This is a genomic window from Cryobacterium sp. (genome assembly GCF_025463825.1).
Lineage (GTDB): Bacteria > Actinomycetota > Actinomycetes > Actinomycetales > Microbacteriaceae > Cryobacterium.
The window spans coordinates 1-57,671 of the sequence record NZ_JAODBG010000055.1; the positions used below are offsets into that span (position 1 = coordinate 1).

A 57,671-nucleotide genomic window follows, 5' to 3' on the forward strand; every position below is an offset into this window, starting at 1 on the left:
ACGACGGAGACCTCATCGAGGGTACCGTCGTCAAGATCGATCGCGACGAGGTTCTCCTCGATGTCGGCTACAAGACCGAGGGTGTCATTCCCTCACGCGAACTTTCCATCAAGCACGACGTTGACCCGAGCGAAGTTGTTCAGGTCGGCGACATGGTTGAAGCCCTCGTCCTCCAGAAGGAATACAAAGAAGTCAGCCTCATCCTGTCCAAGACGCGCGCACAGTACGAGCGTGCGTGGGGCGACGTTGAGAAGATCAAGGAAACCGATGGCGTCGTGACCGGTTCGGTCATCGAGGTCGTCAAGGGTGGACTTATCGTCGACATCGGACTTCGTGGCTTCCTTCCGGCATCGCTCATCGAGCTTCGCCGTGTTCGCGACCTCACGCCGTACCTCGGCCAGGAGATCGAGGCCAAGATCCTCGAGCTCGACAAGAACCGCAACAACGTCGTCCTGTCGCGCCGCGCCCTGCTCGAGCAGACGCAGTCCGAGAGCCGTTCGACCTTCCTGAACAACCTGCACAAGGGTCAGGTTCGCAAGGGTGTCGTGTCGTCGATCGTCAACTTCGGTGCGTTCGTCGACCTGGGTGGCGTTGACGGTCTGGTTCACGTCTCCGAACTCAGCTGGAAGCACATCGAGCACGCCAGCGAGGTCGTCGAGGTTGGCCAGGAAGTCACCGTCGAGATCCTCGAGGTGGACCTGGACCGCGAGCGCGTCTCGCTGTCGCTCAAGGCCACCCAGGAAGACCCGTGGCAGGTCTTCGCCCGCACCCACGCCATCGGCCAGGTCGCACCGGGTAAGGTCACGAAGCTCGTTCCGTTCGGCGCGTTCGTTCGCGTCGCCGAGGGCATCGAGGGACTCGTTCACATCTCCGAGCTCTCGGGCAAGCACGTCGAGCTCGCCGAGCAGGTTGTCTCGGTCGGCGACGAGGTCTTCGTCAAGGTCATCGACATCGACCTGGAGCGTCGCCGCATCTCGCTGAGCCTCAAGCAGGCCAACGATGGTGTCGACCCCGAGGGCACCGAGTTCGACCCGGCACTCTACGGGATGCTCACCGAGTACGACGACCAGGGCAACTACAAGTACCCCGAAGGCTTCGACCCGGAGACCAACGAGTGGCGCGAGGGCTTCGAGACCCAGCGCGAGAAGTGGGAGCAGGACTACGCTGCCGCCCAGGCTCGCTGGGAAGCTCACAAGAAGCAGGTTGCTTCCGCGAACGACGAGATCATCGCCCCCGGCGATGTCGCGTCCGCCGCTGGCAACACGTTCTCTTCTGAGACCGCCGGCGCCGGCACCCTCGCGGACGACGAGGCGCTTGCCGCCCTGCGCGAGAAGCTGTCCAGCAGCAACTAGCATCACCTTCCCGGCCCTGCCGGGACCCACACAGGCCGGACCCTTCGGGGTCCGGCCTGTGCTGGTTAACCGGCGCCCAGCCGTTAGCATGGGGCCGTGTACTTGATTGGGTTGACCGGCGGGATCGCATCGGGGAAGAGCACGGTGGCGAAGCGATTCGCCGAACACGGAGCCGTGGTGATCGACGCCGACCAGCTGGCCCGGGCCGCCGTGGCGCCGGGCACGGATGCGCTCGCGCACATCGGCGAAATCTTCGGCCCCGACGTCCTCGCCGAGGACGGCAGTCTCGACCGTTCCCGCCTGGGCGCGATCGTGTTCGGCAACCCCACCGCCCTCAGCGTGCTCAACAACGTCGTGCATCCCGCCGTGCGGGCGCTCTCGTCCGCCGCCATCGCCGCGGCGGAGGAGGCGGACCCGGATGTGGTCGTCGTCTACGACGTCCCCCTCCTGGTCGAGGCCTCCGTCGGGCACCCGTTCGACCTGATCGTGGTCGTACACGCCGACGCCGAGACCCGGGTCCGGCGCATGGTGGAGCTCCGCGGCATGCCGGAGGCGGATGCCCGCAAGCGGATCGGCTCCCAGGCGCCCGACGCCGACCGCCTCGCCGTCGCCGACGTCGTGATCGACTCGGAGGGGTCCCTCGAAGACGCCCTGGGCCAGGTCGACCGGCTCTGGGCGGACCGGCTCCGCACCTCCCGGGGCGCCCACTCCGACTCCGGTGTCGGTGGCGTTCCTTAGACTGGAAGCATGGAACCTACCCGCGCCGTTCACCCGTTCGAGGTCGTGAGCGAGTACACCCCCAGCGGTGACCAGCCGGCCGCGATCGCCGAGCTCACCGGCCGGATCAACGCCGGCGAGACCGACATCGTGCTGCTGGGCGCCACCGGCACCGGCAAGTCAGCCACCACCGCCTGGCTGATCGAGCAGGTGCAGCGACCCACGCTGGTCCTCGCCCACAACAAGACCCTCGCCGCGCAGCTCGTCAACGAATTCCGTGAGCTGATGCCCAACAACGCGGTCGAGTACTTCGTCTCCTACTACGACTACTACCAGCCGGAAGCGTACGTACCGCAGACCGACACCTTCATCGAGAAGGACTCCTCGATCAACGAGGAAGTGGAACGGCTCCGCCACTCCACCACCAACTCGCTGCTCAGCCGCCGGGACGTCATCGTGGTCTCCACGGTGTCCTGCATCTACGGGCTCGGCACCCCGGAAGGCTACCTCGAGGCCATGGTGGCGCTGCAGGTCGGCCAGAAGGTGGACCGGGACGCTCTGATCCGCAAGTTCGTGGCGATGCAGTACCAGCGCAACGACATCGACTTCTCCCGCGGCCACTTCCGGGTGCGCGGTGACACCATCGAAATCATCCCGATGTACGAGGAACTCGCCATCCGCATCGAGATGTTCGGCGACGAGATCGAGGCGCTGTACAGCCTGCATCCGCTCACCGGCGACGTCGTGCGCAAGCTCGACGCGGTGTCGGTGTTCCCCGGCTCCCACTACGTGGCCAGCACCGACGTCATGCAGCGCGCCATGGTCACGATCCAGGAGGAACTGGCCGAGCGGCTGGGCCAGTTGGAGCGCGAGGGCAAACTGCTCGAGGCCCAACGCCTGCGGATGCGTACCTCCTTCGACCTGGAGATGATGGAACAGATCGGCTTCTGCTCCGGCATCGAGAACTACTCCCGCCACATCGACGGCCGAAGCGCGGGGGAGCCGGGGCACTGCCTCCTGGACTACTTCCCCGACGACTTCCTGGTCGTCATCGACGAATCGCACGTCACGGTGCCGCAGATCGGCGCCATGTACGAGGGCGACTCATCCCGGAAGCGCACCCTCGTCGAGCACGGCTTCCGGCTGCCCAGCGCCCTGGACAACCGGCCGTTGCGCTGGAACGAGTTCAAGGACCGCGTGGGCCAGACGGTGTACCTCTCCGCCACCCCCGGCAAGTACGAGATGGGCATCGCCGACGGCATCGTCGAGCAGATCATCCGCCCGACCGGTCTGATCGACCCGCAGATCATCGTCAAGCCGTCCGCGGGCCAGATCGACGACCTGCTCGAGCAGATCCGCCAGCGCGTCGAACTCAACGAACGCGTCCTCGTGACCACCCTCACCAAGAAGATGGCAGAGGAACTCACCGACTTCCTCACCGAGGCGGGCGTGCGGGTGCGCTACCTGCACTCCGACGTCGACACCCTGCGCCGGGTGGAGCTGCTCACCGAGCTGCGCCAGGGCCTCTACGACGTGCTGGTGGGCATCAACCTGCTCCGGGAGGGCCTCGACCTGCCCGAGGTGTCCCTGGTGGCCATCCTCGATGCCGACAAGGAAGGCTTCCTGCGGTCGTCGACCTCGCTCATCCAGACCATCGGCCGTGCCGCCCGGAACGTGTCCGGCGAGGTGCACATGTACGCCGACCGGATCACCGATTCGATGGCCAGGGCCATCGACGAGACCGACCGCCGGCGCGAGAAGCAGGTGGAATACAACATTGCGAACGGCATCGATCCCACCCCGCTGCGGAAGCGCATCGCCGACATCACCGACGTCCTCGCCCGCGAGGAGGCCGACACCGCCGAGCTGCTCGCCGGCCGCGACGCCCGGCGCCGCAGCCCCACCCCGTCGATGCGGAAGGGTCTCGCGGCCAACGGGGCCAACGACCTCGAATCGATCATCTCGGACCTCAACGCCCAGATGCTCGAAGCCGCCGGCGAACTCAAGTTCGAACTGGCCGGGCGGCTCCGCGACGAAGTGTCCGAACTCAAGCGGGAGCTGCGCCAAATGGAGAAGGCCGGTCATCTGAGTTAGTTGGCATCCGAGCTGGTGAGCATCCGAGCTGGTGAGCATCTGAGCTGGTGAGCATCTGAGTTGGCCAGACTGCCCGGCCGGTTGCACCGCCCGGCGAGACGCGGTGCGCCGGCGTTCGCTGTCAGCGACCGCCAGGGGCACGCCGGTGGCGCTGGAGCGTCGGTGGCACTGCATAGACTCGAATGGTGTCAATTTCAGAGGTAGAGCACGGCTCTCAACTCAGCGTCCGTGGTGCTCGCGTGCATAACCTGCACAACGTCAACCTGGACATCCCGCGCGATTCGCTCGTGGTGTTCACGGGGTTATCCGGGTCGGGCAAGTCTTCGCTCGCCTTCGATACCATCTTCGCGGAGGGCCAACGGCGCTACGTGGAGTCGCTGTCGGCGTATGCCCGGCAGTTCCTCGGCCAGGTGGACCGGCCCGACGTCGACTTCATCGAGGGCCTGAGCCCCGCGGTGTCGATCGACCAGAAGTCCACCAATCGCAACCCGCGCTCCACGGTGGGCACCATCACCGAGATCTACGACTACATGCGCCTGCTCTGGGCGCGTATCGGCGTGCCGCACTGCGCCATCTGCGGTGAGATCATCCAGTCGCAGACCGTGCAGCAGATCGCCGACCAGTTGATGGAAATGGAAGCGGGGGTCCGGTACCAGATTCTCAGCCCCATCGTGTCGCAGAAGAAGGGCGAGTTCGTCGACCTCTTCAAGGAGCTCGCCGCCTCCGGCTACTCCCGGGCCATGGTCGACGGCACCCAGATCCAGCTCAACGAACCACCAGTGCTCAAAAAGCAGGTCAAACACGACATCTCCGTCGTCGTCGACCGTCTCGTTGCCGGCCCCGACCTGCTCAGCCGCCTCACCGACTCCCTCGAGACCGCGCTCAAGCTGACGGATGGCCTCGTCCAGGTCAATTACGTGGACCTCGAGGGTGACGACGCCTGGCAGAGCTACTCCGAGAAGCTGTCCTGCCCGAACAACCACCCGGTGCAGCTCACCGAGATCGAGCCGCGCACCTTCTCGTTCAACGCCCCGTTCGGCGCCTGCCCCGAGTGCTCTGGCCTGGGCACCCGCATGTCGGTCGACGAGGACCTGCTGCTCGGCGACCCCGACCTCAGCATCGCCGAGGGCGTCGTGCTGCCCTGGACCACCCAGGGCAAGGGCCTCTTCCAGTACTACGAGAAGCTGCTGGACGGCCTGGCCCGCGACCTCAAGTTCAAGCTCACCACCCCGTGGAAGAAACTCAGCGATGAGGTGCGCACCGCCGTCATGCGCGGCGACAACTTCGAGGTCAAGGTGAAGTGGAAGAACCGATACGGCCGGGAGATGAGCTACACCTCGGGCTTCGAGGGCGTGGTTCCCTACATCGAGCGCCAGTTCCTGCAGGCCGACACCGATTCCCAGCGGCAGCGCTGGGGCGAGTACCTGCGCGAGGTCGCCTGCCCCGTCTGCGAGGGCAGCCGGCTCAAGCCGGAGGTTCTCGCCGTCCTCGTGCACGAGAAGAGCATCGCCGACATCTGCCAGCTGAGCCTGGCCGATGCCCGTTCGTTCATGGACAAGCTCGAGCTGACCGACCGTGAGAAGACCATCGCCGCCCAGGTGTTGCGCGAGATCACGGTGCGCCTGGACTTCCTGCTCCAGGTCGGCCTGAACTACCTCAGCCTCGCGCGCGCCGCCGGGAGCCTGTCGGGCGGTGAGGCACAGCGCATCCGCCTGGCCACCCAGATCGGCTCCGGACTCACCGGTGTGCTGTACGTGCTCGACGAGCCCAGCATCGGCCTGCACCAGCGGGACAACCGGCGCCTGATCGAAACCCTCGTGGCCCTCCGCGACCTGGGCAACACCCTCATCGTCGTCGAACACGACGAGGACACCATCAAGACCGCGGACTGGGTCGTCGACATCGGACCCGGCGCGGGTGTGAACGGCGGCCACGTCGTGCACTCCGGTTCCTACGCCGACCTGCTCACCAACACGGAGTCGCTCACCAGCGACTACCTCTCCGGCCGCAAATCGATCGCCACCCCCGAGACCCGGCGGCCGCTGGACCCCGAACGGGAGATCACCGTCGTCGGCGCCGAGGCGAACAACCTGCAGAAGGTCACCGTCAAGTTCCCGCTGGGCGTCTTCACGGCCGTCACGGGCGTGAGCGGCTCCGGCAAGTCCTCCCTGGTCAACGACGTGCTCTACCGGGTGCTCGCCAACCGGCTCAACGGCGCCCGCAAGCTGCCCGGCCGGCACACCAAGGTCACCGGCCTCGACCAGCTCGACAAGGTCATCCACGTCGACCAGGCCCCGATCGGCCGAACCCCGCGCTCCAACCCCGCCACCTACACCGGGGTGTTCGACAAGATCCGCACCCTGTTCGCCGAGACCATGGAGGCCAAGGCCCGCGGTTACCTGCCGGGCCGGTTCAGCTTCAACGTCAAGGGCGGCCGCTGCGAGGCGTGCTCCGGTGACGGCACCATCAAGATCGAAATGAACTTCCTACCCGACGTATACGTGGCCTGTGAGGCCTGCGGGGGAGCGCGCTACAACCGCGACACCCTCACCGTGCACTACAAGGGCAAGAACATCGCCGAAGTCCTCGACATGCCCATCAGCGAAGCGGCCGAGTTCTTCGAACCGATCTCCTCCATCCACCGGTTCCTGAAGACCCTCGTCGAGGTGGGCCTGGGCTACGTGCGCCTGGGCCAGAGCGCCACCACCCTCTCCGGCGGCGAAGCCCAGCGGGTCAAGCTCGCCACCGAGCTGCAGCGCCGGTCCAACGGTCGCAGTGTCTACGTGCTCGACGAACCGACCACCGGCCTGCACTTCGAAGACGTGCGGAAGCTCCTGCTGGTGCTCAACAGCCTCGTCGACAAGGGCAACACCGTCATCGTGATCGAGCACAACCTCGACGTCATCAAGTCCGCCGACTGGGTCATCGACCTCGGGCCTGAGGGCGGCTCCGGCGGCGGTAAAGTACTCGCCACCGGCACTCCTGAACACGTCGCCGGCGTGAAGAAGAGCCACACCGGAATGTTCCTGAAGGAGGTCCTCGCCGCGCGGTAGGCGAAGGAAGAACATGTCTGATGCGTTGAGCTATCGCCCGAAGCCGGGGGAGATCCCCACCGAACCCGGGGTATACCGGTTCCGCGACGCCTCCCGCCGGGTGCTGTACGTCGGCAAGGCCAAGAACCTGCGAGCCCGACTGAGCAATTATTTCGCCCCGCTGAGCAGCCTGCACGACCGCACCCGGCGGATGGTGACCACCGCGACCAGCGTCGAATGGACGACGGTCGGCACCGAGGTGGAAGCGCTGCAGCTCGAGTGGACCTGGATCAACGAGTTCGACCCGCCGTTCAATGTGCAGTTCAAGGACGACAAGTCCTACCCGTACCTGGCGGTCACCCTCGGCGACGAGGCCCCCCGGGCGCTGGTCACCCGCACCACCGGCATCAAGGGCGCCCGGTACTTCGGCCCGTACCCCAAGGTCTGGGCGGTGCACGAGACCATCGACCTGATGCTCAAGGCCTTCCCGATCCGCACCTGCAACAACGCCAATTACAAACGAGCCATGCAGTCCGGCAAGCCCTGCTTCGCCGGTCAGATTGGCCGCTGCTTCGGTCCGTGCTCCGGCAAGGTCGGCATCGAAGAGCACCGCGCGATCGTCAACGAGTTCGTGAACTTCATGGGCAGCCAGGACCGCAAGCTGATCAACAGCCTCACCGCCCAGATGAAGGACGCCGCCCTCGCCCAGGACTACGAGACGGCCGCCCGCCGCCGCGACCAGGTCAAGGCGCTCAACGCCGTGCTGGAGAAGAGCGCGGTGGTACTGCGCGACAACGTCGACATCGACTTGTTCGGAATCGAACAGGACGAGCTCGCCGCGGCCGTGCAGCTGTTCATCGTGCGCGGCGGCCGTATCCGCGGTGTGCGCGGCTGGGTCGTCGACAAGGAACTCGACCTGAGCATGAGCGAACTGGTCGATTCGATCATGCAGACCGCCTACACCGGCGACGCCGTGCCGCCGCGGGAGATCGTGCTGCCCGAGCTGCCGGACGATGCCGACGCGCTGGAGGGCTGGCTGGGCGAGATCGCACACCGCAAGGTCCGGCTCGTCGCCGCCCAGCGCGGCGAGAAGGCGGCGCTGCTGACGACGGCCACCCAGAACGCCAAGCAGGCGCTGATGTTGTACAAGACCCGGCGGAGCTCGGACTTCGTGGCCAGGTCGAAGGCCCTTGAGGACCTGCAGGAGGCCCTGGGCATGGATTCGGCGCCGTTGCGGATGGAATGCTACGACGTCTCCCACCTGGGCGGCACCAACATCGTCGCGTCCATGGTGGTCTTCGAGGACGGTCTGCCGCGCAAAGACGAGTACCGTCGCTTCGGCGTGCCGGAGTCCACCGACGACACCGATTCGCTGTACCGGGTGCTCACCCGGCGGCTGGCCTACCTGGTGCCGGATGACGCCACCCCCGAAGCCCTGCCCAAGAGCGGTGTCATTCCCGTGCCGGCCGACGCCACCGCCGACCTGCTCGTCGGCGACGGTGAGGATCTGGCCGAAGCCGCCCCGGGCGCCGACGGTGGGGCAGCGGGCGAATCGGACACCCCGGAGGTCGCGGCGAAGCGCAAGAAGTTCCGGTACCAGCCCAACCTGCTGATCGTGGACGGAGGTCAGCCGCAGGTCGCGGCCGCCGCCCGGGCGCTGCGGGAATCCGGTGTCGAAGGCATCACGCTGTGCGGCATCGCGAAGCGGCTGGAGGAGATCTGGTTGCCGGATTCCGACTATCCCGTCATCCTGCCGCGCAACAGCGACGCCCTGTTCCTGATCCAACGCATCCGGGACGAGGCGCACCGATTCGCGATCACCCACCAGCGAGCCAGGCGGAAGCGTGATATCAACACGATCCTGGGAGAAATCCCCGGCCTGGGGCCTGCCCGCATCAAGGTGCTGCTGCAGCACTTCGGCTCGGTGACCCGGCTGCGGGAAGCGTCGGTCGACTCGATCGCCGAGATCCGCGGCATCGGACCTGCCCTCGCCGAGGGCATCCACCGGCACCTGCGCGCCTGAACCGGGCCCCCGGTCGATAAGCTGGACATTCACTCACGTCGACCGAAGGCATAATCCAGTATGAGCACGGAGACCGAGAAGCAGGAGATGCTCATCGTCACGGGCATGTCCGGCGCCGGGCGCTCCACCGTGGCCAACGCGCTGGAGGACCTGGGCTGGTACGTCGTCGACAACCTGCCGCCGCAGATGCTCCGCCCCCTGGTCGAACTCGTCGGCCGGGCCGGCACCAGCCTGCCCAAGATCGCCGCCGTCGTGGATATCCGCGGCCGCGACTTCTTCGGCGACTTCCAGGAACTCGTGCAGGCCCTCCGCACCGGCACCCAGGTGCGGGTGATCTTCCTGGAGGCCAGGGACGACGTGCTCGTGCGCCGGTTCGAGGCCGTCCGCCGACCGCACCCGCTTCAGGGTGAGGGAACCATCCTCGACGGGATCAGTGCCGAACGCACCCGTCTGGCGGTGGTCAGGGAATCCTGCGACATCGTCATCGACACCTCAGACCTCAACATCCACCAGCTGGCCACCACCATCACCGAACGCTTCGCGGCGGAGAACGCGGCCGGCCTGCACCTCACGGTGATGAGCTTCGGCTTCAAGTACGGCCTTCCCACCGACGTCGACATGGTCGCCGACGCCCGGTTCCTGCCGAACCCGTTCTGGATCCCGGATCTCCGTCCGCACACCGGCCTCGACCCGGAGGTCAGCGAGTACGTGCTCGGCCAGGAAGGCGCGCGCGAGTTCATCGACAGCTACGCCACCGCTGTCAAGCCCGTGCTCGCCGGTTACCAGCGGGAGAACAAACGCCACGCCACCATCGCCATCGGCTGCACGGGCGGCAAGCATCGCTCCGTCGCCATGGCCAGGGAACTGGCCAGGCTCCTCCAGGAATTTCCCGGCGTCGCGGTGAGCCTCAAGCACCGCGACCTCGGACGAGAATAACGACAGGCCGCCGTCACACAGACGGCCGGCCGTGAACAACAGAATGGATAGAACGATTGGCACTCACCATCGACGTCAAGGATGAACTAGCTCGCGTCGAGGTCTCCAAGACCACGGTCCGCGCGGCCGAACTGGCGACGATCCTGCGTTTCTCCGGCGGCCTCCACATGATCTCCGGACGGATCGCCATCGAGTCCGAGCTGGACACCGCACTCCTGGCCCGGCGGGTCCGCAAGGACCTCGCTGAGCTCTACGGCGTACGCAGCGACGTGACCGTGATCACGGCGTCCGGTCTCCGCCGCACCAACCACTACCTCGTCCGGGTGCTCGACGGCGGTGAAACCCTGGCCCGGCAGACCGGTCTGCTCGACGCCCGCCGCCGACCCATCCGCGGCCTGCCCAACCGACTGACCACGGGCTCAAAGGAAGAGATCGCCGCCGTCTGGCGCGGCGCCTTCCTTGCCACCGGCTCGCTCACCGACCCCGGCCGGTCCGCCGCCCTCGAGGTCGTCTGCCCGGGCAACGAAGCGGCCATGGCCATCGTCGGCGCGGCCGGCCGCCTCGGCATCGTCGCGAAGGCACGCGAAGTCCGCGGCGTCCACCGCGTGGTGATCCGGGACGGTGACGCCATCGGCGCCATGCTCGTGCAAATGGGCGCCCAGGAGACGGTCCTGAACTGGGAGGCCCTGCGTCAGCGCCGGGAGGTCCGGGCGACGGCCAACCGGCTGGTCAACTTCGACGACGCCAACCTGCGCCGCTCCGCGCAGGCCGCCGTCGCCGCCTGCGCGCGGGTCGACCGGGCCATGGAGATCCTCGGCGATGACATCCCGCAGCACCTCCGGTACGCGGGGGAGCTGCGGCTGTCCTTCCGCGACTCCAGCCTCGACGAACTCGGTCACCACGCCGACCCGCCCATGACGAAGGACGCCGTCGCCGGCCGCATCCGCCGGCTGCTCGCCATGGCGGACAAAAAAGCCGTCGACCTCGGCATCCCCGGCACCGACGCGAACCTGCCCGCCGACCTCGACGACGTCTGAGCTGCCCGGTGCCGGGGGACCAACGTCCCCCCTGCACCTGAGTAGACTAAAAAGGTCACTTACAGTGCAGTTGGCGCGAGAAATCGCGTCCCTGCCACATAAATGAGGAGATACGAGCTATGGCCGATTACACCCTGCCTGAACTGGCTTACGACTACTCGGCGCTCGCGCCGAGCATCAGCGGCACCATCATGGAACTCCACCACAGCAAGCACCACCAGGCTTACGTGACCGGAGCGAACACCGCGCTCGCCCAGCTGGCAGAGGCCCGGGACTCGGGCAGCCTGGTGTATGTCAACAAGCTCGAGAAGGACCTCGCGTTCAACCTCGGCGGCCACGTGAACCACTCGATCTTCTGGACGAACATGTCCCCGAACGGTGGCGACAAGCCCGTCGGTGAACTCGCCAGCGCGATCGACGACTTCTTCGGCTCCTTCGACAAGTTCCAGGCACACTTCGCTGCCACCGCGCTGGGCGTGCAGGGTTCCGGCTGGTCCGTCCTGGCCTGGGACTCCATCGGGCAGCGCCTGATCATCCAGCAGTTCTTCGACCAGCAGGCCAACTTCGCGGCCGGCACCGTACCGATCCTCATGCTCGATGTCTGGGAGCACGCCTACTACCTGGACTACCAGAACGTGCGCGCCGACTACGTCACGGCGTTCTGGAAGATCGTCGACTGGGAGAACGTCCAGGCGCGTTTCGTCGCCGCCCGGGAGAAGACCAGCGGCCTGCTGCTGCTCTCCTAGAGCTCCCCACCTCCACTTTCGGTTTTTTCTTTCCCACCACCCCGGCGCCACACGCGTCATCAATAACAGGAGCTATTTTGTCTGTAAAGATTGGCATCAACGGATTTGGCCGCATCGGCCGCAACTACCTGCGCGCCGCACTGGCCCAGGGCAGCGACATCGAGATCGTCGCCGTCAACGACCTCACCGACACGAAGACCCTCGCGCACCTCCTCAAATACGACTCGATCACGGGCCGCCTGGACGCCACCGTCACCGTCGAGGGCGATTCCATCCTCGTCAACGGCAAGCCCATCAAGGTCCTCGCCGAGCGCGACCCGGCCAACCTCCCCTGGGGCACCCTGGGCGTCGACATCGTGATCGAGTCCACCGGTCGCTTCACCAAGGCCGACGATGCGCGCAAGCACATCACCGCCGGTGCCAAGAAGGTCATCGTCTCCGCTCCCGCCACCGGCGACGTTGCGACGATCGTCATGGGCGTCAACGAGGACACGTACGACTCCGCGAAGTTCGACATCATCTCGAACGCATCCTGCACCACGAACTGCCTCGCACCGCTGGCCAAGGTCTTCAACGACAACTTCGGCATCAAAAGCGGCCTGATGACCACCATCCACGCGTACACCGCAGACCAGAACCTGCAGGATGGCCCGCACAGCGACCTGCGTCGCGCCCGCGCCGCCGCCCTGAACATCATCCCGACCTCGACCGGCGCCGCCAAGGCCCTGGGCATCGTCCTCCCGGAGCTCGCCGGCAAGCTTGACGGCTTCGCACTGCGCGTACCCGTGCCCACCGGCTCGATCACCGACCTCACCGTCGTCGCGGAGAAGCCGGTCACCGTCGAAGCCATCAAGGCCGCGTACAAGGCTGCAGCAGAGGGCCCCCTCAAGGGCATCCTGATGTACACCGAGGACGAGATCGTCTCCAGCGACATCGTGACCGACCCGCACTCCTCGATCTTCGACGCCGGCCTGCTGCGCGTCCTGGGCGACCAGGTCAAGCTGTCCTCCTGGTACGACAACGAGTGGGGCTACTCCAACCGCATGGTTGACCTCACCGAGTTCGTCGCCGAGCGCATCTAACAGGGGGATCCGCAGTGACGCTTCGCACAATCGAATCCCTGGGATCGCTCCACGGCAAACGCGTCATCGTTCGGTGTGATCTGAACGTTCCGTTGAAGGACGGCCAGATCACCGACGATGGCCGTGTGCGGGCGTCCCTGCCTACCCTCAAGGCCCTGGTCGAACAGGGTGCCCGTCTGGTGATCGTTTCTCACCTCGGGCGCCCTGACGGCCAGGTCAACCCGAAGTACAGCCTGGCGCCCGTTGCGGCTCGGCTGGCCGAGCTGATCGGTGCCCCGGTGGCCTTCGCCGCCGACACCGTCGGCGAGGCAGCCCAGGCCGCGGTTGCGGCCCTGACCGACGGCGACATCGTCGTGCTGGAGAACCTCCGCTTCAACGCCGGGGAAACCAGCAAGGTCGACGCGGAGCGGGTCGCTTTCGCCACCGAACTGTCGGCGCTGGGCGATGCCCTCGTGTCGGACGGTTTCGGTGTCGTGCACCGCAAGCAGGCCAGCGTCTACGACCTGGCGCAGATCCTGCCCAGCACCGCCGGCCTGCTCATTGCAGCCGAGCTCGACGTGCTCGACCGCCTCACCGAGAAGCCGGAGGCGCCGTACACGGTGATCCTCGGCGGCTCGAAGGTGTCGGACAAGCTCGGCGTCATCGGCCACCTGCTTCCGCGGGTGAACTCGCTCCTGATCGGTGGCGGCATGCTGTTCACCTTCCTCGCGGCCCAGGGCCACAAGGTCGGCGCCAGCCTGCTCGAGGCCGACCAGATCGACACCGTGCGCGGGTACCTCGCCGAGGCCGACCGTCTCGGCGTGAAGATCGTGCTGCCGACCGACGTGGTCGTCGCTTCCAAGTTCGGGGCGGACGCCGAGTACGTCACGACGCCGGCCGATCAGATCGAAGACACCCCGTTCGGCGCTGCCGGACTGGGCCTGGACATCGGGCCGGACACGGCGGCGGCGTTCGCCGCCATCATCCGGGACTCGAAGACCGTGTTCTGGAACGGCCCGATGGGCGTGTTCGAGCTAGCACCCTTCGCGGACGGCACCCGTACGGTCGCCGCCGCACTCACCGAGGTCAATGGACTCAGCGTCGTCGGCGGAGGAGACTCCGCCGCGGCCGTGCGCATCCTCGGTTTCAACGATGACCAGTTCGGTCATATTTCTACCGGCGGTGGCGCCAGCCTCGAGTTCCTCGAGGGCAAGCGACTGCCAGGACTGGAGGTCCTCGGATGGCAGTGAACACGCGTGTTCCACTGATCGCAGGCAACTGGAAGATGAACCTGGACCACCTCCAGGCCATCGCCTTCGTGCAGAAGCTGGCCTGGAGCCTCAAGGACGCCGGCCACGACTTCAGCACGACCGAGGTCGCCGTCTTCCCGCCGTTCACCGACCTGCGCAGCGTTCAGACCCTGGTGGCCGCGGACAAGCTGCCCCTGGCCTACGGCGGCCAGGATGTCTCCACCCAGGAGTCCGGCGCGTACACCGGCGAGATCTCGGCTGCATTCCTGGCCGCGTTGGAGTGTAAGTACGTGCTCATCGGACACTCCGAGCGGCGCACGCTGCACAACGAGACCGACGAGGTCGTCGCCGCCAAGGTGGCAGCAGCGCTGAAGCACAACCTGGTTCCGATCATCTGCGTCGGCGAGACCGCCGCAGACCTGGAGCTGCACGGCCCGAGCGCCGTTCCGGTCGCTCAGCTGAAGGCCGCACTGGCCGGAGTCGACGCGGCTGCGGACATCGTGGTGGCATACGAGCCGGTCTGGGCCATCGGCTCCGGACAGGCGGCGACTCCCGAGCAGGCCGAGCAGGTCGCGGCCCAGCTGCGCCTGACGCTGGCTGAGGTCCTCGGCCAGGACGTCGCGGACAAGACCCGCGTCCTCTACGGTGGCTCGGTCAAGGGCGTCAACATCGCCGGCTTCATGAAGGAGCCGAACGTCGACGGTGCGCTCGTCGGTGGTGCCAGCCTGGACATCGCCGAGTTCTCCAGCATCGTCCGCTTCCAGAAGCACGTCGGACTGTAGCGTTCACCCGTCGTGCCCCTCCCGGGGGGCGCGGCGGGTTTCGTCTGCCGTCAGGCTATAATTGCCAGTGGTCTTGGTGGAGCTCTAGCGCCCATCGTTTTGTGAAAGGTTTCGCGTGGAGATTCTCCAGGTTGTGTTGCAGGTCCTGCTCGGTATTACGAGCCTCCTGCTCACCATGCTCATTCTGTTACACAAGGGGCGCGGTGGCGGGCTGTCGGACATGTTCGGCGGCGGTGTCACCTCGAACCTCGGCGCTTCCGGCGTCGCCGAACGTAACCTCAACCGCATCACGATCATCCTGGCCGTATTGTGGATCTCCTGCATCGTCGTGCTGGGCCTGATCACTAAATTCGACACAGGGGCCTGATCGTGGCGTCGGGCCAAGGTTGTCGCATCCCGCACAACCGGTAACCCGCCGCTACTTCTTGCACCAGACTCGCGACCTCGTCGCACCCGGTTCCCACGGCGGTACCGGACATGAGTGGAACAACCCGAACTAGCCGAACAGTTTTAGCGGAGGAACACAATGGCATCTGGTGGAAGCGCAATTCGCGGATCGCGAGTCGGAGCCGGCCCCATGGGCGAGCAGGACCGTGGTTTTCACGCCGATCGAATCCGGGTGTCCTACTGGGATGCGCTCGGCAACGAAACCGTTCGCTACTTTGCCGCGAACCTGCCCGACGAAGAAATCCCCGACACGATCGACTGCCCGTCGTCCGGCCTCCCAGCCGGCCGTGACAAGGAGAACCCGCCGTCGGTGGTCAAGCTCGAGCCGTACAAGACGCACCTCGCCTATGTGAAGGAGCGCCGCACCGAGGAAGAGGCAGAGTCACTCCTCGAGGAAGCCCTGCAGCAGCTCCGCGTTCGTCGCGGAAAGCTCAGCGCCACCAACTGACTCCTCGCGTCCTGCGGGACGCAGAAGACAAGCGCATCGGTTCCGAGGAACCGATGCGCTTTTTTTTGTCGCTCAGGGCGACACTCGGACGCGAGTCTACTGCGGTGACGCGATCAGGTTCTCCGGAACCTCGGCAGCGGCCTCACCGTCGACGAAGAAGTCGGTGTAGTGACGCCCGCGGATGCCCGCGACGGGGACCTCGTCACGGCTGGCCCCGGCCAGGGCCAGGCCGAGGGCCGAGGCCTTGTCGGTGCCGGACACGACAAGCCAGATGCGCTCGGACGAGTTCAGCACCCAACGGGTCAGGCTGATCCGCTCGGCGGGGGGCTTAGGCGAGTTGAGCACCCCGATGACGGTGAGGTCGTTCTCCCGGATGCCCTGCAGGTGCGGGAACAGGGACGCGATGTGGCCGTCCCGGCCGACGCCGAGGAACGTGAGGTCGAACTGGGGGATCAGGGATACCGGAGCCGCCATCGACTTCAGCTCAGCCGCGTACCGGTCCGCGGCAGCGTCGATGTCCAGGCCCGCATCGGAGGCGGGGAAGGCGTGCACATTCGCCGCGGGGATATCGATGTGGTCCAGCAGGGCCGCCCGGGCCTGGACCTCGTTCCGGTCCGCGTGTCCGCGGGGCACCCAGCGCTCGTCACCCCACCAGAGATCGATCTTCGCCCAGTTCAGGCTGTCGCGCTCGGGCGACGCGTTGACTGCTTCCAGCACCGCGGTGCCGGCTTCGCCGCCGGACAGGACCACGTGGGCGTGCCCCTGTTCGTGCAGGATGTCGGCCATCTTGGTAATGAACCGGGAGGCCACCGAGGCGAACAGGGCCGCCTTGTCGTCATGGACCAGCACGCGCCTGTCGTGGGTCATGAGCCCGCTCCGTCCGTCGCGGCGGGACCGGCCAGCTGGGGGAGTCCCTTGGTGATGACCTCGCCGTACAGCTCGTCGGGGTCCAGGCGGCGCAGCTCGTCGCTCAGGCAATCCCGCAGGCTGCGGCGCTTGAGCGTGAGGTCCTGCACCGGCTGACCGGACTGGGTGAGCGTGGCGATGCCGGGTACCTCGCGCTCGAGCGAGATCACCCCGGACGCACGGGTGAGATGCACGCCGTGGATGCCGTTCGAGTTCTCCCCAGAGGTGAGTTCGTAGTGCACCGGTACCTGCAGCGCCAGCTGCAGCCAGGCGGCCAGCAGGGTGGTGGAGGGGGAGTCCAGCGCGCCGGTGACGGACACCGCGGTGATGGACTCGTACGGCGGCTGGTCCAGGACGGCGGCGAGCTGGGCCCGCCACAGGGTGAGCCGGGTCCAGGCGAAGTCGGTGTCACCCGGGCGGTAGGAGGAGCAGATCTGCGTGAGGGCCGCCTGCGGGTCTGCCTGCGCCGACGCGTCGGTGATGCGCCGGTAGGCGATCCGGCCCAGCGGCGACTCTGCGGGCACCTCAGGCGCCTCACCGGGCCACCACGCCACGACGGGAGCGTCCGGCAGCAACAGGCCGGTGACGAGGCTTTCCGGGTCGCTGGCGGCGTCCCCGTAGGCGCGAAGCACGATGACCTCGCTCGCTCCGGCGTCTCCGCCGACGCGGATCTCCGCGTCGACGCGCGGTGCGCACTCGGCGGCGTCGGCGGCCTCGGTGGACAGCACGATGACCCGCATCGGGTGCTCACGGGACGCATCGTTCGCGGCTTCGATGGCTTCTTCCTCGTGCCCGAGTTCGGCGGCGATGATGAGGGTGAGCACCCGGCCGAGGGCGACCGCGCCGCCCTCTTCCCGGATGCGGACCAGTGCCTTGGAAATCTTCGCCGTGGTGGTGTCCGGCAGATCGACGATCATGGGCGTCTCCAGTTCCGGCCGTCGCGTGACAGCAGTTCGTCGGCTGATGCGGGTCCCCAGGTGCCCGGCCGGTACTGTTCCGGCTGGCCCTGGGTGGCCCAGAATTCCTCGATGGGGTCAAGAATCTTCCACGAGAGTTCGACTTCCTCGTGGCGGGGGAAGAGCGGCGGGTCGCCCAGCAGCACGTCCAGGATCAGTCGCTCGTAGGCTTCGGGGCTAGCCTCGGTGAAGGCGTGGCCGTAACCGAAGTCCATGGTCACGTCGCGCACCTGCATACCGACGCCGGGGACCTTCGAGCCGAACCGGATGGTGACGCCTTCGTCGGGCTGGACCCGGATCACGAGCGCGTTCTCACCGAGGGCGGCCGTCTGGCTCTTCTCGAACAGGTACTGCGGTGCCCGCTTGAAGACCACGGCGATCTCGGTCACCCGGCGGCCCAGGCGTTTACCGGCGCGCAGGTAGAACGGCACGCCCGACCAGCGCCGGGTATCGATCTCCAGGCGCAGGGCCGCGTACGTCTCCGTCAGCGACTCCGGGTTCATGCCGTCCTCTTCGAGGAAGCCGAGGATCTTCTCGCCACCCTGCCAACCGCCGGCGTACTGCCCACGGGCGGTACCGGTGGCCAGGTCTTCTGGCAGCCGCACCGAGGCGAGCACCTTTTCCTTCTCGGTGCGCAGGTCGGCCGCATCGAAGGAGATGGGCTCCTCCATGGCGGTGAGCGCCAGGAGCTGCAGCAGGTGGTTCTGGATGACGTCGCGGGCTGCGCCGATGCCGTCGTAATACCCGGCTCGCCCGCCGACGCCGATGTCCTCGGCCATGGTGATCTGCACGTGGTCGACGTAGTTGGCGTTCCAGATCGGTTCGTACAGCTGGTTCGCGAAGCGCAGCGCCAGGATGTTCTGCACCGTCTCCTTGCCCAGGTAGTGGTCGATGCGGAACACGGAATCGGCCGGGAAGACCGACTCGACGACGTCGTTCAGCTCGCGGGCCGTCTTCAGGTCGCTGCCGAACGGCTTCTCGATGACGACCCGGCGCCACTGGCCGTCCTTCTGCTCGGCCAGTCCGGAACGGCGCAGCTGCTCGGTGACCTGCGGGAACGCCTTCGGCGGAATCGACAGGTAGAACGCATGGTTGCCCATGGTGCCACGCTCGCGGTCCAGCTCCTCGATGGTCTCCTTGAGGAGCTCGAACGCGGCATCGTCGTCGAAGGTTCCCGGCACGAACCGGATTCCCTCGGCCAGCTGGGCCCAGACGTCCTCGTGGAATTCGGTGCGCGCGTACTCCTTGACGGAGTCGTGCACGACCTGCATGAAGTCCTGGTTGTCCCAGTCCCTGCGGGCGAACCCGACGAGGGCGAAACCGGGCGGCAACAGTCCCCGGTTGGCGAGGTCATAGACGGCGGGCATGAGTTTCTTCCGCGACAGGTCTCCGGTCACGCCGAAGATGACGAGGCTGGAGGGCCCTGCGATCCGGTTCAGGCGATAGTCGGAGGGTGAACGCAACGGATTGAACTCCGGGGTGATTTCCACCGGGGACATGCAGCTCCTTAGAGGATGATGGCGAAACGACAAGAAGGTGCGACTTACCGGACTGCGGCGAACAGGGTGCTGATGTTCGCAGCCGGGTCGGTCAGCGTGAGGGTGAGGACCGGGCGACCGTGGTCGGAGAGGACGCTGGCGTCTCCACCGGCCTGGGCCTGGATGAGTTCACCGAACGTGAACGGGCGGCCCGGGATGTCGAGGTCCTCGGCGGGGGTGCTGAGGACCTGCAGGAACACGCCGTTGGGCGTGCCACCTTTGTGGAACTGTCCGGTCGAATGCAGGAACCGGGGTCCCCAACCGAACGTGACCGGGCGTCCGGACAGCGTGGCGATCAAGCCACGCAGTTCGGCGAGCTGGGGGAGCGCAAGCCGGTTGACATAGGCCTGCACGGCCACATACCCATCGGGGCCGAGTTCTTCCAGCAGCGCGTCAACGGCGCTGGCGAGGTCGCTGGCGGCACCGATCACGTGCGGCGTGCCACGTACTTCGATGCCGGCAGAAATGAACGCGGCCGGTTCGGGCTCGGGGCGGGAATCCAGCAGGCCGCGGGTGGCGATCTTGGCGGACTCGACATCGGGCTGGTCGAACGGGTTGATCCCCAGCAGCCGGCCGGCGACGACCGTCGCGTACTCCCAGACCAGGAACTGTGCGCCGAGGGTTCCGCTGACGCGGATCTCGCCTGCACCGTTCTCATCCACACCGTCATGGGCGGCGAAGACCTCATCGCCGGCGTCGGCCACAACACGCACGATCTGCACGTCGGCCAGGGCCGCCGTCAGCTCGGGAGCAGCCAGGTCGAGGACGACGGGCAGGATACCGGTGCCGATCTTTCCTGTCGACTCCGCGATGAGCTGTTCGGCCCAGTCGGCCAGTCCCACGATGTGGGTGCCGTCTGCGACGATGGCCAGTTTGCCGCGGCGGGGACTGGTCGCAGCGATGGCCGCGCCCAGGATGAGCCCGGGGTTGTCCTCGGAGTCGACCGCCAGGGCCAGGGAGACCGCATCGGCCTCGTCGAGGAGCTGGCCGATGTCGATGCCGGCCAGGCCCGACGGTACCAGTCCGAACGCGGTGAGCGCGGAGAAGCGCCCGCCAACGGTCGGGTCGGCGGTGAACACCCGGTAGCCCGCCTCGGTGGCGGATGCCTCGAGCGGCGAACCCGGATCGGTGACCACGATGATGCGGTCAGCGGGGTCGATGCCGATCGCACGGAAGGCGCGTTCGAAGACCCGGCGCTGGCTGTCCGTCTCGACGGTGCCGCCCGACTTCGACGACACCACAAGCGCGGTCGACTCCAGGCGGTCGCCCAGCGCGGCCAGGACCTGGCCGGGCTCGGTGGCGTCGAGGACCGTGAGGTCGACACCGGTGGTGAGCGTGATGACCTCCGGCGCCAGCGACGAGCCGCCCATGCCGGCCAGAGCGATGTGGTCAACGCCCTTGGCCCGCAGTTCCTCGCGCAGTGCGAGGATCTCGGCAACGAGCGGTCGGGACCGGACGACTGACTCCGTCCAGCCCAACCGCTTGCCCGCCTCACCCTCAGCCTCGGGGCCCCACAGCGCGGGGTCGAGGGAGGTGATGCCCGACGCGACGAGGTCGTCGACGAGGGCCGGCAGGGCGGCGCGGACGGCCTCGGCCGCCGCGCCGCTCACCGAGATCCTAAAACTCACTTGGCGGCTTCGAGTGCGGCGGTCACCGTGTCGAGCAGTTCGTTCCAGGAGACGATGAACTTCGACACGCCTTCCTCTTCGAGGACCCGGGTCACGTCGTCGTAGGAGACACCCTGCGCGGCGATGGCGTCCAGTACCACGTTCGCCGCGTCGTAGGCGCCGGTGACGGCGCCCTCAACGATGACACCGTGGTCGAAGGTGGCCTCGAGAGTCTTCTCCGGCATGGTGTTGACGACCTCGGGGGCGACCAGTTCGGTCACGTAGAGGGTGTCGGGCAGGTCGGCCGACTTGACGCCGGTGGATGCCCAGAGCGGCCGCTGCTTGTTGGCGCCGGCGCCGAGCAGGCCGGCGGCCCGCTCGGACGCGAAGGACTGCTCGAAGACCTGGTAGGCCAGCTGGGCGTTGGCGACGCCGGCCTTGCTCTGCAGGGCGAGGGCCTCGTCGGTGCCGACGGCCGCCAGGCGCTTGTCGATCTCGGTGTCCACGCGCGACACGAAGAACGAGGCGACGGAGTGGATCGTGGACAGGTCGATGCCGGCCGCCTTGGCCTTCTCGAGTCCGCTGAGGTACGCGTTGATGACCGCACGGTAGCGCTCAAGGCTGAAGATCAGGGTGACGTTGACGCTGATACCCAGCGCGATGGTCTCCGTGATGGCTTCGAGGCCCTCGATGGTCGCGGGGATCTTGATCATCGCGTTGGGGCGGTTGACCTTCTTCCACAGCTGCTGCGCCTCGGCGAGGGTCTTCTCCGCGTCGTGAGCGGCGGCGGGCTCGACCTCGATGGAGACGCGGCCGTCGAAGCCGTTGGTGGCGTCGTAGATCGGGCGGAAGATGTCGCAGGCAGCGGCGACGTCATCCGTGGTGATCTCGAACACCGCGTCGGTGACGTTGGTGCCGGCGGCGGCCAGGGTGGCCACCTGGGAGGCGTAGGCCTCGCCCTTGCTCAGGGCGCCCGCGAAGATCGTCGGGTTCGTGGTGACGCCGACGACGTTCTTTTCCGCGATGAGGGTCTCCAGTCCGCCGGACTGGATGCGCTGGCGGGACAGGTCGTCGAGCCAGATGCTGACGCCGGCGGCCGAGAGGGCCGCGGTGGGGGTGGTGGTTTCAGTCATGAAAATCAAATCTCCTTGAATGCTGCTCTGCTAGGGATGTCGCGCTCAGAGCGCGGCGAGGGATTCTTTGGCGGCGGTTACCACGGCTTCGGTGGTGATGCCGAATTCGCGGAACAGGGTCTTGTAGTCGGCCGACGCACCGAAGTGTTCGATCGAGACGCTGCGGCCGCGGTCGCCGACGTACTTAGTCCAGGTCAACGCGATTCCGGCCTCAACCGATACCCGGGCGGTGATCGCCCTGGGCAGAACCGACTCGCGGTATTCGGCGGACTGTTCTTCGAACCACTCCAGGCTCGGAACGGAGACAACGCGAGCGTTGACGCCATCCGCCTTGAGGGCTTCGCGGGCGGCGACGGCAAGCTGCACCTCGGAGCCGGTGGCGAGAAGGATCACGTCGGGGGTGCCGTTCGGAGCCTCGGCGAGCACGTATGCGCCCTTTGCGACGTTCTGGGCCGAGGCGAAGGTCTCGCCGGACGCTTCGCCGTCGCCGCGCTCGAACACGGGGATGTTCTGGCGGGTCAGCACGATGCCGGCCGGGCCGTTGCGACGCTCGAGGATCGTCTTCCAGGCCCAGGAGACCTCGTTGGCGTCGCCGGGGCGCACCACGTCGAGTCCGGGGATGGCCCGCAGGGTCGCGAGCTGCTCGATGGGCTGGTGGGTGGGGCCGTCCTCGCCGAGGGCGACCGAGTCGTGCGTCCAGACGAAGATCGACGGTGCCTTCATCAGGGCGGCCAGCCGGACGGCGGGACGCATGTAGTCGCTGAAGATCAGGAACGTTCCGCCGAACGGGCGGGTGTTGCCGTGCAGGACGATGCCGTTGAGGATCGCGGCCATAGCGTGTTCGCGGATGCCGAAGTGCAGGACGCGGCCGTACGAGTTCCCGGTCCACTCGCCGGTGGAGTGCTCGCTCGGGATGAACGAGGCCGCACCGCCGATGGTGGTGTTGTTCGACTCGGCGAGGTCGGCCGAGCCGCCCCACAGCTCGGGGATGACCTGGCCGAGTGCGGTGAGCACCTTGCCGGAGGACGCCCGGGTGGACACTTCGGTGCCGGCCGGGAAGACGGGCAGGGCCTCGTCGACGCCGTCGGGCAGGTCGCCGGAGAGGATGCGGTCGAGCAGGACCTTGCGCTCGGGGTTGGCGGCGGCCCATGCGTCGAAGCGCACGGTCCATTCGGCGTGCTGCTCCGCGCCACGGTCGAGGGCCTTGCGGGTGTGGGTGATGACCTCGTCGGACACCTCAAAGGTCTTCTCGGGATCGAACCCGAGGATCTCCTTCACGCCGGCGAGTTCCTCGGCGCCCAGGGCGGAGCCGTGGATCTTGCCGGTGTTCTGCTTCTTCGGGCTGGGCCAGCCGATGATGGTCTTGAGGATGATCAGCGACGGCTTGTCGGTGACCTTCTGAGCCGCTTCGATGGCGTCGTTGAGCGCGGCGACGTCCTCGACGTACTCGCCGGTCTTCTTCCAGTCCACGGTCTGCACGTGCCAGTGATAGGCGTCGTAGCGGGCGGCGACATCCTCCGTGAACGCGATGTTGGTGTCGTCCTCGATCGAGATCTGGTTGGAGTCGTAGATCGCGATCAGGTTGCCGAGCTGCTGGTGTCCGGCGAGCGAGGAAGCCTCGGAGGTGATGCCCTCCTGCAGGTCGCCGTCGCCGGCGATGACGTACACGAACTGGTCGAACGGGCTGGTGCCCGCCTCGGCCTCGGGGTCGAACAGGCCGCGCTCGAAGCGGGAGGCGTAGGCGAAGCCCACGGCGGACGCGAGGCCCTGGCCGAGCGGGCCGGTGGTGATCTCGACGCCGTCGGTGTGGCCGTACTCCGGGTGGCCCGGGGTCTTGGAGCCCCAGGTGCGCAGGGCCTTGAGGTCGTCGAGCTCGAGGCCGTAGCCGCCCAGGTACAACTGCACGTACTGGGTGAGTGAGCTGTGACCGACCGAGAGGATGAAGCGGTCGCGACCGATCCACTCGTTGTCGGCGGGATCACGACGCATGACCTTCTGGAACAGCAGGTACGCGGCCGGAGCGAGGCTCATGGCGGTACCCGGGTGGCCGTTCCCGACCTTTTCCACGGCGTCAGCCGCGAGGATGCGAGCGGTGTCGACCGCTTTGTTGTCGATGGAATCCCACTGCAATGCTGCCACGTGAACTGACCCTTCATAATCCGTCAAAAGGCGGCACGTGTTTGTTCCGCGCCGCTGGAGAGTAATTGCCCGCCGACGTCGTTATCGGCATCGAGGTGCGCAGGAGGAGGCCCGTATCAGATGGCTCACGGATGCATGCCCCTTTGATTGGCGAGCGATTCCAGTATACGGAACCCGGCTTGGTGGCGTTGTTTCGCGGATATTGCGCCACGCTCGCAGAGGCCGGCCGGGAGTGAGAGGTGGCAGAATGATCTAGAATTGCGGCAATATGCGAAGCGCACGAGGAGTTATGGATACCGCCGAAAAGACGCCCACCCTCAGCCGGCCGGCTCGGTTCGAGAGGATGGCCAGCACCTTCCGTGCCTACCTGTCGCTGACCAAGCCCCGGGTCGTCGAATTGTTACTCGTTGTGACGGCGCCGACCATGATCCTGGCCGAACGTGGCATCCCGAGCCTTTGGCTGGTGCTTGCCACCCTCATCGGCGGCGCCTTCAGCGCCGGTTCGGCGGGGGCCTTCAACTGCTACCTCGACCGCGACATCGACCGGGTGATGAACCGCACCCAGGGGCGTCCGCTGGTCACCGGCGAGCTCACGGACCGGCAGGCCCTCGTCTTCGCCTGGGTGCTCGGTGCCGTGTCGATCGCGTGGCTCTGGATCTTCACCAACTGGGTGGCCGCCCTGCTGTCGCTGGGCGCCATCCTGCTCTATGTGGTGTTCTACACGATGATCCTCAAGCGCCGCACGGCGCAGAACATCGTCTGGGGCGGCGTCGCGGGCTGCATGCCGGTGCTGATCGGTTGGGCCGCCGTGACCGGCGACCTGTCCTGGCCGCCGTTCATCCTGTTCCTCATCATCTTCCTGTGGACCCCGCCGCACTACTGGCCGCTCTCGATGAAGTACCGCGACGACTACCAAGCCGCCGGCGTGCCGATGCTGTCCGTGGTACGCGGTCGCGCCCAGGTCGGCCTGCAGGTCATCCTGTACGCCTGGGCGACCGTGGCGTGTTCACTGCTGCTGGTCCCCATCGCCGGCATGGGCCTGCTCTACACGCTGGTCGCGGCCGGCTCCGGCGCCTGGTTCATCTACGAGACCCACCGCCTCTACAACCTCGCCATCCGCCACGAGCACGTGTCGCCGATGCGGGTGTTCCACGGTTCGATCGCATACCTGACTCTGGTCTTCGTCGCCGTCGGCGTCGACCCGCTGCTGCCCTTCTGACCCGCGAGAGCAGCGTTGAGGTCGCTTCAGCGCGCTGAGGTGACCACTGGGCCGCTCTCGCGGAGGCATCGGTTGCGGTCAGCGGGCCAGGGTGTCCGCAATGGTGCGGGGGGCCGGGGGAGCGGTCGGGCTGCCGACGGGCTGCTTGAGGTTAAGCACCAGAGCCGTCATCACCGAGGCCAGTACGCAGGCCAGGACCATGTGGATGCCGACCAGGACGGCCGGCAGGCCCAGGTTCGCCTGGATGAGGCCGACCGCCGTCTGCGCGAGCTCCACGGCCAGCAGCAGGAACGCCCACCGACGAAGCGGCAGGCGCAGGGTCACCGCCCAAAGGACCAGCACCAGCGTGAGCGCCAGCGTCAGGTAGGCGGGCCAGCTGTGCACGTGCTGCAGGAACTCCGAGTCCAGGCCGTTCCGGGGCGCATCCGCGTCACCGGCATGCGGGCCGGACCCGGTCGTGAGGATACCCACGGCGATGGTCACGGCAACAACGAGGGTGGTGACGTGGGCGACGATCAGGTACCAGACGGGAACCACGCGCTCCCGGGGAGCCGAGCCCGTGTAGAGCCGGTAGACGAACGCGGTGCACAGCCCGACCAGCCCCACCGAGATCACGAAGTGCAGGCCGACCACGTAGGGGTTCAGCTGGGTCAGCACGCTGATACCGCCGATCACGGCCTGGGCGGGGATGCCCAGCCCCGCGAGCAGGGTCAGCCGGAACAGGTCGGGGCGGCTCTTCCGCATCCGCAGCACGGCGACGAAGGCGACGATGGCGACCAGGCCGAGCACCACGCCGAGCAGGCGGTTGCCGAATTCGATGACGCCGTGGATGCCCATCTCCGGGGTGTTGACGATCGAGTCGGCCGTGCACTTGGGCCAGGTGGGGCAGCCCAAGCCTGAACTGGTGAGCCGGACCAGGCCGCCCGTGCCGACCAGGAAGATCTGCGCGGCGAGGTACACCCAGCCGAGCACGATGAGACGACGGTCCACTCTCGTGGGCAACCAGTCGATTATCCGGTTCACGGGTTCTGCTCCCTGCTTGTGCGCACGTATGTGAATACGCCGGGTCGCACTACTAATAACATCACTAGCCTGTAGAATTAGGTGTTTCACGGGCCCAGCGTGCGCGGCATGCGTTTTTTTCGTCACGGCGCGACCGGCCCCTGTTCATCTTAGGTACGCAACGTAGCCATCCACACAACTCACTCCTCCTGGGCCGTGCACGTTCGACCAGTCGGTCGTGACGGCACGCCGGGCGGGAATGGCCGGACTGATATCCGGGTTGATGTGGATAGGAGAAGAGGTAATAATGTCTGACGTTCTACTGGACCGACCCGAGCTCGCAGGGCTGGGGGTGTACGAATTTGGCTGGTCCGATTCCGACGCCGCCGGCGCCTCCGCGCGCCGCGGAATTTCGCCCGAGGTTGTCACCGACATCTCGAACCTGAAGAAGGAACCGGCCTGGATGCTGGAGCGGCGCCTGAAGGCGTTGCAGCTCTTCGAGCGCAAGCCCATGCCCACGTGGGGCGCCGATCTGTCCGAGATCGATTTCGACAACATTAAGTACTTCGTGCGCTCCACGGAGAAGCAGGCCCAGACCTGGGAAGACCTGCCCGACGACATCAAGAACACCTACGAGAAGCTCGGCATTCCCGAGGCCGAACGTCAGCGCCTGGTGTCCGGCGTCGCCGCACAGTACGAGTCCGAGGTGGTCTACCACCAGATCAACGAGGAACTCGAAGCCCAGGGCGTCATCTTCATGGACACCGACACCGCCCTCAAGGAGCACCCGGAGTTCTTCGAGGAGTACTTCGGCAGCGTCATCCCGTCCGGCGACAACAAGTTCGCCGCCCTGAACACTTCGGTCTGGTCCGGTGGCTCGTTCGTCTACGTGCCGCCCGGCGTGCACGTCGAGATCCCGCTGCAGGCCTACTTCCGTATCAACACGGAGAACATGGGCCAGTTCGAGCGCACGCTGATCATCGCCGACGAGGGCAGCTACGTGCACTACATCGAGGGCTGCACCGCCCCCATCTACAAGTCCGACTCGCTGCACTCCGCCGTTGTCGAGATCATCGTGAAGAAAAACGCCCGCGTTCGCTACACGACCATCCAGAACTGGTCGAATAACGTGTACAACCTCGTCACCAAGCGCGCCACGGCTGCCGAGGGCGCCACCATGGAGTGGATCGACGGCAACATCGGCTCGAAGGTCACCATGAAGTACCCGTCCATCTACCTGATGGGCGAGCACGCCAAGGGCGAGACCCTGTCGGTCGCGTTCGCCGGCCCCGGCCAGCACCAGGACGCCGGCGCCAAGATGATCCACATGGCCCCGTACACGCAGTCCTCCATCGTGTCGAAGTCGATCGCCCGAGGCGGTGGCCGTGCCGGTTACCGCGGTGAAGTGCGCGTGGATGCCGGAGCGCACCACTCCGCCAACACCGTGCGCTGTGATGCCCTGCTGGTTGACACGCAGTCCCGGTCCGACACCTACCCCGCCATCGACATCCGGGTCGACGACGTTCAGCTCGGCCACGAGGCCACCGTGTCGCGGGTCAGCGAAGAGCAGCTCTTCTACCTGATGAGCCGTGGCATGCCCGAAGACGAAGCCATGGCCATGATCGTGCGTGGCTTCATCGAACCGATCGCCAGGGAGCTCCCGATGGAGTACGCCCTCGAACTCAACAAGCTCATTGAAATGGGCATGGAAGGATCCGTCGGCTAAATGTCCGCCGCCTCAACTTCAACAGCGCCCGACGCCGCAACCTCGTCGGAAGCCTTGCCCACCGCGCAGCAGCACGGCATCAAGGAACACTCAGACGGCCGGTTCGGCTTCGTCCCCGTGCAGACCCGCTCCGCACGATTCAAGAGCTTCGATGTGGCCGACTTCCCTGCCGTCACCGGCCGGGAAGCGGTCTGGAAGCTTTCACCCGTCGCCAAGTTCACCGACCTCACCGCCGGCGAACTCGACGGTGCGGTGTACGACTTCGCTTCGACGCCGCACGCCGACGTCGATGTGACCTGGGTCGACCGCACCGATGCGCGCATCGGCGGTGCCGGAGCCCCCGAGGAGCGCGCCGCCGCGAACGCATGGAGCACCTTCGAGAAGGCCCTGGCCATCACCGTCACCGGCGAGGAAGCCAAGGAGATCACGCTCACCCGATCCGCCCTCGGTTCGGCGCCCCGCGCTGCACACACCGTCATCGAGGCCAAGCCGTTCAGCCAAGCCGTCGTGATCCTGCAGAACACCGGCGACGCGCGCATCTCCGAGAACGTGGAGATCATCGTCGGCGAATCCGCCAACCTCACGGTCGTCACCGTGCAGGAGTGGAACGCCGACGCCGTCCAGCTCGCGAACCACTTCGCCAGCATCGGCCGGGACGCCCGCCTCAAGCACGTCGTCGTCTCCCTCGGCGGCGGCATCGTGCGGGTCAACCCGTCGGTGCACCTCGCCGGCCAGGGCAGCGACACCGAGCTCTTCGGCCTGTACTTCGCCGACGCCGGCCAGCACCTCGAGCAGCAGGTGTACGTCAACCACGACGCACCGAACAGCCGCAGCCGGGTGACCTACAAGGGCGCCCTGCAGGGCGCCGGAGCGCGCACCGTCTGGATTGGCGACGTGCTGATCGGCAACACCGCACCGGGCACCGACAGCTACGAGCAGAACCGCAACCTGGTCCTCACCGAGGGCACCCGGGCAGACTCCATCCCGAACCTCGAAATCGAGACCGGCGACATCCTCGGAGCAGGACACGCCAGCGCCACGGGTCGCTTCGACGACGAGCAGCTGTTCTACCTGCAGTCGCGTGGTATCGGGGAGATCGAAGCACGGCGCCTCGTCGTGCGCGGCTTCCTCAGCGAAATCGTGCAGCACATCGGCTCACCCGCCCTCGAAGAGCGCCTGCAGGGCGCCATCGAAGACGAACTCCGCGGAACAGAAGGCAACTGAACATGGCGTCAACCAAGATTTGCGCGCTCGACGAGCTTGAGCCCAACGAGGCCATCAAGGTCGAGATCGGCGGCGTGTCCATCGCCGTCGTCCGGGACTCGAACGGCGCCGTCTTCGCCATCGGCGACACCTGCACCCACGGCGACATCTCGCTGTCCGAGGGCTTCGTCGAAGGGGACACTCTGGAATGCTGGGCGCACGGCTCCAAATTCTCGCTCAAGACCGGTCGCCCGCTGACCCTGCCGGCCTACGAGCCCGTGCCCGTCTACCAGGTCGACCTGATCGACGGAGACGTGTTTATCGACCCACTGGTCACCATCGCCGTCTGATGCCCTCCGCGCTCACCCGCACGGCGGCATCCGGCCCTCCACACTGAAGCCCGCAGCACGCGGACAACGAAAGAGATACTGAAAATGTCTGTTCTTGAGATCAAAGACCTGCACGTCAGCGTCGAGACCGACCAGGGCACCAAGCAGATCCTGCGCGGCGTCGACCTCACCATCAACGAGGGCGAGATCCACGCGATCATGGGGCCGAACGGCTCCGGCAAGTCCACCCTGGCATACACGATCGCCGGCCACCCCAAGTACCACGTCGACAGCGGTTCCATCCTGCTGGACGGGGCCGAGGTCCTCACCATGACCGTCGACGAGCGCGCCCGCGCCGGCCTCTTCCTGGCCATGCAGTACCCGGTCGAGATCCCCGGCGTCACCGTCACCAATTTCCTCCGCACCGCCAAGACCGCCATCGACGGTGAGGCACCTGCGATCCGCACCTGGATCAAGGATGTCCGCGAGTCCATGGTGCGCCTGCGCATGGACAAGAGCTTCGCCGAGCGCAACGTCAACGAAGGCTTCTCCGGTGGCGAGAAGAAGCGCAACGAGATCCTGCAGCTGGAACTGCTCAAGCCCAAGTTCGCCGTCCTCGACGAGACCGACTCCGGCCTCGACGTCGACGCGCTGAAAATCGTGTCCGAGGGGGTCAACCGCGCCAAGGAGAACACCGGCCTCGGGCTGCTCCTGATCACGCACTACACCCGCATCCTGCGCTACATCAAGCCCGACTTCGTGCACGTCTTCGTGGACGGCCGCATCGCCGAACAGGGCGGCCCCGAACTCGCCGACCGTCTCGAAGACGAAGGATACGATCGCTTCCTCGCCGAGACGCCCGTAGGCTAGAACCATGGTCTCCACACTCACCCCGGCGCGCTTCGATGAGATCGAAGAGGCGCTCAAGGACGTCATGGACCCTGAGCTGGGCATCAATGTCGTCGACCTCGGTCTGATCTACGACCTGGGCTGGGACGACGAGAACGACGCCCTGATCATCCACATGACTCTCACATCGGCCGGCTGCCCGCTCACCGACGTGCTCGAGGAACAGACCGCGGAAGCGCTGGACGGCGTCGTCGACCAGTTCCGGATCAACTGGGTCTGGATGCCGCCGTGGGGTCCGGAGAAGATCACCGACGACGGCCGCGACATGATGCGCGCACTCGGCTTCGCGATCTGAGACCGAACCAACCGCCCGCGCCGGGACGGATGCCACGCATCCGGCCCGGCGCGGTTTTTCGTTCCATCCGGCCTGGATGGGCCGGCGTCGACGCGCGATCGCGACGCATCACCGTTTGTAACGCCGTACCAGGCGTTAGAGGGCTATTCTAAGCAGATGGATAACCCGCGCACCCGCAGCCAGATCCGCCGCGATGCCCAGACCGCCGGCACCCGGGGGGACATCATCGAGGCCGCCAGTGCGTTGATGCGGGAACACGGTTACGTGGGCACGTCGATCGCCGCCATCGCCGACAAGGGCGGGGTTGCCGTCCAGACCATCTACAACACCGTGGGCTCAAAGGTGGACGTCCTCGCGGCGGTCCTCGCCGCGACGAACGACGGGGCGCGTGCGGCCGGCCTCTCCGCGACCGGGCTCGGCGCGGGGATCACCGGTGCCGGAAACCCCGGGAGCGCCGTGCGGGTCCTCGCCGCCTGGATCGCCGATTCCAACGAGCGGGCGGCTCCGCTGAACCGCGTGGTCAACGAGGCCGCCGGGCTGGACCCGGAGATCAAGGAACTCGAGCTCAGCATGGCAGCCCGCAGCCTGCACGCGTACAGCGAAGCCGTCGGCGCGCTCCGCTCCCAGCTGGGGCTGCGGCCGGGCCTGAGCGACCATGAGGCCGCCACGTCGATCTGGGCGCTCGGCCATCCCCAGGTGTTCACCACCCTGGTGGGCGGCTTCGGCTGGTCGAGGGAAACCTACGAGAACTGGTTGCGGTCCGCACTGCCCGGGGTGCTGCCCACCGGGCGTTTCCCCGCCCGGTGATCGCCGGCCGAGAGCACCCATTCGGGCACATCGGCACCGAAACCCCGCGCGAACAAATATACTGGTGGATTGGCCGCCTTTGGCCGCCCTCCTCCGACTCCCTTGAATGGACTATTGCTGTGCTCAGTGTGCAAGATCTCGAAATCCGAGTTGGGGCGCGCGTGCTCATGGAGGACGTGAGCTTCCGCGTTTCCGCCGGCGACAAGATCGGCCTGGTCGGTCGGAACGGTGCCGGCAAGACTACGCTGACGAAGACCCTGGCGGGGGAGACCCTTCCCACCAAGGGGAAGATCGAGAAGTCCGGCGACATCGGCTACCTCCCGCAGGACCCGCGCTCCGGCGACCCCGACATGCTCGCCCGCACCCGGATCCTCGACGCCCGCGGCCTCGGCACCATCTCCCTCGGCCTGACTCAGGCCGGAATCGAGATGGGTTCGACCGACAGCAAGACCAGCGAACGGGCGATGAAGCGCTACGGCACTCTCACCGACGAGTTTAACGCTCTGGGCGGTTATGCCGCCGAGGCGGAGGCGGCGTCGATCGCCAGCAACCTGAACCTGCCCGACCGGATCCTCGATCAGCCGCTGCGCACTCTCTCCGGTGGGCAGCGTCGCCGGATCGAGCTGGCCCGCATTCTCTTCTCCGCCGCCGAGACGATGATCCTCGACGAGCCCACCAACCACCTCGACGCCGACTCGGTGGTGTGGCTGCGGGAGTTCGTGAAGAACTACCGCGGCGGCTGCATCATCATCAGCCACGACATCGAACTCGTCGGCGACACCGTCAACCGAGTGTTCTACCTCGATGCCAACCGCATGGTCATCGACATCTACAACATGAACTGGAAGAACTACCAGCGCCAGCGCGTCGCCGACGCGGACCGCCGCAAGAAGGAACGCGCCAACGCCGAGAAGAAGGCATCCACGCTGCAGCTGCAGGCCGCCAAGTTCGGCGCCAAGGCTAGCAAGGCCGCCGCCGCCCACCAGATGGTCGCGCGTGCCGAGAAGCTTCTGTCCGGACTGGACGCCGTGCGCGCCGTTGAGCGGGTCGCCAAACTGCGGTTCCCCGAGCCGGCCCCGTGCGGCCGGACCCCGCTGATGGCCTCCGACCTCTCCAAGAGCTACGGGTCCCTCGAAATCTTCGCGGCCGTCGACCTGGCTATCGACCGTGGCTCCAAGGTCGTCATCCTGGGCCTCAACGGTGCCGGGAAGACCACCCTGCTGCGGATGCTCGCCGGGGTGGACAAACCGGACACCGGCGAGATCGTGGCCGGCCACGGCCTGCGGATCGGCTATTTCGCCCAGGAACACGAGACCATCGATGTGAAGCGCAGTGTGCTGCAGAACATGATCTCCTCATCGCCGAACATCACCGAGATGGAAGCCCGGCGGGTGCTCGGTTCGTTCCTGTTCACCGGAGACGACTCGCACAAACCGGCCGGAGTCCTCTCCGGTGGAGAGAAGACCCGTCTCGCCCTGGCGATGATCGTGGTCTCCGGCGCCAACGTGCTGCTGCTCGACGAGCCCACCAACAACCTCGACCCGGCCAGCCGTGAAGAAATCCTGGATGCCCTGGCGCACTTCACCGGCGCCGTGGTGCTGGTCAGCCACGATGAGGGCGCCGTCGAGGCGCTCAACCCCGAGCGGGTGCTCATCATGCCCGACGGCACCGAGGACCACTGGAACAAGGACTACCTGGAGTTGATCACGCTCGCCTGACCCGTTCGGTCCCAGCTGCGAAAAACCCGCCGGCCCCGTCAGGGGCGGCGGGTTTTGCGCTCTCTCAGATCAGGAGTGCTGGTCGATCAGCTCGTCCTCGATCTCGGCGTCGCTGCGGGGCTTCGCCGCCTGCCGCCTGGCCCGCTCAGCGGCCCGCTCCTGCTCCTGCGGCACCTCGGCGTTGACGGTGCGGAACTCCTGCCTGGCCGCCCAGCCCAGGCCCACGAACGCCATCAGGGCGAAGACGAACCACTGGAAGGCGTAGGACAGGTGCGGCCCTTCATCGCGAACGGGTCGCAGCACGGCGGTGGGACGTTCGGCGGGAGCCGGATCCTCCGACTTCATCAGTCCGTAGGCGCCGGTGTAGGTGTCCTGGCCGAGCCGTTCCGCGATGTCGGGCAGGTTGATGGTGGCCACCTGATTGCCGCTGGCACTGCGGCCCGCCAGCACTGGCTCTCCCTGCTTGAGCCGAACCACCACGGTGACCTGGCCGTCCGGCGCTGCCGGCACCGCGTCGGGGGAGTTCTGGTCTTCACCGGTCGGCACCCAGCCGCGGTCGACGATGAAAACGTCACCATTGGCCAGCAGCAGCGGAGTGAGAACCTCGAATCCGGGATTGATGTTCAGCGAACGGTTCCGGACGAGCAACTCCTCATCCAGCAGGTAGGTTCCGGTGAGTTCGACGGGCAACCATTTTTGATCCTCGTCGAAGGATTCCAGGGTGGGCAGGGCCTCGGCCAGCGACACGGGTTCGGCGTCGAAGTTCGCGTCCAGCCGGCTGATCTCGACCTGGGCCTCGGCGCGCCGGGCGAGTTGCCACATGCCGAGCCCCGAGCACACCACGGCGAAGATGATCGTGAGGGCCAGGTAACCTGCCCACTGCCGCGAAACCAGGAACCGCCAGCCGGTCATGCGGGCTCCGGTTGGGTGGGCCGGATGGCGCTCACCGTGAGGGGGAAATCGCGGGTGCGCAGGAAATCGCTGAGGAACTCGACATGCTCGTCGCAGGCAAGCCAGGTTTTCCTGCGGTCCTCGGCGTGGATGCGCGGGTTACGCCAGTCGAGCCGCCAGGCGGCGCCCTCTCGGCAGCCGGCCCGCGAGCAGCTGGTCTCCGGGGCGTCCCCGAAGCCGATCACAGGGGTTCTCCGTCGCTCGTGGGCCGGTTCTCGTCCGGGCGGCCGGCGGCAAGCCGGGGGAGCGTGGCCACGGCGCCGGGCCGTAGCACCTCAGGGGTGGGCTGGCCGCCGTGCACATTCGCAGCGACAACGGCGAAGTACGGGAGCAGGATGGCGCCGAGAGCGCAAATCAGGAGCCACCAGCCCTGCACGAACAGCATCAGTACGATGCAGACCATGCGGATGCCCATCGTGACGGCATACCGGATCATGCGGCGACGCCGCTCCTCCTCCGGAGACAGAGGGAGCGTCGTGATCGATTGCTGCTTCATCGTGCCCATCGCTTCACCCGGTGATCGGTATTCGTAGGCCGGTTACCTGTCGTGAAACAAGTTTACGTCTCCTGTCCACCCCTGGGGTGCATCGATGGACGCTCTAAGCTGAATGGATCTGTGCCCGCTGACGTGCGGGCATTCCCACTGAAAGGACCGCGCCATGGCGACCGCTCGAACAGTTCTGGTAACCGGAGGCAATCGCGGCATCGGCTACGCCATCGCCGAGGAATTCATCGCCAAAGGGCACCGGGTGGCCATCACCGCCCGCTCCGGCGAGGGCCCCGCCGGCAGCCTCACCGTGCGGGCCGACGTCACGGACTACGCCTCCGTCGACGCCGCCTTCACCGAGATCGAAGCCGCGCTCGGCCCGGTCGAAGTGGTCGTGGCCAACGCCGGCATCACCAAGGACACCCTCCTCATGCGCATGTCGGAGGAGGACTTCACCTCGGTCATCGACACCAACCTCAGCGGCGCGTTCCGCGTCGTCAAGCGGGCGTCCAAGGGCATGCTCAAGGCCAGGTTCGGCCGGATCGTGCTCATCTCCAGCGTCGTCGGGCTGTACGGTTCCGCCGGCCAGGTGAACTACTCGTCGTCCAAGAGCGGCCTGGTCGGTCTCGCCCGCTCGGTCACCAGGGAGCTCGGCGCCCGCGGCATCACCGCGAACGTCGTCGCCCCCGGTTTCATCGAAACCGACATGACCGCCGCCCTGCCCGAGGCGCAGCAGGCCGAGTACAAGCGGAACATCCCGGCCGGCCGGTTCGCCGCGCCCGCCGAGGTCGCCAGGGTCGTCACCTGGATCGCCGGTGACGACGCGTCCTATATCTCCGGCGCGGTCATCCCCGTCGACGGCGGCCTGGGCATGGGCCACTAACCCTCGAGCCCCGAAAGACCCGGCCGGCTTCGCACCGGCCGGGTCAACCGCGCAGGCCCAGGATCGGCAGGACCTGGCTGAGGTCGGTCGTACCGATCACCAGGTCGGCCGTGCGGCGCACGATGGGTTTGGCGTTGAAGGCGACGCCGAGACCGGCGACCCGCATCATGGTGAGGTCGTTGGCTCCGTCACCCACCGCCACCGTCGAGCAGAGGTCCACGCCGTCCAGCGCCGCCCATTCGGTGAGGGCGGTGGCTTTCGCGGTCGCGTCGATGATCGGGCCGACCAGGCCGCCGGTGAGGCGTCCGTCGGCCACCTCGAGCCGGTTGGCCCGCCAATGGTCCAGACCCAGGGACGCAGCGAGCGGGTCCAGGAGCTCATGGAAACCACCGGACACCACACCGATCCGGCTCCCGGCGGCGTGGAGGCCTTCGATCAGGTCGTACACACCGGTGGTAGGCCGGATGAGCGCCCCCACCTCGGCGAAGACGTCGGTGGACAGCCCCGCCAGCGTCGCTACCCGTTCGCGGAGGCTCTCGGCGAAGTCGAGTTCCCCCCGCATGGCACGGTCGGTCACCTCGGCCACCTGGGCGAGGGAACCGGCCGCGTCAGCGAGAAGCTCGATGACCTCGTTCTCGATGAGTGTCGAATCGGCATCCAGGACAACGAGGAAGCGAACTGGCGAGATCACGGGTGTACGTGCACACCCTTCCCGACCACGGTGATGCCGGATTCGGTCACGCTGAACCCGCGGGCCAGGTCTCGGTCGCGGTCGACGCCGATGGCGGCGCCTTCGGCCACGATGACGTCCTTGTCGAGGATCGCGCGGTGCACCACCGCGCCTGGCCGGATCTGCACCCGGTCGAACACGATCGAATCCACGACGTGGGCGCCGGAGTCGATGACGGCCCAGGGGCCGACGACGCTGCGCTCGAGGTGGGCACCGGAAATGACGCAACCCAGCGACACGATCGAGTCGATCACGGTACCGAGCGACCCCTTGGCATCCCGCACGAACTTCGCCGGCGGCGAGTTCAGCTGCTGGCTGAAGATGGGCCAGCTCTGGTTGTAGAGGTTGAACACCGGCAGGGCGGAGATCAGGTCCTGGTGCGCCTCGAAGAACGAGTCGATCGTTCCCACGTCGCGCCAGTAGTAGCGGTCGCGGTCGGTCGAGCCTGGCACCTCGTTGCGCTGCAGGTCGTACACGCCGGCCTCGCCACGGTTGACGAAGTCGGGAACGATGTCGCCGCCCATGTCGTGGCTGGAATCGGTGCGTTCGCCGTCGCGGCGGACAGCGTCGATGAGGGCGTCCGTGTTGAAGACGTAGTTTCCCATCGACGCGAACACCTCGTGCGGCGCGTCGGCCAGGCCGACGGCGTCCTTGGGCTTCTCCAGGAAGTCCTTGATCTTGTCGGGGGTGGCGGCATCCACTTCGATGACACCGAACTGGTCGGCCAGGCCGATCGGCTGACGGATGGCGGCAACGGTCGCCTCGGCACCGGAGTCGATGTGGGCCTGGATCATCTGACTGAAGTCCATGCGGTACACGTGGTCCGCGCCGACCACGACGACGATGTCGGGCTTCTCATCGTGGATGAGGTTGAGGCTCTGCAGGATCGCATCGGCGGAGCCGCTGAACCAGCGCTTGCCCAGCCGCTGCTGGGCGGGCACCGAGGCGATGTACGAGTTGAACAGACCGCCGGACACATGCCAGGTCTGCGACACGTGCCGGTCGAGGCTGTGGGACTTGTACTGCGTCAGGACGACCACCTGGGTGACGCCCGAGTTGATCAGATTCGACAGTGCGAAGTCGATCAGACGGTAATGCCCTCCAAACGGTACCGCCGGCTTGGCGCGGTCTTCGGTCAACGGCATCAGCCGTTTTCCCTCGCCGCCTGCGAGAACGATTCCAAAGATCTTCTTGGCCTTCATAACTTCAGAGTAGGGCCATCGGCGACTTCCGACCAGCGTGCGGGGGTGTGTCCGCGGTACAGGCTGCGCTAGTTTTACTGCATGCGCGTCGATCTGCTCACCAAGGAATACCCGCCCGAAATCTACGGAGGGGCCGGTGTTCACGTTGCGGAACTCGTGAAAGCGCTCCGCGCCGACATCGATGTCACGGTGCGGTGCTTCGGCGCCGCCCGGACGGAGCCCGACACGTTCGCCTACGGCGTGCCCGTCGAACTGGCGGACGCCAACGCGACCCTCACGACCTTGGGCGTCGACCTGCAGATGGCCCAGGACGTGCAGGGCGCCGACGTCGTGCACTCGCACACCTGGTACGCCAACGGAGCCGGCCACATCGCGAAGCTGCTGCACGGCGTGCCGCACGTGGTCACCGCGCACAGCCTTGAGCCGTTGCGACCCTGGAAGGCCGAACAGCTCGGCGGCGGCTACCGCGTGTCCAGCTGGATCGAGAAGACCGCGTTCGAGGCCGCGGACGCCGTGATCGCCGTCAGCGGAGGCATGCGTGCGGACATCCTGCGCAGCTACCCGGCGCTGGATCCGGCCCGGGTGCACGTGGTCTACAACGGCATCGACCTCGACCGGTGGAAGCCCGTCGACGACCACGACACCGTCCGGGCCCTCGGCATCGACCCCGACCGGCCCGCCGTGGTCTTCGTGGGCCGCATCACCCGGCAGAAGGGCCTGCCGTACCTGCTGCGGGCCGCCGCTCTGCTGCCGCCCGAGGTGCAGCTCGTGCTGTGCGCGGGCGCCCCCGACACGCCCGGCATCCTCGCCGAGGTCACGGACCTCGTCCAGGCCCTGCAGAAGGAACGCTCCGGGGTGGTCTGGATCGACCGGCTGCTTCCGCAGCCGGAGCTCTCGGCCGTGCTCACCGCCGGCACCGTGTTCGTGTGCCCGTCGGTGTACGAACCGCTCGGAATCGTCAACCTGGAGGCCATGGCCTGCGGCCTGCCCGTCGTGGGAACCGCCACCGGCGGTATCCCCGAGGTTGTCGCGGACGGCGTCACCGGGCGTCTGGTGCCCATCGACCAGCTGAGCGACGGCACCGGAACCCCCACCGATCCGGAGATTTTCGTCGCCGACCTCGCGCGCACGCTCACCGAGGTCCTTGCGGACCCCGCGCTGGCCGCCGAAATGGGTCGCGCCGGCCGGGTGCGCGCCGAGGAGATGTTCAGTTGGGGCCAGATCGCCGCCAGCACGCGGGAGATTTACGCCGGACTGCTCTAGCGTGACCCGGGGGCCCGGCGACGCCCGATAACATGGGGATATGGTCAACGTTCTTCACTTCACCGGGGTTTCCGTCGTCCGGGGTGGCTCAGCCATCCTCGACTCAGTGGATTGGAGCGTTGAAGACGATCAGCGTTGGGTGATCCTCGGCCCCAACGGAGCCGGCAAGACCACCACGCTGCAGATCGCCGCGGCCCTGCTGCACCCCTCCACGGGCACCGCCGAGGTGCTCGAAGAGCCGATCGGCGCCAGCGACCTGTTCGAGTTGCGTCCCCGGATCGGGTTCGCCTCCACGGCCATGGCCCGCCGGGTGCCCGCCTCGGAAACCGTGCTCAACGTCGTGATGACCGCCGCGTACTCCGTGACCGGTCGTTGGAACGAGGAGTACGAGGAGATCGACGAGCGCCGCGCCCAGCGGGTCCTGACCGAGTGGAAGCTCGACCACCTGGCCGGCCGCAAGTTCGGCACCTTGAGCGACGGCGAGCAGAAGCGCGTGCAGATCGCCCGGTCGATCATGACCGACCCGGAGATCCTGCTCCTCGACGAGCCGGCCGCCAGCCTGGACCTCGGCGCCCGGGAAGAACTCCTCCGGCTGCTCAGCGGTTACGCGAGCGAACCGAACTCCCCGGCCATCATCATGGTCACCCACCACGTCGAGGAGATCCCGCGCGGATTCACGCACGTCCTGCTGCTGTCCGGCGGCTCGGTCGTCAGCGCCGGACCACTCGCCGAGGCCCTCACCTCCGACACCCTGACCGAGGCCTTCGGCCTGCCGATCGAGCTGACGGAGACCGACGGGCGCTACGCTGCCCGGGCAATCTGAGCGCCGGCGAGTCCTGGCCACCTCGCGGCCCAAGATTCTGCTAAACTCACTAGCTGGTCCTCGTGACCGGAACACTTTTCTGCCGCAACCGGCGAGCCAGAACCCACCCACCGAAACGCACCAAGGAAGTCTCCATGAAGTCTGACATTCACCCCACATACGCTCCCGTGGTCTTCCGCGACCTCGCGTCGGGTGCGACGTTCCTTACCCGTTCGACGGTCTCCAGCGCCAAGACCATCGAGTGGGAAGACGGCACCACCTACCCCGTCATCGACGTGGAGATCTCCTCCGAGTCCCACCCGTTCTACACGGGCAAGCAGCGCATCATGGACTCCGCCGGCCGCGTCGAGAAGTTCAACTCCCGCTACAAGGGCTTCGGCAAGTAGTCCGACCCAGCCTTCTCGGATCCGTCTGACGGTTCCGCTCCTCAGGGTGATCAGCTTCGGCTGGTCACCCTGTTGTGTTGTAACGCACGCCCGCGTTCATCCCCATGGCGTTCAGGCCCGTACCACCCGCGCCGCAATGCAACCAGTAGAAGCTCTGCGCGCCCAGGGTGAGCGTGATCGAACCGGCATCGTCGAAGGACGGGAACACGGCCCCGCCGAAGATGTCGTACAGCCGGGTGCCGGCCATCTCGGGGTCATCGATTTGGAATGCGACGGCGTTGTGCGCAAAGCTGAAGACGCACAGAACGGTCTCCGGCTGATCGCCGAAGCTCGACCCGGACCCGGCGTATTCCCGCACGAACGCGAGGATCGACTCGTGGCCCGTCGCCAGCACCCGCAGGGACCCCAGACCGAACGTCGGATGCCCCTTCCGCACGTGGATGACGTTGCGAATCCAGTGCAGCAGCGACCCGGACTGCGCCAGGTGGGATTCGACGTTGGTCTGCGTGTAGTTGTACACCAGGGACTGCACGACGGGCAGGTACAACTTGCCCGGATCGGCCGCGGAGAACCCGGCGTTCCGGTCCGGGGTCCACTGCATCGGCGTGCGGGAACTGTCCCGGTCGGGCAGCCAGATGTTGTCGCCCATCCCGATCTCGTCGCCGTAGTAGAGGAACGGGCTTCCGGGCAGGGCGAACAGCAGCGCGTGGGCGAGCTCGAGCTCTGAGCGGGAGTTGTCCAGGAGGGGCGCCAACCGGCGGCGAATGCCGATGTTGGCGCGCATCCTGGGGTCGTAGGCGTACCAGCCGTACATCGCCTGGCGATACTCCTCGCTGACCATCTCGAGGGTGAGCTCGTCGTGGTTGCGCAGGAACACGGCCCAGCCCGCGCCGGCGGGGATGTCGGTCGTCTCCGACAGCACCCGCACGAGCTCGCCCGCCCGCTGCGAACGGAGGGAGTAGAAGATCCTCGGCATGACGGGGAAATCGAAGGCCATATGGCATTCCGGTTCGTCTTCGGTGCCGAGGAACGCGGCCACCTCACGCGGCCACTGATTCGCCTCGGCGACCATGACCCGGCCGGGGTAGTCGCGGTCAAGGATGCCGCGCAGGTGCCGGATGAAGTCGTGGGTGGGCGGTTCGCCCTCCCCGTTGCCCTCATCCGACTCGTAGAGGTAGGGGATCGCGTCCAATCGGAAGCCGTCCACGCCCAGGTCCAACCAGTACCGCACGACCTCGATGATCGCTTTGTGCACCGCGGGGTTCTCATAGTTCAGGTCCGGCTGGTGGGAGAAGAAGCGGTGGAAGTAGAACTGGCGCCGCACCGAGTCGAACGCCCAGTTGGAATCCTCCGTATCGGTGAAGATGATCCGGATGTCCGGGTACCGCTCGTCCGTGTCGCTCCAGACGTAGAAGTCCCCGAAGGGCCCCGCGGGATCGTGCCGGGACTGCTGGAACCAGGCGTGCTGGTCGGAGGTGTGGTTCAACGGCAGGTCGATGATGATGCGCATATTGCGTTCGTGCGCCTTGGTCACCAGCTCCCTGAATTCCTCGAGCGTGCCGAATTCGGGCAGGATCGACCGGTAGTCCGCGACGTCATAGCCACCGTCCCGCAACGGGGAGGTGAAGAACGGCGGAATCCAGAGGGCATCGATGCCGAGCCACTGCAGGTAGTCCAGCTTCGAGATGAGACCGGACAGGTCGCCGGCACCATCCGCGTTGCTGTCGACGAAGGAGCGGACCATGACCTCATAGAACACCGCGCGGCGATACCAGCGCGGATCGAGGGTCAGCCCGGGCAACTGAATGGGTGCGGAGAAGCTCACGGCGTTCCTTCCGGCACTGGCGCGGCTCGCGTCAACTATGGATGGTGCAGATACGAAAGAGTCTAAATCGATTGGGGCGGTTCCTGTCGAGTCCCGCGAGGTGCGCCCGCCTAAACTGGGAGCGATGATCGTTCCCTCGCCATACGCCGACCTGCTCTCCGTGATGGATGCCCGTGCCCACAGCGTTTCCGTCCTGGGCAGCGATACCCGGTACTGGGAATACGGCGACCAGGCGTCGCCGACGACCGTGGTGATGGTGCACGGGTTCCGTGGTGACCATCACGGCCTCGAAGCCGTCGTAGCCCAGCTGCAGGGGCTCCGCGTCCTCGCTCCCGACCTGCCCGGGTTCGGCGAATCGGCACCCTTCCCCGCCGCCGGGCACACCATCGAGTCCTACGCCGCCTGGCTGACCGAATTCCTGCGCCTGGCCGCCGTGCCCGGCCGCGTCGTCGTGCTCGGGCATTCCTTCGGCTCCATCATCGTCGCCGCCGCAGCCGCCGCGCCCGGCGGCCTGCCGGCGGACGACCTGGTCCTCGTAAACCCCATCGCAGCCCCGGCCCTCGCCGGCCCTCGGGGGAACCTGACGCGGCTTGCCGTGTTCTACTACTGGCTCGGCGCGACGCTGCCGGAGCGGCTGGGCTTCGCCCTGCTGCGCAACCGCATCATCGTGCGGGTGATGAGCATCACCATGGCGAAGACCCGGAGCCGGGCGCGCCGCCGTTGGATCCACGACCAGCACGACAGGTACTTCTCGGCCTTCGCCGACCGCACCGTCGTGCTCCAGGCCTTCACCGCCTCCGTGAGCCACGACGTCAGCGAGTACGCCGACACGATTCCCACCAGGACGCTGCTGATCGCCGCCGAAAAAGACGACATCACCCCGGTCGCCGCGCAGGTGACGCTGCGCGCCCAGTTCGCCGACGCCCGACTGCACGTCATCCCCGGCGTCGGGCACCTGATCCACTATGAGGTCCCTGAGGCCGCGGCGGCTCAGCTGCGGCGGTTCCTGGAGGCGGGAGAGTCATGAGCGCGCCCGCCGAGAAACCGCTCCGGATCGTCTTCGACTGCCGGTACACCCGCACCGACCGGCACGACGGCATCAGCCGGTACACCGCCGGGCTGGTCACCGAGCTGAGCCGGCTGCACCCGGTGACCATGCTGATCAGCAACCACCGCCAGCTCGCCATGCTGCCCACCCTGCCGTGGCAGCTGGTGCGGTCACCGACCAGCCCGCTCGAGCCCCTCGTGGCGCTCACCGTGAACAAGCTGAAACCGGACATCGTCTTCACCCCGATGCAGACCATGGGCTCCTGGGGCCGCCGCTACCGCCTGGTGCTCACGGTGCACGACCTGATCTATTACCGCAACCGCACCCCGCCGCGGGAATTCTCCGCGGGGATCCGGTTGCTCTGGCGCCTGTACCACCTGTCCTGGGCTCCCCAGCGGATGCTGCTGAACCGGGCCGACGGTGTGGTGACGGTGTCCGAGACCACGGCCGCTCTCATCGCCCGGCACCGGTTGACCGTCCGGCCGGTCTCGGTAGTGCCCAATGCGGCTGATTCCGTCGCGGCGGGAGCGTCCATGACACCGCGCAGCGCACCGGCGACCAGGCGGCTCGTCTACATGGGCTCGTTCATGCCGTACAAGAACGTCGACACCCTCGTGCGGGCGACAGCGGCGCTGCCCGGCTACGAACTCCATCTGCTCAGCCGGATCGGCGACGACGAACGCGCCCGGCTCAGCGCCCTCGCCCCGCAGGCGACGCTGGTGTTCCACAACGGGGTGACCGACGACGCCTACGTCCAGCTCCTGGCCGAGGCGACGGCCCTGGTCACGGCGTCCCTCGACGAGGGCTTCGGCATCCCGCTGGTCGAGGCGATGAGCTTGGGCATCCCCGTGGTGGCCAGCGACATCGCCATCTTCCGGGAGATCGGCGGCGACGCCGCGAGCTTCGCGGCTGCCCGGAATCCCGACGCCTTCGCTGCCGCCGTGCTCGCCCTGGAAGAACCGGGGGAATGGGCGCGACGCTCGCGCCTCTCCGTGCAGCAGGCGGCCACGTTCACCTGGGCGACCTCCGCCCGGCGGCTGTTCGAGGTGCTGCAAGGCACCCAGGCCGCGCCGCGGCGCTGACCGGGCCTAACGAGCACCGGGCCGGGCGGGCACCGGGCCTAACGGGCACCGGGCCTAACGAGCACCGGGCCAAACGAGCACCGGGCCTAACGGGCAGAGACGAACGACTCGAGTTCAAGCCGGCCGGCCCGCCAGTGGAAGTCATGCACTGAACCGTTCGGGATCAGCTCGCCGGGGACGGGTCGTTCGCCGTCGGTCGCGTACCGCACCAGGGTGCCGATCACGCCGCCGTGGCAGACCACGACGAGTTCCCGATCCGGATGCGCCGTCGCCAGCCGCTCCAGGGCGGGCAGCACCCGATCGAGCACGGCCTGTCGGGTCTCCAGGCCCGGGACCACCGATCCGTCCGGGAACCGCACCTGGCGCTCGGCGAAGGTCAGCCCCTCGATGTCGCCGTGGTGGCGTTCGGTGAGTTCCGGCACGATGAGGGGAGCAGCCGAATGGTCCAGTTCCCCGGCAATGATGCGGGCGGTTTCCAGCGCTCGCACCAGCGGGCTGGTGACGACGGCGTCCCAGCGAGTGCCGCGCAGCGACAGCCCGGTTTCGGCCGCCTGCGCCCGGCCGAGCGTGTTCAGGGGGATGTCGGTGCTGCCCTGGATGCGTTTTTCCAGGTTCCAGTCGGTCTGGCCGTGCCGGACGATCGCGAACCTGGTCATGACTACGCCTTCTGCTGAGCGGGAGCTAGCCGGTGAGTCTGCTCACCAGCCCGGCAAACGTCTCCGACGTGCCTGCCTCCAGCTTAACCAGTGCTCGACCGTCGCCTTTCGTCGCCCCGCGGTTGATAACGACGATCGGCAGCTTCCGCCGCCTGGCGAGTTCGAGCAGCCGGATCCCCGAGTTGACGGCCAGGGATGAGCCGGCCACGATCAGCGCATCGGCAGCGCGCACCAGGGCGGCGGCCGCGGCGAATTTGCCCGTGGGCACGAGCTCGCCGAAGAACACCACGTTCGGTTTGAGCAGACCGCCACAGACGGAGCAGTCCGGCACGATGAACCCGTCGATGTCCACGACGATGGCATCGCCGTCCGGAGCGATCTCCACCTGTTCCGGATGCGCGAGCACCGGGTTGTCGGCCTCCAGCCTGGCCGCGATGCTGTCCCGCCCGAACGCCTGTCCGCAGGAGAGGCACACCACGAGGTCCATGGAGCCATGCAGGTCGACGACGTGCCGGGACCCGGCCCGGGTGTGCAGCCCGTCGACGTTCTGGGTGATGACCCCGCTGACCAGTCCGGCGTTCTCCAGGAGAACGAGGGAACGGTGGCCGAGGTTGGGTTCGGCTGCCCGGAACCGGTGCCAGCCGAGGTGGCTGCCGGCCCAGTAGCGTTTGCGGGCGCGCTCGTCCGCCACGAAGGTCTGGAAAGTCATCGGGACGCGCACGGGAGCTCCGGCGCCACGGTAATCGGGGATTCCGGAGTCCGTGCTCACGCCGGCGCCGGTGAGGACCGCGGTGCGCCGGTCGCGGAGCAGGGTGGCGAGGCCGTCGAGCGCCTGCTCGGCGCCCACCGACGGTGTCGCGAGTGTCTCAGCCGTCATCGTGCTCCATCCACTTGACCGCGTCGACGGCTCGGCCCTGGCGGCCTGACCCGACGACGATGTCCTTCGAGTCTAAACTGGTCAGTTTTCGACGGTGTTACAGATCTCGCCGACCACCCGCCCACTTCTCCGGCCGACCCGCATCGGATCTGCCCCGCAGACCTGACAGTCTGGAAGCCCACCCATTCAGAAAGGCGGCCGCCTCCGTGCAGATCGTTCCGATTACCGACCTCGACCAGCCGGGCCTGACCGACTATTCCCGGCTGACCGATGTGGCACTGCGCCGGGTCAGCGAACCGGCCAACGGCCTGTACATCGCCGAGTCCGCGAAGGTCATCGGGCGTGCGATAGCCGCCGGGCACCGACCCCGGTCGGTCCTGGTACAGGAGCAGTGGCTACCCGACGCAGGGCGCCTCCTCGCCGACTGGCCGGACGTGCCGATCTACGTGGGGTCGGCCGGCCTGCTTGAGCAGTTGACCGGGTACAACCTGCACCGGGGGGCCCTCGCGGCGATGCACCGGCCCGACCTCGCCTCAGTGGCCGACATCATCCGCGACGCCCGGCGCGTCGTGATCCTGGAGGACATCGTCGATCACACCAACGTCGGCGCGATCTTCCGCTCGGTCGCCGGCCTCGGCGCCGATGCGGTGCTGATCACGCCGCGCTGCGCCGACCCGCTGTACCGGCGCAGCGTCCGGGTGAGCATGGGCACGGTGTTGCAGGTGCCGTGGACCCGGTTGCCGGAGTGGTCAGAGGCCGGACCGGTGCTGCACGAGCACGGTTTCCACCTGGCCGCCCTCGCCCTGGCGGACAACGCCGTGTCGCTGGACACTTTCGCGGCCGACCCGCCGGAGCGGGTGGCCCTGATCCTCGGAACCGAGGGTGACGGCCTGAGCCGCACCGCGCTGGCCGCCGCCGACACCGTGGTCACCATTCCGATGCTGCGCGGCGTGGACTCGCTGAATGTGGCCTCCGCCAGTGCCGTCGCCCTCTACGCCCTGCGGGCCTGCTCAGACGCGCGTCGATAGACTTCTCGAATGTCTCTCACCCGGCGTCAGGTCTACCACCGTCGGCGAATCGCATTCTTCGGCGCCCTCGCCGTGATCCTCGCGACGATCGCCTACCTCACCACATCCGGCCTCGCCCCGGTCTCCGCGTCCGCTGCAACGCTGGCCGAGCCCGCCGCCCTCACCCAACCGGCCGTCTCGCCGACCTGGCCCGCCGGGGGAGCCGGTGCGATCGGCGCGGTGGGCTACGACGGGGTCCTGGCCGCCAGCGGCGACCAGGAACCGATGCCGATCGCGAGCATCACCAAGATGGTGACATCCCTGGTGATCCTGCAGGCCAAGCCCCTGACCGGGGACGACCTCGGGCCGGACATCACCTTCACCGACGATGACGTCGACATCTACTACGACGCCATCGCCGAAAACGGCTCGGTCGCGCCGGTCGTGTCCGGCATGGTCCTCACCCAGCGTGAAGCGTTCGAGACCATGCTGCTGCCCTCCGCGAACAACTACAGCGTGTCGCTGGCCGTGTGGGCGTTCGGCTCGGTCGACGCCTACCTCGATGCCGCCGCCGACTTCCTCGCCGCGAACAACCTGACGGCCACCACCGTCGCCGACACCAGCGGTATCTCCGCCGAGAGCGTCAGCAGTCCGGCCGACCTCGTGGCCATCGGCAAACTGGTGGTGGCGAACCCGGTGCTGGCCGACATCGTGTCCATGCCCACCGCCGACATCCCCACCGTCGGCACCGTGATCAACACCAACAAGTTGCTGGGCACCGACGGGGTCGCCGGCATCAAGACCGGGACCACCGACGAGGCGGGCGCCTGCCTGCTCTTTGCCGTGGACGTGCCGGTCGGCGAGACCTCCGTGACCGTGGTGGGCGTGGTGCTCGGCGGCGACAGCCATCCGGAACTGAACCAGACCATCCTCACCCTGGTCGACAGCGTGACGCCGGGCTTCCGCGAGGTGGAGCTGGTCGCCGCGGGCACCGCCTTCGGCAGCTACACGACGCCGTGGGGCCAGTCCGGGCAGGCCGTCGCTGAGACGGCCGCCTCCGCCGTCGTCTGGTCCGACACGCCGATCAGCACCTCCGTTGACGTGGACAGCGTCGACCTGGGCGAGAAGGGCGACTCCGTCGGCAGCGTCGACGTCACCGTCGGCGCCGAGACGCTCACCGTTCCCCTGGTGCTCGACACGACGATCAGCGATCCCGGGCCGTTCTGGCGCTGGACCCACCCCGGCGAGGTCTAGGCGTAGCCCTAACCGAGAAGTTCCGCCGGCTGCTCCGGATCATCCAGCCGGGTCACCGGATCCGCCGCCGGTCGTTTGGGCAGGATGTGGTCACCGGAGGACTGGTGCCGCACCCGGCGCAGCACCCACGGCACCAGGTACTCCCTCGCCCAGGCGAGGTCCTCGGTGCGCGCCTGGCGCCAGGTGGTTCCCGGCATCGGCTCAGGCACCAACGGCTCAAGGGGGTTCTGCACATTGAGCGTGTCGAGCACCATCCGGGCCACCGTGTGGTGCCCGAGCGGATTCAGGTGCAGCCGGTCCGGCGCCCACATCCGCGCGTCCTGAGTCGCCGTGAGCGACCACATGTCCGCCACGATGGCGTCGCGTGCGGTCGCGATCGCCCGGATGTTCTCGTTGTAGATCGCGACCTTGCCCCGGAGGCCCCGTAAGACGGGGGAGAAGTGCACGTCGATGCCGGTGAACACCACCACGGTGGCGCCGTCAGAGCCGAGCAGCCGGACCGCTTCGTCGAGCCGGGCCGCGATCGCATCCGGGTCGCTGCCCGGGCGCAGCACGTCGTTGCCACCGGCGGAGATGGTGACCAGGTCGGGGTGCAGGGCCAACGCGGCCTGCACCTGCTCGGCCAGGATCTGATTCATCAGCTTGCCGCGCACGGCAAGGTTCCCATACGCGAAATCGTCCGAGCCCAGGCTGAGCATCTCGGCGACCCGGTCCGCCCAGCCGCGGTTGCCGCCCGGGCTGGCCGGTTCGGCGTCGCCCACTCCCTTGGTGAAGGAGTCGCCCACAGCGACGTAGCGGGACCACGGATGCTGCTGCCTCGTCATCTGATCATTCTGCCCCGTCCGGCAAGAGTCGTCGTGACTTGGTAGGTTCTTATGAAGTGACTACTGCACCTGACTTCGGATCCTCGTTCCGGGAACCCTCGAACCGGGAGCCCTCGAATTCGGGAACCACCGAACCCGGATTGTTCCTTATGGGCGACAACGTACTTGCAGACGACGTCGGCACACCGCCGGTCTACGGCCCGGACCGGGGACCGGCCGGCACCAGCGCCGCCGAGCACCTGTCCCCGTCGTTCCCGGAGCGCGCCGCCTGGGGCACCGCCAGCAAGCTGCGGGCCTGGCAGGCCGAGGCGCTCGAGGCGTACTTCCAGCACCAGCCCCGCGACTTCCTCGCCGCCGCCACCCCCGGTGCCGGTAAGACCACCTTCGCGCTCCGCCTGGCCGCCGAGCTGCGCGCCCGCAAGGTGATCGACCGCATCACCGTGGTCGCGCCCACCGAGCACCTCAAGCGCCAATGGGCGGATGCCGCCGCCCGCGCCGGCATCCGGCTCGACCCGTTCTTCAAGAACGCCCACGGCCGCTACGGCAGCCACTACCACGGCATCGCCGTCACCTACGCGCAGGTGGCCACCCGCGCGGCCCTGCACCGCGAACTCACCCAGAGCAGCCGCACGCTGGTGATCCTCGACGAGGTGCACCACGGCGGCGACGCGCTGAGCTGGGGCGACGCCATCCGGGAGGCCTTCGACCCGGCCACCAAGCGGCTGTCGCTGACCGGTACCCCGTTCCGCTCCGACACCTCACCGATCCCGTTCGTCACCTATCTGCCCGACAAGCACGGAATCCGACTGTCCCAGAGCGACTACAACTACGGCTACGGTCGCGCCCTGGAGGACGGGGTGGTGCGGCCGGTCATGTTCATGGTCTACGCCGGGCACATGAAGTGGCGCACTCGGGCCGGCGACGAGATGGAGGCCAAGCTCGGCGAGGGCAACACCAAGGACATCACCTCGCAGGCCTGGCGCACCGCCCTCGAGCCCAGCGGCCAGTGGATCCCCGCCGTGCTACGGGCGGCGGAGCGCCGCCTCACCGAGGTCCGGCACAGCATCCCCGACGCCGGGGGACTGGTGATCGCTACCGACCAGACCACCGCCCGCGCCTACGCGGCGATCCTCGAGGAGATCTCGGGGGAGCCGGTCACCGTCGTGCTCTCCGACGAGAAGGAATCCAGCGACCGGATCGACGAGTTCTCGCAGAACACCCGGCGCTGGATGGTCGCGGTCCGGATGGTGTCCGAAGGCGTCGACGTGCCGCGCCTCGCCGTCGGGGTCTACGCCACGAGCGCGTCCACTCCGCTGTTCTTCGCGCAGGCCATCGGCCGGTTCGTGCGCGCCCGCCGCCGCGGTGAGACCGCGTCGATCTTCCTGCCCAACGTTCCGGGCCTGCTCAGCCTGGCCAACGCCATGGAGCTTGAGCGCGACCACGCCCTCGACCGCAGCAACCGCGACGACGGCGACGACGGCATGTACAACCCCGAGGACGCCATGGTGGCGGCCGCGAACAAGTCCGACAAGGCCTCGGACGAGCTGGGCGAAGAATTCACCTGGCAGGCGCTGGACTCGCAGGCGACGTTCGACATGGTCATGTTCAACGGCGACGAGTTCGGCGAACTCGCCGAACCCGGCACCGACGAGGAATTCGACTTCATCGGCATCCCGGGCCTCCTGGAGCCCGAGCAGGTGTCCGAGCTGCTGCGCCAGCGCCAGCACAAGCAGGCCAAACGCGGCTCTGAGCGGCGCACAGCCGCCGCCGCGGTCGAGGGCGCCCCCGAGGAGGAGATACCGCTCTACCGCACGCTCAAGGAGCAGCGGAAGCTGCTGGGCAGTCTTGTGGGCATGTGGTCCAAGCTGTCGGGGGAACCGCACGCCATGGTGCACGCCGAGCTTCGGCGGCTGTGCGGCGGCCCCGCCGTGGCGCAGGCCAGTGTCACCCAGATCCAGAAGCGGATCGACCTTCTCCGCCGCCGCCTCGGCCGCAGCTGATGCGTTGACCGGTATCGAGGTCGCAGAAGGGTCGATAAACTGACTCGCAACGAAAGAGGGCGAGCATGGATTCCAAAAAAGCGGATCTCGACCGGGTAGACCGCGCCCTGCTCCGCGCGCTCTCCGTCAACGCGCGAGCCTCCGGCGCGGCACTGGCCGCCGAGATCGGCGTGGCCGAGTCGACGGTGTCCCTGCGCTTGCGCCGGCTCCAGCAGCTGGGCCACATCCGCGGTTACCGGGCCAACATCGACCTGGCCGCGCTGGGTGCGTCGCTGCAGGCGCTGATCTCGGTGCGGCTGGCGAAGCACGTGCGCGACCAGATCGACGACTTCCGCAACGCCGCACCGCACTGGCCCGGCGTGATCGGACTGTTCCACACGGCGGGCGCTGATGACTACCTGCTGCACGTCGCCGCCGCGGACGCCTCCGACCTTCGTGATTTCGTCCTGGAGCACCTCGCCGAACATCCGGCCGTGGCCCACACGGAGACCAACCTGATCTTCGAGTACGTGGACGGCGACGGCTGGCAGGACCTGGTCAAGTAACCACCGGCAGCCCCCACCTGGCCCACCAGGCCCGGCGACACCGCGATAATCGAGACATGACTGCTCACTCCGACCCCGAGGACCCCCGGCCGCGCGCGGCAAGCGTGTTCGACGTGGCGAAGGTCGCCGGGGTCTCGCATCAGACGGTGTCTCGGGTGCTGAACGACCACCCCAGCCTCCGGGACGCCACCCGGCAGAAGGTGCTCACGGCGATGCGGGAGCTGAACTACCGGCCCAACGCTGCGGCGCGCGCTCTGTCCTCGAGCCGCTCGCGGATGATCGGCATCCTCTCGACGTCCAGCGGCGAATATGGGCCGGCATCGAGCGTTGCCGCGGCGGAGACCGCCGCGCGCGGTCGGGGTTACAGCGTGACCATCGCCAACGCGGATGGCCTCGACCCCCTGTCGGTCAACGAAGCGGTCAACCACCTCGCGAACCTCGCCGCAGAGGGACTCGTGGTGGTGGCGCCGCAGACCCGGGTGCTGGCGGCCCTCTCCGCGTTGTCCATCGGGATTCCCTTCGTCACGCTGCAGGCCAGCGGTCCCGAAACCCCCGGCGCGCGAGAACTCGACCAGGTGGTCGGGGCGCGCCTGGCCACCGCACACCTCGTGGCACTCGGGCACACCCGGGTCGGGCACATCGCCGGCCCTCCGGAGTGGCTCGACGCGTCGCAGCGACTCGCCGGCTTCCGGGACGAGCTGGCCCAGCACGGGCTCGGAGCCGACCTCATCGCGTCCGGCGACTGGAGCGCGGCATCCGGCTACCGGGCGGCGACCGCCCTGCTCGACCAGGGCGTCACTGCGATCTTCGCCGGCAACGACCAGATGGCGCTCGGCGCACTCAGCGCCGCCACGGCCGCCCGGCTGGAGGTGCCGGGGGACCTCAGCATCGTCGGCTTCGACGACGTCCCCGAGGCGGCGTACTACCACCCGCCGTTGACCACCGTCCGGCAGGATCTCGCCGAGGCCGGGCGTCGCGCCGTCGCCCTGCTGCTGGGGGAGAGTGACGCCGCCCCGTCGGTGCAGCCCGAGCTGATCGTTCGGGCCTCGACGGCTCCGCCACGCCGTTGATCGATGCGGCGCCGGCACGTTGTGCCGTACACTCGTCAGAGTGGTCGTTCATGTGATCGATCACATACGAGCCAAAGGAGTCCCGCGCCATGACTGAGCACGCCGCCGCGAGCACTGATTTCGTCGCCACGCCGCCCCCCGCCACCGATCGACAGACGGCGGCCAGGGACGCGATCCTCGCCGGGCGCGCCTCCCTCGGAATCGAGCTGGGCTCCACGCGCATCAAGGCCTGCCTGATCGGGGACACCCCGTCCGACGTCCTGGCGGTCGGCAGCCACGAGTGGGAGAACGCGTTCGTGGACCGGGTCTGGACCTACTCGCTTGAGGAGGTGTGGTCCGGCATCCAATCGGCCCACGCCGCCCTGCTCGCCGACGTCGAAAAGCAGTACGGCGTACGCCTCACCGGGTACGGCGCGATCGGCGTCTCGGCGATGATGCACGGCTACCTCGCCTTCGATGCGGCCGGCGAGCTCCTGGTGCCGTTCCGCACCTGGCGCAACACCACGACCGGTCCCGCGGCGGCAGAGCTCACCGAGCTGTTCGGCGTGAACATCCCGCTGCGCTGGTCCGTCGCCCACCTGCACCAGGCCGTACTCGACTCCGAACCGCACGTTCCGCAACTCGACTTCGTCACCACCCTCGCCGGCTACGTGCACTGGCGGCTCACCGGCCGCAAGGTCCTCGGCGTCGGCGATGCCTCCGGCATGTTCCCCATCGACGCCGCCACCAAGGACTACGACGCCGAGTTGCTGGCCCGGTACGACGCGCTCGTCGCCGAGTCCGCCCCCCGATTGGACCTGGCCCGGCTGCTGCCGGAGGTGCTCGTCGCCGGCGCGCCCGCTGGTGCGCTCACCCCGGCGGGCGCGGCGCTGCTCGACCCATCGGGCGCAGTGCAGCCCGGCGCCGTGCTCTGCCCGCCCGAAGGCGACGCCGGCACGGGCATGGTCGCTACCTGCTCCGTCGCCCCGCGAACGGGCAACGTCAGCGCCGGCACCAGCATCTTCGCGATGGTCGTTCTCGAACACCCGCTGGCCAGCGTGCACCACGAACTCGACCTCGTCACCACCCCGGCCGGCGACCCCGTCGCAATGGTGCACTGCAACAACGGCGCCAGCGAGCTCGCCGCCTGGGCGGGCATGTTCGGCCGCTTCGCCACGGCCGCCGGAACCGCGCTCGACAGCGACACCGTGTTCGACACCCTGTTCAGGGAGGCCCTGGTCGGCGATGCCGACGCCGGCGGCCTGCTGGCCTACAACCACCTCGCCGGTGAGCCGATCGCCGGACTCACCGAGGGCCGGCCGCTCTTCGTGCGCACCCCCGACAGCCGGCTCACCCTCGCCAACTTCATGCGCGCCCAGCTGTACGGTGTGTTCGGCACGCTCAGCCTGGGCATGCGGGTGCTCGCCGACGAGGGCGTCGAACTCGATGCGATGTTCGCGCACGGCGGCCTCTTCCGGACCGCCGGCGTCGCACAGCGATTCCTCGCCGGCGCCCTGAACGCGCCGGTCTCCGTCGCCGAGACGGCGTCCGAGGGTGGCGCCTGGGGCATCGCGGTCCTGGCCGCGTACACGGCGGCCGTCTCGGCCGGTTCCGACCTGGACCTCGACGGCTACCTCCGCGAGCGGGTCTTCGGGGACGCGGAATTCGACACCACCCCCGCCGACCCGCTCGACGTGGCCGGTTTCACCGCATACCTCGACCGTTACGCCGCCGGTCTCGCCATCGAACGCACCGCAGTCGACACTCTCTCTTGAGTTGTCCCGCCCTCCCGAAAGGAATCACCCCATGACTGGCTATTCTCCCGACATCGAGGCGGCGATCGCTCGCACCCGCATCGATGTCGCCACGCTGCACGCGCAGCTGACCAAGTACGGGCTGGTGATCTGGACCGGCGGCAACATCTCGGGCCGGGTGCCCGGCGCCGACCTGTTCGTCATCAAGCCCTCCGGCGTGGAGTACGACGACCTGACCCCGGAGAACCAGATCCTCTGCGACCTGGACGGTACGGTCATCGCCGGCACTCCCGGGTCCGACCGGAGCCCCTCCAGCGACACCGCGGCGCACGCCTACGTCTACCGCAACATGCCGGAGGTCGGCGGTGTCGTGCACACGCATTCCACCTACGCCACCGCCTGGGCCGCGCGCGGCGAGGCCGTCCCCTGCGTGATCACCGCCATGGCCGACGAGTTCGGCGGCGAGATCCCGATCGGGCCGTTCGCCATCATCGGGGACGAGTCCATCGGCCGGGGCATCGTCTCGACGCTCGCCGGCCACCGCTCACGCGCCGTGCTGATGCAGAACCACGGCGTGTTCACCATCGGCAAGAACGCCAAGGACGCCGTGAAGGCCGCCGTGATGGCCGAGGACGTCGCCAAGACCGTGCACATCTCCCGCCAGCTGGGCGCGAGCCTCCCCATTCCCCAGACCGCGATCGACTCATTGTTCGACCGCTACCAGAACGTGTACGGCCAAGACCCCAAAGGAGCACTGAAGTGACTAACTCGATCATCCCCGACCTCAAGGCGAACGAGGTCTGGTTCCTCACCGGCAGCCAGGACCTCTACGGCGAGGACACCCTGCGCCAGGTCGCCGAGCAGTCCCAGGACGTCGTCGACCAGCTCAACGCGTCCAGCGACATCCCGGTCACCATCGTGTGGAAGCCCGTCGTCAAGGACTCCGAGGCCATCCGCCGCGCGATGATCGACGCGAACTCCGCAGAGAACGTCGTGGGCGTCATCGCCTGGATGCACACCTTCAGCCCCGCCAAGATGTGGATTCGGGGCCTGGACGCCCTGGCCAAGCCATTCCTGCACCTGCACACCCAGGCCAACGTCGAGCTGCCCTGGGCCGAGATCGACTTCGACTTCATGAACCTGAACCAGGCCGCCCACGGCGACCGGGAGTTCGGCTATATCGCGGGCCGGATGAACATCCCCCGCAAGACCGTCGTCGGCCACGTGTCGAACCCCGCCGTCGCCGTGCAGGTGGGCACCTGGACCCGTGCGGCCAGCGGCGCCGCCGCCGTGCGCAACCTGAAGCTCGCGCGTTTCGGCGACAACATGCGCAACGTCGCCGTCACCGAGGGTGACAAGACCGAGGCCGAGATCCGGTTCGGTGTCTCGGTGAACACCTGGGGAGTCAACGAACTGGTCGAGCGGGTGGATGCCGCCAGCGAGTCCGACGTCGACGACCTCATCGCCGTCTACCTCGAGGCGTACGACGTCGTACCGGAGCTCAAGCCCGACGGTGCCCGCCACGAGTCGCTGCGCTACGGCGCCAAGATCGAACTCGGCCTGCGGTCCTTCCTCGAAGAGGGCGGCTTCAGTGCCTTCACGACCAACTTCGAAGACCTCGGCGGCCTCCGGCAGCTCCCCGGCCTGGCCGTTCAGCGGCTGATGGCCGACGGGTACGGCTTCGGCGGCGAGGGCGACTGGAAGACATCCGTCCTCATCCGCGCGGCGAAGGTCATGGGCGCCGGCCTGCCCGGTGGCGCCTCGCTGATGGAGGACTACACCTACAACCTGGTCCCGGGCGAAGAGTCGATCCTCGGTGCGCACATGCTCGAGATCTGCCCGTCGCTGACCACGAAGAAGCCGAGCTTGGAGATCCACGCGCTCGGCATCGGCGGCCGGGAAGACCCCGTGCGCCTGGTCTTCGACACCGACGCCGGCGCGGGCGTAGTCGTCGCCCTGTCCGACATGCGCGACCGCTTCCGTCTCACCGCGAACGTGGTCGAGGTCATCGACCTGCCCGCACCGCTGCCGCACCTGCCCGTGGCCCGCGCCGTGTGGAAGCCGGCCCCCGACCTCGCGACGAGCGCCACCGCCTGGATCACGGCCGGAGCAGCCCACCACACCGTGCTGTCCACCGCCGTCGGCATCGAGGCGTGGGAGGACTTCGCCGAGATCACCCGCACCGAGCTGCTGATCATTGACGAGAACACCACCAAGCGTGGCTTCGCCAATGACGTCAAGTGGAACGCGGCGTACTACCGCCTGGCCCAGGGCATCTAGCCCACGATTGAACACAGCCCCGGTGGTCGGGTTCGGGAGTCGCTCCGGAGCCGGACCACCGGGGCTGTGTGCTGCCGCCCGCGGCAACTGTGCCCGGTGCGGACAACTGTGCCCGGTGTGCCGGGTGCACAAGTCCGCAGCGGGCACAGTTGTGGGTCCGCGCTTTAAAAAACAACGCCCCCGCCGAAGCGGAGGCGTTGTTGACAGCTGTGTGTAGCTGACGCGGCTCTATTTAGAGGGCGCGGATGTTCTCGGCCTGGGGACCCTTGGGGCCCTGGGTTACCTCGAACTCGACCTTCTGGTTCTCGTCGAGCGACTTGTAGCCGTTCGAAGCGATCGCGGAGTAGTGCGCGAAGACATCGGCGCTTCCGTCGTCGGGAGCGATGAAGCCGAAGCCCTTTTCAGCGTTGAACCATTTCACGGTACCTGTTGCCATTTTGAAACTCCTCCAGGAGTGTTAGAAAAGCCCCGACTGTCGAGGCCGTTCGTCGCGGTATTCGTCGTCCGCTTCCGAAAGGAATAAGCGCGCACCGACCGGAGTCAATGCGTTTTCTAGACGTGCAAGCACTACAACTACTGCGACAACACTAGCTCACATCGCTCGGTTCAAGTGGAGATCTGTGCGAAAAGAGAATCAAAGTGTTACGAAATTTGACAAAAATGCTCAAATCCGCCGGTGAGGTCACTGTTCGACGGTGACGAAGTCAATCAGTTGCTCCACCCGGCCAAGCAACGCGGGTTCCAGGTCGGCGTAGGTGCGCACCTGGCCGAGGATCCGTTGCCAGGCGCGGGCGATGTCGGCCTGGTCGTCGTGCGGCCAGCCGAGGGCCGCGCAGATGCCGTGTTTCCACTCGATGGAGCGCGGGATGGTGGGCCAGGCCGACAGATTCAGTCGGGCCGGCTTGACCGACTGCCAGACGTCGACGTACGGATGGCCGACGACGAGAACGTTCTTGCCGTATGGTCCGCGGGCCACCGCGTCGGCGATCCGGCTCTCCTTGGAGTTCGGCACCAGGTGGTCGACCAGAACGCCGACCCGGCGGGTCGGAGTGGGCTTGAACCCGGCCAGGAGCTCGGCCAGGTTGTCGACCCCCTCGATGTACTCCACGACGACGCCCTCGATGCGCAGGTCCGCGCCCCAGACCTTCTCCACAAGCTCCGCGTCATGGCGGCCCTCCACGAAGATCCGGCTGGCGCGCGCCACGCGCGCCGGGGCGTTCGCCACAGCCACGGAACCCGACGCGGTGCGGGCCCGGGCAGCCGGAGTTTTCATGGTCGGGTTCACGAGCTCGACGGGCTGCCCGTCGACCAGGAATCCCGCGCCGAGGGGGAA

General features: G+C 67.4%; 53 protein-coding genes (1 of these 53 running past the window's edge). 35 read left to right on the forward strand and 18 right to left on the reverse strand.

From position 1 onward, the window contains the following. The 13 genes from rpsA to JWP54_RS06625 all read left to right on the forward strand — a co-directional run. Window positions 1–1,352, forward strand: a 1,352-nt coding sequence (gene rpsA / locus JWP54_RS06565) for a 30S ribosomal protein S1 (RefSeq protein ID WP_297369111.1), incomplete at its 5' end; no start/stop codon positions are given. A gap of 96 nt (window positions 1,353–1,448) precedes the next feature. After that, on the forward strand, window positions 1,449–2,090 hold the full coding sequence (gene coaE, locus JWP54_RS06570) for a dephospho-CoA kinase (protein WP_297369115.1): 642 nt from the start codon (window positions 1,449–1,451) through the stop codon (window positions 2,088–2,090). A gap of 9 nt (window positions 2,091–2,099) precedes the next feature. Then, window positions 2,100–4,163, forward strand: a complete 2,064-nt coding sequence (gene uvrB / locus JWP54_RS06575) for an excinuclease ABC subunit UvrB (RefSeq protein WP_297369120.1) — start codon at window positions 2,100–2,102, stop codon at window positions 4,161–4,163. Window positions 4,164–4,345: 182 nt separating this feature from the next. Then, window positions 4,346–7,216: an excinuclease ABC subunit UvrA gene (uvrA, locus tag JWP54_RS06580; RefSeq protein ID WP_297369123.1), complete on the forward strand. Its 2,871-nt coding sequence runs from the start codon at window positions 4,346–4,348 to the stop codon at window positions 7,214–7,216. 13 nt (window positions 7,217–7,229) lie between these two features. Next, a complete protein-coding gene (gene uvrC, locus JWP54_RS06585) occupies window positions 7,230–9,218 on the forward strand; it encodes an excinuclease ABC subunit UvrC (protein WP_297369126.1) in 1,989 nt (662 codons plus the stop codon). A gap of 60 nt (window positions 9,219–9,278) precedes the next feature. Then, window positions 9,279–10,154 (forward strand): RNase adapter RapZ, encoded by an 876-nt coding sequence (gene rapZ, locus JWP54_RS06590; protein ID WP_297369130.1) that lies wholly within the window; start codon window positions 9,279–9,281, stop codon window positions 10,152–10,154. A gap of 56 nt (window positions 10,155–10,210) precedes the next feature. After that, window positions 10,211–11,191 carry a DNA-binding protein WhiA gene (whiA, locus tag JWP54_RS06595; RefSeq protein ID WP_297369133.1) on the forward strand — a complete coding sequence of 327 codons (981 nt, stop codon included), beginning with the start codon at window positions 10,211–10,213 and terminating at the stop codon, window positions 11,189–11,191. A 119-nt stretch (window positions 11,192–11,310) separates the two neighbouring features. After that, a complete protein-coding gene (locus tag JWP54_RS06600; RefSeq protein ID WP_297369136.1) occupies window positions 11,311–11,937 on the forward strand; it encodes a superoxide dismutase in 627 nt (208 codons plus the stop codon). A 77-nt stretch (window positions 11,938–12,014) separates the two neighbouring features. Continuing rightward, on the forward strand, window positions 12,015–13,019 hold the full coding sequence (gene gap / locus JWP54_RS06605) for a type I glyceraldehyde-3-phosphate dehydrogenase (RefSeq protein ID WP_297369139.1): 1,005 nt from the start codon (window positions 12,015–12,017) through the stop codon (window positions 13,017–13,019). Window positions 13,020–13,033: 14 nt separating this feature from the next. Continuing rightward, window positions 13,034–14,248: a phosphoglycerate kinase gene (gene pgk, locus JWP54_RS06610; RefSeq protein WP_297369143.1), complete on the forward strand. Its 1,215-nt coding sequence runs from the start codon at window positions 13,034–13,036 to the stop codon at window positions 14,246–14,248. Then, window positions 14,239–15,030, forward strand: coding sequence for a triose-phosphate isomerase (gene tpiA, locus JWP54_RS06615; RefSeq protein WP_297369144.1), 792 nt, complete (start codon window positions 14,239–14,241; stop codon window positions 15,028–15,030). The genes pgk and tpiA overlap by 10 nt, the downstream gene beginning before the upstream one ends. A gap of 115 nt (window positions 15,031–15,145) precedes the next feature. Continuing rightward, window positions 15,146–15,397: a preprotein translocase subunit SecG gene (secG, locus tag JWP54_RS06620; RefSeq protein WP_066595498.1), complete on the forward strand. Its 252-nt coding sequence runs from the start codon at window positions 15,146–15,148 to the stop codon at window positions 15,395–15,397. A gap of 159 nt (window positions 15,398–15,556) precedes the next feature. Then, window positions 15,557–15,925 (forward strand): RNA polymerase-binding protein RbpA, encoded by a 369-nt coding sequence (locus tag JWP54_RS06625; protein WP_066595496.1) that lies wholly within the window; start codon window positions 15,557–15,559, stop codon window positions 15,923–15,925. Between the two features lie 96 nt (window positions 15,926–16,021). On the opposite strand, the gene pgl is transcribed toward JWP54_RS06625, so the two are convergent. From pgl to tkt, 6 genes are read right to left on the reverse strand one after another with little or no spacing between them, the layout of a single operon-like run. Continuing rightward, on the reverse strand, window positions 16,022–16,792 hold the full coding sequence (gene pgl, locus JWP54_RS06630; protein ID WP_297369155.1) for a 6-phosphogluconolactonase: 771 nt from the start codon (window positions 16,790–16,792) through the stop codon (window positions 16,022–16,024). Next, a complete protein-coding gene (locus tag JWP54_RS06635; protein ID WP_297369158.1) occupies window positions 16,789–17,748 on the reverse strand; it encodes a glucose-6-phosphate dehydrogenase assembly protein OpcA in 960 nt (319 codons plus the stop codon). The genes pgl and JWP54_RS06635 overlap by 4 nt, the downstream gene beginning before the upstream one ends. Continuing rightward, window positions 17,745–19,286: a glucose-6-phosphate dehydrogenase gene (gene zwf, locus JWP54_RS06640; RefSeq protein ID WP_297369160.1), complete on the reverse strand. Its 1,542-nt coding sequence runs from the start codon at window positions 19,284–19,286 to the stop codon at window positions 17,745–17,747. Before zwf ends, JWP54_RS06635 begins: the two co-directional genes overlap by 4 nt. Window positions 19,287–19,330: 44 nt before the next feature. After that, window positions 19,331–20,953 carry a glucose-6-phosphate isomerase gene (locus JWP54_RS06645; RefSeq protein WP_297369162.1) on the reverse strand — a complete coding sequence of 541 codons (1,623 nt, stop codon included), beginning with the start codon at window positions 20,951–20,953 and terminating at the stop codon, window positions 19,331–19,333. Then, window positions 20,950–22,065 carry a transaldolase gene (gene tal / locus JWP54_RS06650; protein WP_297369165.1) on the reverse strand — a complete coding sequence of 372 codons (1,116 nt, stop codon included), beginning with the start codon at window positions 22,063–22,065 and terminating at the stop codon, window positions 20,950–20,952. The genes JWP54_RS06645 and tal overlap by 4 nt, the downstream gene beginning before the upstream one ends. A gap of 45 nt (window positions 22,066–22,110) precedes the next feature. Beyond that, window positions 22,111–24,204 (reverse strand): transketolase, encoded by a 2,094-nt coding sequence (gene tkt / locus JWP54_RS06655; RefSeq protein WP_297369167.1) that lies wholly within the window; start codon window positions 24,202–24,204, stop codon window positions 22,111–22,113. 289 nt (window positions 24,205–24,493) lie between these two features. Here tkt and JWP54_RS06660 point away from each other — a divergent pair, with 289 nt between their 5' ends. Beyond that, window positions 24,494–25,423, forward strand: a complete 930-nt coding sequence (locus tag JWP54_RS06660) for a heme o synthase (RefSeq protein WP_297369169.1) — start codon at window positions 24,494–24,496, stop codon at window positions 25,421–25,423. A 78-nt stretch (window positions 25,424–25,501) separates the two neighbouring features. On the opposite strand, the gene JWP54_RS06665 is transcribed toward JWP54_RS06660, so the two are convergent. Continuing rightward, window positions 25,502–26,446, reverse strand: coding sequence for a COX15/CtaA family protein (locus JWP54_RS06665; protein ID WP_297369171.1), 945 nt, complete (start codon window positions 26,444–26,446; stop codon window positions 25,502–25,504). A gap of 286 nt (window positions 26,447–26,732) precedes the next feature. Between JWP54_RS06665 and sufB the strand changes: the two genes are divergently transcribed. From sufB to JWP54_RS06700, 7 genes are all read left to right on the forward strand, one after another. Beyond that, window positions 26,733–28,151 carry a Fe-S cluster assembly protein SufB gene (gene sufB, locus JWP54_RS06670; protein WP_297369173.1) on the forward strand — a complete coding sequence of 473 codons (1,419 nt, stop codon included), beginning with the start codon at window positions 26,733–26,735 and terminating at the stop codon, window positions 28,149–28,151. Further along, window positions 28,152–29,375, forward strand: a complete 1,224-nt coding sequence (sufD, locus tag JWP54_RS06675) for a Fe-S cluster assembly protein SufD (RefSeq protein WP_297369176.1) — start codon at window positions 28,152–28,154, stop codon at window positions 29,373–29,375. It abuts the gene before it with no gap. Between the two features lie 2 nt (window positions 29,376–29,377). After that, a complete protein-coding gene (locus JWP54_RS06680) occupies window positions 29,378–29,704 on the forward strand; it encodes a non-heme iron oxygenase ferredoxin subunit (protein WP_297369179.1) in 327 nt (108 codons plus the stop codon). A gap of 84 nt (window positions 29,705–29,788) precedes the next feature. After that, on the forward strand, window positions 29,789–30,553 hold the full coding sequence (sufC, locus tag JWP54_RS06685) for a Fe-S cluster assembly ATPase SufC (protein WP_297369182.1): 765 nt from the start codon (window positions 29,789–29,791) through the stop codon (window positions 30,551–30,553). Window positions 30,554–30,557: 4 nt separating this feature from the next. Next, the gene (locus tag JWP54_RS06690; RefSeq protein ID WP_104166251.1) at window positions 30,558–30,887 is read left to right on the forward strand and encodes a metal-sulfur cluster assembly factor; all 330 of its coding nucleotides are present in this window, start codon (window positions 30,558–30,560) and stop codon (window positions 30,885–30,887) included. A 156-nt stretch (window positions 30,888–31,043) separates the two neighbouring features. After that, window positions 31,044–31,694, forward strand: coding sequence for a TetR/AcrR family transcriptional regulator (locus tag JWP54_RS06695; RefSeq protein WP_297369187.1), 651 nt, complete (start codon window positions 31,044–31,046; stop codon window positions 31,692–31,694). A 119-nt stretch (window positions 31,695–31,813) separates the two neighbouring features. After that, window positions 31,814–33,412, forward strand: a complete 1,599-nt coding sequence (locus JWP54_RS06700) for an ABC-F family ATP-binding cassette domain-containing protein (protein ID WP_297369189.1) — start codon at window positions 31,814–31,816, stop codon at window positions 33,410–33,412. A gap of 69 nt (window positions 33,413–33,481) precedes the next feature. Here the strand turns inward: JWP54_RS06700 and JWP54_RS06705 are convergent, their stop codons facing one another. The 3 genes from JWP54_RS06705 to JWP54_RS06715 are packed head-to-tail and all read right to left on the reverse strand — an operon-like array spanning window position 33,482 to window position 34,868. Next, window positions 33,482–34,324, reverse strand: coding sequence for an SURF1 family protein (locus JWP54_RS06705; protein WP_297369192.1), 843 nt, complete (start codon window positions 34,322–34,324; stop codon window positions 33,482–33,484). Further along, the gene (locus JWP54_RS06710) at window positions 34,321–34,548 is read right to left on the reverse strand and encodes a hypothetical protein (RefSeq protein WP_297369194.1); all 228 of its coding nucleotides are present in this window, start codon (window positions 34,546–34,548) and stop codon (window positions 34,321–34,323) included. The genes JWP54_RS06705 and JWP54_RS06710 overlap by 4 nt, the downstream gene beginning before the upstream one ends. After that, window positions 34,545–34,868, reverse strand: a complete 324-nt coding sequence (locus JWP54_RS06715) for a DUF3099 domain-containing protein (RefSeq protein ID WP_367274190.1) — start codon at window positions 34,866–34,868, stop codon at window positions 34,545–34,547. The genes JWP54_RS06710 and JWP54_RS06715 overlap by 4 nt, the downstream gene beginning before the upstream one ends. A gap of 154 nt (window positions 34,869–35,022) precedes the next feature. On the opposite strand from JWP54_RS06715, the gene fabG reads away from it, so the two are divergent. Beyond that, window positions 35,023–35,733, forward strand: a complete 711-nt coding sequence (fabG, locus tag JWP54_RS06720; protein ID WP_297369200.1) for a 3-oxoacyl-ACP reductase FabG — start codon at window positions 35,023–35,025, stop codon at window positions 35,731–35,733. 43 nt (window positions 35,734–35,776) lie between these two features. On the opposite strand, the gene serB is transcribed toward fabG, so the two are convergent. Then, a complete protein-coding gene (serB, locus tag JWP54_RS06725) occupies window positions 35,777–36,424 on the reverse strand; it encodes a phosphoserine phosphatase SerB (protein ID WP_297369203.1) in 648 nt (215 codons plus the stop codon). Continuing rightward, entirely contained in the window at window positions 36,421–37,665 is a 1,245-nt protein-coding gene (glgC, locus tag JWP54_RS06730; RefSeq protein ID WP_297369207.1) for a glucose-1-phosphate adenylyltransferase, read from the reverse strand. Before glgC ends, serB begins: the two co-directional genes overlap by 4 nt. Before the next feature lie 81 nt (window positions 37,666–37,746). On the opposite strand from glgC, the gene glgA reads away from it, so the two are divergent. The 3 genes from glgA (at window position 37,747) to JWP54_RS06745 (ending at window position 40,137) form a co-directional block, all read left to right on the forward strand. Next, complete coding sequence (gene glgA, locus JWP54_RS06735; RefSeq protein ID WP_297369209.1) at window positions 37,747–38,928, forward strand: glycogen synthase; 1,182 nt, start codon at window positions 37,747–37,749, stop codon at window positions 38,926–38,928. A 40-nt stretch (window positions 38,929–38,968) separates the two neighbouring features. Continuing rightward, window positions 38,969–39,751, forward strand: coding sequence for an ABC transporter ATP-binding protein (locus JWP54_RS06740; protein ID WP_297369212.1), 783 nt, complete (start codon window positions 38,969–38,971; stop codon window positions 39,749–39,751). A gap of 134 nt (window positions 39,752–39,885) precedes the next feature. Next, window positions 39,886–40,137: a type B 50S ribosomal protein L31 gene (locus JWP54_RS06745; RefSeq protein ID WP_297369215.1), complete on the forward strand. Its 252-nt coding sequence runs from the start codon at window positions 39,886–39,888 to the stop codon at window positions 40,135–40,137. Window positions 40,138–40,201: 64 nt separating this feature from the next. Here the strand turns inward: JWP54_RS06745 and treS are convergent, their stop codons facing one another. Further along, entirely contained in the window at window positions 40,202–41,962 is a 1,761-nt protein-coding gene (treS, locus tag JWP54_RS06750; RefSeq protein WP_297369219.1) for a maltose alpha-D-glucosyltransferase, read from the reverse strand. Window positions 41,963–42,086: 124 nt separating this feature from the next. Between treS and JWP54_RS06755 the strand changes: the two genes are divergently transcribed. Next, on the forward strand, window positions 42,087–42,989 hold the full coding sequence (locus JWP54_RS06755) for an alpha/beta hydrolase (protein WP_297369222.1): 903 nt from the start codon (window positions 42,087–42,089) through the stop codon (window positions 42,987–42,989). Further along, window positions 42,986–44,092 (forward strand): glycosyltransferase family 1 protein, encoded by a 1,107-nt coding sequence (locus JWP54_RS06760; RefSeq protein ID WP_297369226.1) that lies wholly within the window; start codon window positions 42,986–42,988, stop codon window positions 44,090–44,092. Before JWP54_RS06755 ends, JWP54_RS06760 begins: the two co-directional genes overlap by 4 nt. Window positions 44,093–44,178: 86 nt before the next feature. On the opposite strand, the gene JWP54_RS06765 is transcribed toward JWP54_RS06760, so the two are convergent. Continuing rightward, a complete protein-coding gene (locus JWP54_RS06765) occupies window positions 44,179–44,748 on the reverse strand; it encodes a histidine phosphatase family protein (RefSeq protein ID WP_297369229.1) in 570 nt (189 codons plus the stop codon). A 25-nt stretch (window positions 44,749–44,773) separates the two neighbouring features. Next, the gene (locus JWP54_RS06770) at window positions 44,774–45,625 is read right to left on the reverse strand and encodes a Sir2 family NAD-dependent protein deacetylase (RefSeq protein ID WP_297369232.1); all 852 of its coding nucleotides are present in this window, start codon (window positions 45,623–45,625) and stop codon (window positions 44,774–44,776) included. 206 nt (window positions 45,626–45,831) lie between these two features. Here JWP54_RS06770 and JWP54_RS06775 point away from each other — a divergent pair, with 206 nt between their 5' ends. Both JWP54_RS06775 and JWP54_RS06780 read left to right on the forward strand, forming a co-directional pair. Beyond that, window positions 45,832–46,653: an RNA methyltransferase gene (locus tag JWP54_RS06775; protein WP_297369235.1), complete on the forward strand. Its 822-nt coding sequence runs from the start codon at window positions 45,832–45,834 to the stop codon at window positions 46,651–46,653. Between the two features lie 9 nt (window positions 46,654–46,662). Continuing rightward, window positions 46,663–47,886 carry a D-alanyl-D-alanine carboxypeptidase gene (locus tag JWP54_RS06780; protein ID WP_297369238.1) on the forward strand — a complete coding sequence of 408 codons (1,224 nt, stop codon included), beginning with the start codon at window positions 46,663–46,665 and terminating at the stop codon, window positions 47,884–47,886. 8 nt (window positions 47,887–47,894) lie between these two features. Here JWP54_RS06780 and JWP54_RS06785 read toward each other — a convergent pair whose 3' ends face one another. Then, complete coding sequence (locus JWP54_RS06785) at window positions 47,895–48,710, reverse strand: SGNH/GDSL hydrolase family protein (RefSeq protein WP_297369244.1); 816 nt, start codon at window positions 48,708–48,710, stop codon at window positions 47,895–47,897. Window positions 48,711–48,766: 56 nt separating this feature from the next. On the opposite strand from JWP54_RS06785, the gene JWP54_RS06790 reads away from it, so the two are divergent. From JWP54_RS06790 to araA, 6 genes are all read left to right on the forward strand, one after another. Further along, window positions 48,767–50,710, forward strand: coding sequence for a DEAD/DEAH box helicase (locus JWP54_RS06790; protein ID WP_297369248.1), 1,944 nt, complete (start codon window positions 48,767–48,769; stop codon window positions 50,708–50,710). Window positions 50,711–50,775: 65 nt separating this feature from the next. Then, window positions 50,776–51,255, forward strand: a complete 480-nt coding sequence (locus tag JWP54_RS06795; protein ID WP_265401035.1) for an Lrp/AsnC family transcriptional regulator — start codon at window positions 50,776–50,778, stop codon at window positions 51,253–51,255. A 56-nt stretch (window positions 51,256–51,311) separates the two neighbouring features. Then, on the forward strand, window positions 51,312–52,325 hold the full coding sequence (locus tag JWP54_RS06800) for a LacI family DNA-binding transcriptional regulator (RefSeq protein ID WP_297369257.1): 1,014 nt from the start codon (window positions 51,312–51,314) through the stop codon (window positions 52,323–52,325). An 89-nt stretch (window positions 52,326–52,414) separates the two neighbouring features. Next, window positions 52,415–54,079 (forward strand): xylulokinase, encoded by a 1,665-nt coding sequence (locus tag JWP54_RS06805; RefSeq protein WP_297369260.1) that lies wholly within the window; start codon window positions 52,415–52,417, stop codon window positions 54,077–54,079. Between the two features lie 31 nt (window positions 54,080–54,110). Further along, on the forward strand, window positions 54,111–54,821 hold the full coding sequence (locus JWP54_RS06810) for an L-ribulose-5-phosphate 4-epimerase (protein WP_297369263.1): 711 nt from the start codon (window positions 54,111–54,113) through the stop codon (window positions 54,819–54,821). A gap of 8 nt (window positions 54,822–54,829) precedes the next feature. Next, the gene (araA, locus tag JWP54_RS06815) at window positions 54,830–56,338 is read left to right on the forward strand and encodes an L-arabinose isomerase (RefSeq protein WP_297369423.1); all 1,509 of its coding nucleotides are present in this window, start codon (window positions 54,830–54,832) and stop codon (window positions 56,336–56,338) included. Between the two features lie 232 nt (window positions 56,339–56,570). On the opposite strand, the gene JWP54_RS06820 is transcribed toward araA, so the two are convergent. Together JWP54_RS06820 and JWP54_RS06825 are read right to left on the reverse strand one after the other, a co-directional pair. Beyond that, a complete protein-coding gene (locus JWP54_RS06820) occupies window positions 56,571–56,774 on the reverse strand; it encodes a cold-shock protein (protein ID WP_035840308.1) in 204 nt (67 codons plus the stop codon). 246 nt (window positions 56,775–57,020) lie between these two features. Then, on the reverse strand, window positions 57,021–57,671 hold the 3' portion of the coding sequence (locus tag JWP54_RS06825; protein WP_297369310.1) for a DUF3097 domain-containing protein. 192 nt of this gene lie beyond the right edge of the window; only the last 651 of its 843 coding nucleotides appear in the window; the start codon falls outside the window, past its right edge — the gene reads right to left on this strand; its stop codon occupies window positions 57,021–57,023.

Coding starts and splice junctions, on each gene's coding strand:
- JWP54_RS06695 (WP_297369187.1), top strand. CDS start 31,044: ATGGATAACCCGCGCACCCGCAGCCAGATCCGCCGCGATGCCCAGACC.
- JWP54_RS06765 (WP_297369229.1), bottom strand. CDS start 44,748: ATGACCAGGTTCGCGATCGTCCGGCACGGCCAGACCGACTGGAACCTG.
- uvrB (WP_297369120.1), top strand. CDS start 2,100: ATGGAACCTACCCGCGCCGTTCACCCGTTCGAGGTCGTGAGCGAGTAC.
- JWP54_RS06800 (WP_297369257.1), top strand. CDS start 51,312: ATGACTGCTCACTCCGACCCCGAGGACCCCCGGCCGCGCGCGGCAAGC.
- JWP54_RS06740 (WP_297369212.1), top strand. CDS start 38,969: ATGGTCAACGTTCTTCACTTCACCGGGGTTTCCGTCGTCCGGGGTGGC.
- fabG (WP_297369200.1), top strand. CDS start 35,023: ATGGCGACCGCTCGAACAGTTCTGGTAACCGGAGGCAATCGCGGCATC.
- JWP54_RS06690 (WP_104166251.1), top strand. CDS start 30,558: ATGGTCTCCACACTCACCCCGGCGCGCTTCGATGAGATCGAAGAGGCG.
- zwf (WP_297369160.1), bottom strand. CDS start 19,286: ATGTCCCCGGTGGAAATCACCCCGGAGTTCAATCCGTTGCGTTCACCC.
- JWP54_RS06600 (WP_297369136.1), top strand. CDS start 11,311: ATGGCCGATTACACCCTGCCTGAACTGGCTTACGACTACTCGGCGCTC.
- pgl (WP_297369155.1), bottom strand. CDS start 16,792: ATGACCCACGACAGGCGCGTGCTGGTCCATGACGACAAGGCGGCCCTG.
- sufB (WP_297369173.1), top strand. CDS start 26,733: ATGTCTGACGTTCTACTGGACCGACCCGAGCTCGCAGGGCTGGGGGTG.
- JWP54_RS06705 (WP_297369192.1), bottom strand. CDS start 34,324: ATGACCGGCTGGCGGTTCCTGGTTTCGCGGCAGTGGGCAGGTTACCTG.
- JWP54_RS06810 (WP_297369263.1), top strand. CDS start 54,111: ATGACTGGCTATTCTCCCGACATCGAGGCGGCGATCGCTCGCACCCGC.
- JWP54_RS06770 (WP_297369232.1), bottom strand. CDS start 45,625: ATGACGGCTGAGACACTCGCGACACCGTCGGTGGGCGCCGAGCAGGCG.
- uvrA (WP_297369123.1), top strand. CDS start 4,346: ATGGTGTCAATTTCAGAGGTAGAGCACGGCTCTCAACTCAGCGTCCGT.
- JWP54_RS06780 (WP_297369238.1), top strand. CDS start 46,663: ATGTCTCTCACCCGGCGTCAGGTCTACCACCGTCGGCGAATCGCATTC.
- tpiA (WP_297369144.1), top strand. CDS start 14,239: ATGGCAGTGAACACGCGTGTTCCACTGATCGCAGGCAACTGGAAGATG.
- glgA (WP_297369209.1), top strand. CDS start 37,747: ATGCGCGTCGATCTGCTCACCAAGGAATACCCGCCCGAAATCTACGGA.
- glgC (WP_297369207.1), bottom strand. CDS start 37,665: ATGAAGGCCAAGAAGATCTTTGGAATCGTTCTCGCAGGCGGCGAGGGA.
- JWP54_RS06715 (WP_367274190.1), bottom strand. CDS start 34,868: ATGGGCACGATGAAGCAGCAATCGATCACGACGCTCCCTCTGTCTCCG.
- JWP54_RS06745 (WP_297369215.1), top strand. CDS start 39,886: ATGAAGTCTGACATTCACCCCACATACGCTCCCGTGGTCTTCCGCGAC.
- JWP54_RS06820 (WP_035840308.1), bottom strand. CDS start 56,774: ATGGCAACAGGTACCGTGAAATGGTTCAACGCTGAAAAGGGCTTCGGC.
- JWP54_RS06680 (WP_297369179.1), top strand. CDS start 29,378: ATGGCGTCAACCAAGATTTGCGCGCTCGACGAGCTTGAGCCCAACGAG.
- JWP54_RS06755 (WP_297369222.1), top strand. CDS start 42,087: ATGATCGTTCCCTCGCCATACGCCGACCTGCTCTCCGTGATGGATGCC.
- JWP54_RS06785 (WP_297369244.1), bottom strand. CDS start 48,710: ATGACGAGGCAGCAGCATCCGTGGTCCCGCTACGTCGCTGTGGGCGAC.
- JWP54_RS06660 (WP_297369169.1), top strand. CDS start 24,494: ATGGATACCGCCGAAAAGACGCCCACCCTCAGCCGGCCGGCTCGGTTC.
- tal (WP_297369165.1), bottom strand. CDS start 22,065: ATGACTGAAACCACCACCCCCACCGCGGCCCTCTCGGCCGCCGGCGTC.
- JWP54_RS06795 (WP_265401035.1), top strand. CDS start 50,776: ATGGATTCCAAAAAAGCGGATCTCGACCGGGTAGACCGCGCCCTGCTC.
- JWP54_RS06805 (WP_297369260.1), top strand. CDS start 52,415: ATGACTGAGCACGCCGCCGCGAGCACTGATTTCGTCGCCACGCCGCCC.
- sufC (WP_297369182.1), top strand. CDS start 29,789: ATGTCTGTTCTTGAGATCAAAGACCTGCACGTCAGCGTCGAGACCGAC.
- uvrC (WP_297369126.1), top strand. CDS start 7,230: ATGTCTGATGCGTTGAGCTATCGCCCGAAGCCGGGGGAGATCCCCACC.
- JWP54_RS06760 (WP_297369226.1), top strand. CDS start 42,986: ATGAGCGCGCCCGCCGAGAAACCGCTCCGGATCGTCTTCGACTGCCGG.
- sufD (WP_297369176.1), top strand. CDS start 28,152: ATGTCCGCCGCCTCAACTTCAACAGCGCCCGACGCCGCAACCTCGTCG.
- JWP54_RS06625 (WP_066595496.1), top strand. CDS start 15,557: ATGGCATCTGGTGGAAGCGCAATTCGCGGATCGCGAGTCGGAGCCGGC.
- rapZ (WP_297369130.1), top strand. CDS start 9,279: ATGAGCACGGAGACCGAGAAGCAGGAGATGCTCATCGTCACGGGCATG.
- JWP54_RS06635 (WP_297369158.1), bottom strand. CDS start 17,748: ATGATCGTCGATCTGCCGGACACCACCACGGCGAAGATTTCCAAGGCA.